Raw genomic sequence first — 56,330 nt, 5'->3', positions numbered from 1 at the left:
GTCAACCATGTCCTGCACCTGCTGGGCCTCGATGGGCAGGCCGGTGGCCGGCGAATAGGGCGTGCCGGCGCGGGCGAAGAGAAGGCGCATGTAGTCGTAGATCTCGGTGACCGTGCCGACCGTCGAGCGGGGGTTTTTCGACGTTGTCTTCTGCTCGATCGAGATCGCGGGAGACAGGCCCGAGATATGGTCGACATCCGGCTTTTCCATCATGTCGAGGAACTGCCGCGCATAGGCCGAGAGGCTTTCGACATACCGGCGCTGACCCTCGGCATAGATCGTGTCGAAGGCCAGCGAGGACTTGCCCGAGCCCGACAGCCCGGTGATCACTACCAGCGCGTCGCGCGGAATGTCCACGTCGATGCCCTTGAGATTGTGCTCGCGCGCGCCGCGCACCTCGATCTGTTTCAGCTCGGCCATCAAGCCCCCCGGTTCACCGGTTAAGAGATAGTTGAGACCGCCCGAGTCTCCAACTTAAAAATGAGAACAAGTCAAGAACGCGCGGCCCTGCGGCAAGGCGTCCGGCAAAACCGCCTTCCGCTGAGGCAGGCCGCTTGTATAGTCAGCCCCACGAAACCGCGAGGGGCGCCGTGGCGATATTCGAGCTGATCCGCAGGATCTTTCCACCGGTGGAACGGATTGCCGGACCCGACGCCGTGATGCGCGCCGAGGCGGGCGAGTTGACGCTGCTCGACATCCGCTCGGATATCGAGGTGGAGCGCAGCGGCAAGGCCAACGGCGCCGTCCATATCCCGGTGCGCTTTCTGCGCGCGAAAGCCGACCCCAAAAACCCCAAATGCCATCCGGGCCTCAAGCCGGACGTGCCCGTGGCGATCTATTGCGCCAGCGGCAGCCGCTCGGTCTTTGCCGGGCGGATTTTGATGAAGATGGGCTACGCGCGGGTCTACAACCTGGGCTCGCTCAACGACTGGCAGCGCGCCGGCGGCCGCTGCGAACGTTAGCCCTGTCACAAGGAGACCGATCATGGACCTTCTGGAACGCCTCTTCCCCACCGTCGCCCAGATCGACGGCAAGACGGCGGTCAGCCGCCATGCCAACGGCGAGGTGCTGATGCTGGACGTGCGCAAGCCGCACGAGATCAAGCGCGGCGGCGCAGTGCCGGGTGCGGTGCATGTGCCGCTGGAATTCATCCGCCACGCGGCCAACCCCAATAGCCCCCATTACTCGCCCAAACTGACCCGCGAAATGCCGGTGGTGGTGTTCTGCCATCTCGGCGACATCTCCGCCCGGGCGGCGCGAATGCTGATGAAGATGGGCTATTCCGACGTGATGGAACTGGGCGTGTTCCGCAACTGGCTGGAGGCCGGCGGACCGGTCGTGAAATAGGACGCTCGGCGAAAGCGGTTGTTCCGGCCCTGCCTGCGACGGCGCGCCACCCGGCGGCGATCCCTCAGTTTCCATATAGCTTGTAGCGAAGCGTGCGATTCATTGTCGAGAGCGAGCTGGCCGGCATTTCGTGCCAGGACATGAAACGCACCGCCGAGACATCCTTGAGGTCGACGCTATTGCCCAGCCAGGCGCCCGACATGATCTCGTCCGCGAAACGCGCCGATTCATCCCAGTATCTTTCGTCGGCGGCGTTCTGTGCCGCCATGCAATCGGCCGGCATCTTCGTTCCCCGCGCGTTTTCATAGGGCAGATACGGCAGGCTGCCTTCCGAAATATCCCTGTAGTCGGACCAGACGCATCGCACCGTACCGGCATAGCCACGGGCATTTTTCTCTGTCTCGTAGGGGTCCAGCGCGTAATGGGTGTTGGCAATGAAGGTCAGCTTTGCCGTCGTGCGCGGCAACGCTCGGAGGCCGGCCAAAAGGCGTTCCGATTTCGCCTTGAACGCCGCCGGTCGGGATCTTGCCAGAGGGTACGGATAGTCGATCACGGCGCCGCTCAGATGCAGCGGCCGGGTCTTGTCGGCCCTCATGGCCTTTCCGAACTCGGCCAATACGTCGGTCACCAGATCTCCCGTGGCACCGGCGGTTCTCAACGCCGGGTATCCGCCGACCCGCCAGTTGGGAAGGTTGATCAGCAATGCCATCTCGACCTTCACCCCGGCCGAACTGTTCGTGACATGCGCATCGGTCAGGTCGCGCAGGCGCTTCATGTAGCTTAGCGCGATCCGGGCCGACGCCGCAGAGGAAACCCCCTTGGTGGCGGGAGAGAGGGCGCAACTGAAGGCTTTCCTAGAGCCCTCCATCACGCGCAGAAACGGCCCGTCCACATCGATGGCGCGGATCGGTACGCCGCTGTCCAGCACGCGGGAGACGATGTTCTCGAATTCCCACTCCGCGGCGGCGGTGGCGATTTCCGACGGGGTCGATCCCTGCCGGCAGGCCTTGGCGCCCAGACCGTATCCAGCAACGTAGGTGAGGTGGAAATCGTCCTTTGTCGACGGTCCGCGGTTGAGCGTGTCGCGCAGGTCTTTGAGCTGACCGTCTGACAGGTAGGTCCGGCTGGGCCGCCGCGAATGATCCGGGGCATAGGGTGATATCAGGCCCTGGGAAACCACGATTGTCCTGATCCCGGCGCGATAGAACGCGTGCCACATGCGCGCGCGCGCCTTGACGGAGCTGTCAAAGACATCGGCGAAATCGACAGACCGAAGGCCCGGACCGAATTCGATATCCTGCGACTGCGCGGCCGGTGCGCCCACCACCACCGTTCCGCACAGCACGGCGGCCGCAAGCAGGGCGCGGAGTGGAAGAAATCTCATGACAACAATCACCTCTGGAAACTACGGTTGCCGTCGACTTCCAACAGGCACTTCGGCTGGTCTGGTCCGAACCATGACGGCGAGGCGATCGGGGCCCGCTTCAACGACTATAAGCGGCGCGTTGCAAGAGACAACAGATCGTGACCCGCGGGCAGCAAGCGCGCAGACCGTCCCGGCGAAATGGATAAACCGGCAGGTCGTGTCGGCAAGGGCAGGTTCGACCGGCCAGGGTGAGGGCAGACCTTTGCAGCCTCGCCCGGCTCAGGTGTCGACGATACCGGGCGCGGCATCTGGCCTGTCTGCGCCCGTAGTGGCCATTGGGCACGGGCGAACCGCAAGCCGCGCCGGCACCGGCCCGTAGCATGCCGCCCCTAGAAGTGGATCGCCCGCCCCCAGGCATCGAGCACCGACTCGTGCATCATTTCCGACAGCGTCGGGTGCGGGAAGACGGCTTCCATCAGGTCGGCCTCGGTGGTCTCAAGCTGCCGGCCCACCACGTAGCCCTGGATCAGTTCGGTCACCTCGGCGCCGACCATGTGCGCGCCCAAAAGCTCGCCGGTCTTGGCGTCGAACACCGTCTTGATCAGCCCCTCGGGCTCGCCCAGGGCAATCGCCTTGCCGTTGCCGATAAAGGGGAAGCGGCCGACCTTGACCTCGTAGCCCTTGTCCTTGGCCTGCGCCTCGGTCATCCCGACGCTGGCCACCTGCGGCTGGCAATAGGTGCAGCCGGCGATGCTGTCGGGCTTTACCGCATGCGGGTGCCCGCCCGCCGCCAGTTCGGCCACCATCACCCCCTCGTGGCTGGCCTTGTGCGCCAGCCAGGGCGCGCCGGCCACGTCGCCGATGGCAAATAGCCCCTCGACGCCGGTCCGGCAGTATTCGTCGGTGACCACATGGGTGCGGTCGACCTGGACGCCCAGCTCTTCCAGCCCCAGCCCCTCGACATTGCCGACGATGCCGACCGCCGAGATCACCGTGTCGAATTCCTCGGTCGCGGTCTTGCCGCCCTGTTCGATATGCGCCGTCACCGTGCCCTTGCCCCGGTCGAGCTTTTTCACCGTGGCCTTTTCGCGGATCGTCATCCCCTGCTTCTCGAACGCCTTCTTGGCGAAGGCCGAAATCTCGGCATCTTCCACCGGCAGGATGCGGTCCATCACCTCGACCACGGTCGTCTCGGCGCCGAGCGTGTTGTAGAAGCTGGCGAATTCGATGCCGATGGCGCCCGAGCCTATGACCAGCAGCTTTTTCGGCATCCGTGGCGGCACCAGCGCCTTCTTATAGGCCCAGACAAGCTCGCCGTCGGGCTCCAGCCCCGGCAGCTTGCGCGCCCGCGCCCCGGTTGCCAGCACGATGGTCGGCGCGGTCATCTCTTCGCTGCCCTTGTCGGTCTTGACCGCGACCTTGCCCTTGGCGGGCAGCGTGGCCTCGCCCATGACGACGGTTACCTTGTTCTTTTTCAGCAGATGCCCGACGCCGGAGGCAAGCTGCTTGGCCACCCCGCGCGAGCGTTTGACCACCCCGTCGAGATCATAGCCCAGCCCCTCGGCCTTGAGACCGAATTCCTTGGCGCGGTGCATCAGGTGAAACACCTCGGCAGACCGCAGCATCGCCTTGGTCGGGATGCAGCCCCAGTTGAGGCATATCCCGCCCAGGTGCTCACGCTCGACGATGGCGACCTTGAGGCCCAGCTGCGCGCCGCGGATCGCGGCCACATATCCGCCGGGCCCGGCGCCGATCACGATCATGTCGAAGCTCTTGGCCGCCATGGCGCCCTCCTGTTCGCGAATTTGTTCAACGCTAAACCATGCGCCGCCTCACATCAATGAAACGGAACCCGGCTTTGCGCCAACATCACGATCCGCGGGTTGCGGCCCTCAAGAGGCGGCGCGCAGCTCTTCCACGCAGCGGCCGTAGCCGCCCTGGTCGAGGAACGCGACCTCGGGGTCGGACGAGCCGCGGTGCAGCGCCTCGTTGCGGGTGGGAAAGCGGCCGAAGCGGCGGATCACCTCGCGGTGCGCCTTGGCGTGCAGCAGGTTCTCGGCGCCGGTCTCGGGCATCCGGGTCAGCATCAGGCGGACGCAACGGTCCTGGTCCATCAGGCATTCCGAATGCATCAGCGGCAGGTAGAAGAACTGCCGCTCGGGCTCGGGAAAGCGCATGTCGAAATGGTGCTCGATCGCCTGCTTGGCCGCGGCGCGCGCCAGAACGTCGGTGGCAAAGGAACGCCAGTCACCGCGGAACATGTTGCGCGGCAACTGGTCGGTCAGGATCAGGTAGGCCATGGCCCCGCGCGGGTTGGTGGGCCATTCGTGGTATTCGCCGGCATGGGCGGATTCCCAGTCGGACTTGAACCGGGTGCGGATTTCGGTGTCGAGCTCTTCGCCGCCGCCATACCATCCCTTGGGCCCGACCTCTTTCAGCCAGAAGTCGATGATCTCGTCTTGGCGCGGCATCGTCTCGTCTCCTCCTCGTCCTGCCCGGCCTGCCCGGTCAGAACCGGGCGTGTTGGGATGGTTTCAGATTCAGCCGGCGCGCGCAACCGCCAGGCGCTTATTCTGCTGCAATTACCGGCTCTTCTTCGTCATGTGCGGCTTCCAGGGCATATTCCTGCGCCGCCTCCACCGCGACAGGCGTCGAGGACGGCATGACAGGCGCGTAGGTCGCGGTCTCGTCGACCGGCACGGCGGCGCGCTGCGTCATGCGGTAGGCGGCGTAGGCGGCAAGCGTCAGCATCAGCCCCGCGAGATAGAGGAAAAAGCCGTGCGGCCCGATCAAGCCCATCATCCAGCCGGTTGCAACCGGCCCGATGATCGCGCCGACCCCGTTGATGAACAACAGACCGCCGGAGGCCGCCGCCATGTCTTCGGGTTGAAGATAGTCGTTGGTATAGGCGATCAGCAGCGCGTAAAGCGGGTTCGACATCCCCCCGATCACAAAGGCCGCGGCCAGCAGCGCCGGGTAGGTATCGCCCACCAGCGCGGCGACCACCGCGGCGGTGCCGCCGATGGCCGCCGCACCCAGGATCAGCATCCGCCGGTCCATCCGGTCCGACAGCCAGCCGATGGGGAATTGCAGCAGCAGCCCGCCCAGAAAGATCGCGGCGATAAAGCCCGAGATCTGCGCCACGCTCAGCCCCGCCGCGGTGCCGAAGACCGCGGCCATGCCGAACTGCGCCGAGTAGACGCCGCCCACCAGGAACATGCCGATCGCGCCGGTGGGCGAGATGCGTACCAATGCACGCAGGCTCATCGGCTTGGTGGCCTCGAAGGCGGGCGTGGGGCCGACCGACAGAAGGATCGGCGCGAACGAGATCGAGACCAGCACCGAGGGGATGATGAACAGGATGAACCCCGCCGGGTCGGCGATCAGCAACAGCCCCTGGGCCGAGACGATGCCGGCCATCTGCACGATCATGTAAAGCGACAGCGTCTGGCCCCGCGTCTCGTTGGTGGCCGAGTTGTTGAGCCAGCTTTCGGCGGTGACGTAGACGCCCGAAAAGCAAAAGCCGATCAGCACCCGGCCCACCGTCCAGCTGACCGGATGGGCGAGCGCGGGGTAAAGGATCAGCACCGCCGAGATCAGCGAGGCAAGCGCGGCGAAGACGCGGATATGCCCGACCCGGCGGATCATCTCGGGCGCCAGTTGCGATCCCCCGAGAAAGCCCACGAAATACGCAGACATCACCAGCGACATCTCGAAGGTGGAAAATCCCTCGATGCCGCCGCGGATGCCCAAGAGCGTGCCCTGGATGCCGTTGCCGACCATCAGCAGCAGCATGCCGAGCATCAGTGCCCAGGAGCCTGCCAAGACCCTAATCATAATAACGCCTGCCCGTAGTTTGCGACTTTTGCCGCCTGTCTAGGGCTCTTGGGCAGGATGCAAATGCCCGCCAGCGACCTGCGCGCGTCGCGTTTCGTCTTCGGGGATCAGAAGCGAGGCATCGCCATAGGAAAAGAAGCGATATCTCTCGGCCACGGCGTGGGCATAAATGCGCCGCACCGTGCCGACCCCCATCAGCGCCGACACCAGCATCAGCAGGGTAGAGCGCGGCAGGTGGAAGTTGGTGATGAGCGCGTCGGTGATGCGAAAGCGATAGCCCGGGCGGATGAAGATGTCGGTCTCGCCCTGCCAGGGATGCAGCTGCCCGGCGGGGTCCGCCGCGGTCTCGATCAGGCGCAGCGCGGTGGTGCCCACGGGGATGATGCGGCCCCCGGCGGCGCGCGCGGCGTTGATCTCGTCGGCGGCCGCTTGCGTCACCTCGCCCCATTCGGCGTGCATCCTGTGGCGGCTGACATCGTCGACCTTGACCGGCAGAAAGGTGCCCGCCCCGACATGCAGGGTGACATGGGTAAACCCCACGCCCCTGCCCTTTAGCGCCGCGAGCAGCGCCTCGTCGAAATGCAGCGACGCCGTGGGCGCGGCCACCGCGCCGGTGCGGGCCGCCCAGACCGTCTGGTAATCCTCGCGGTCGCGGTCGTCGGCGGGCCGGCGGGCCGCGATGTAGGGCGGCAGCGGCATCGCCCCCGCCGCGGCCAGCGCGGTGTCGAAATCCGCGCCGTCGAGGTTGAAGGCAAGCGTCACGTCCTCGTCGGTCTTGACGGCGACCTCGGCGCGGAGCGCGTCGGAGAAGACGACGGTCTCACCCTCTTTCAACTTGCGCAGCGGCTTGGCCATCGCCCGCCAGCGCCCCGCGGGGTCGGGCGCCATCAGGGTGATCTCGACGCGTGCCTCGACCGGCCCCTGGGCGGTGTCGCGCCGCCGGGTGCCGGTCAGCCGGGCCGCGATCACCTTGGTGTCGTTCAGCACCAGCCGGTCGCCGGGCCGAAGCAGGTCCGGCAGGTCGCGCACGTGAAGGTCGTCTATCGCGTCGCCCTCGGCCACCAGCATCCGCGCGGCGCTGCGCGGGCGGGCCGGCCGCGTGGCGATCAGCGCCTCGGGCAGGTCGAAATCGAAATCCGACAGCTTCACTGACCGGCCCCCTGGGGTGGCGCGCTGCGAAAGATCTCGCGGAACATGCCCGGTGTCAGGATCGACAGCGGGTTCACGCGCACCTGCGGGGCGTTTGCGTCGCCCACCAGGCGGTAGTTGACGCCGAACAAACCCTCGCCCTTGCGCGTCAGGACCGAACCGATCGAGTTCAGCATGTAGATCGGCGAGACCACGCCCTGCATGTCCAACCTCTTGGTATCCATGCGGTAGACCCCCGCCATCGAGATGCCCAGCGACGGGCCCACCGCGCTGCCCCTCGTGATCTGCACTGCTTGCGTCGTCAAGCGGAAGCGGGCGTCGACCTCCGAGAACATCAGCCCCTCGCCGTAGAGGATGTCGATCAGCCCGACCACGCTCATCGCCGACAAGAGCTCGGTCAGCACCGATGTCCCGCGCACCCGCACGTTTTCGATGCCCAACCGACCGGAATATTCGCCAGGCCGCCCTGTCGGCGTCAGCGTGAGGTCGAGCGCGCCGCCGCGGGCCTTGCCAAAGGCGCCCAGCGCGCTGAGCGCCGCCCCCGCATCCGCCGCGCGCACCTCGACCGCCGTGCCCTCCGCCGAGGGGGCCAGCGTGGCCTCGATCGGTGCCGTGCCGTTCAGCCGGGCGCGGATCGCACCGTTCAGCCCGCCGTCAGGCGACAGCTCGCCGGTCACGGCGTTCAGCACCAGCCCCTCGGCCACCACGACCTCGTCCAGCTCCAGCCGGATCGGCCCGCCGGGCCCGCCGCCGCCCCGGCCGAAGGGCGCATCGCGCAGATCGACGCGGCCGCCGGTCAGCGCGATGGCAGGCGCCCGCCCCGCCCCGCGACCGGTGATCGTGGCCCCGCCCTCAAGCCAGGTGCCGACGCGCAGCCGCGTCAGGCTGGCGCTATCGAGCGCCCCGCCGGGGCGCAGCGTCACCCGCCCCTCGGCGTCGAGCCCCGGCGCCGAGATCGCCAGCCGCTCGATCGCCGGCGCATCGCCCAGCCGCCCCTCGACGCTGAGCCGCCCGGTGGCGTTCGCCCGCTTCGACCAGCCTAGCCCCGGCACCGAGATGGCCAGCCGGTTGAGATCGCTCTCCAGCGTAAAGCGGGGGGCCGCGGGGTCGAGCGACAGGGTAAAGGCGCCCGCCGCCGCGCCCGACAGGCTGCCCGCAGGCAGGCCCAGACCGAAGGTTTCGGCCGTGCGCTGCGACAGCTCGACAGTGCCCTCGACACGGCCCGGCCCGTCGCCGGACCGCTGCCAGGCGACGCTGAGCGGCACCCCGTCCAGCGTGGCCGCCCCGGAGAGCGACAGCCCCGCCCTGTCGCCCCGGACGCGTATCGCGTCGGCGGCCAGCACCCGGCCCGGTACCAGCACCTCCGAACGCATGCCGTGCAGGGTACCGTCAAATCGAAAATCCACGTCCGCGGGCCGCAGCCCGTGCTTGATGGGCAGGTTCACCTCCGCGGCGATCTCGGCGCGGCCCGCGGCAATGCCGGGGCCGATGTCGGCATTGCGCAACAGCCGCAGCGGCGGCGCGTCGATCAGCGACAGAACCGCCGGTATCGCACTGTCGAGCGCAAGCGTGATCGTCGCCCGCACCGGCCGCTGGCCGAGATCGGACAGGCGCAGCACCGAACCCGCGACATCGACCAAGCCGCCCTGCGGCGCCTCGACCCGCCCTTTCTCGACCACCAGCGTATAGCCCTCCTGGGACAGCGTGCCATAGCCCTGCCCGCCGAGGACCGGCGGGAAATCCCGCAAGACGCTGACCGTGGCATCGCGGAATTCGTGGTCGAGCGACAGGCGCGCCGGCGCACCGGGGGCGAGCCGCACGGCGGCGTGCACGTCAAACAGCGTGCCGCCGTCGACATTGCGTGAGAACCAGTCGCGGGTGGCCGGGACCAGACCCACGGGCCAGAGCGACAAGAGCCGCGCATCGGTGATCTCGTCCAGTTCGGCATCGACCGACACGCGCCAGCCGTCGGCCGCCGCGGCCACAGTGCCCGCGCCGCGATAGCTGTGCGCGTCGTCGGTCAGCACCGCCTGCCCTATCGTGGCGGTGAACGGGTCGAGCGCGAGCTTGAGGTCGAGCGCACCGCCGTTGAACCGCGCCGGCGCGTCGAACACGCCTTCGGGGCTGAAGACGACCTCGCGCAGGCCCATCTGGGCCACCAGCGTCTCGGGCCAGCCGCCGGGGCCGGTATCGGTCAGGTAGGCATGGCCATCGGCGCGCAGGCGCAGCAGCTCGGTGTCGAGCGCGATCTCGTCGAATACGATCTTGGCCTCATCGGGGGCGTAGGAGAAATAGCTCTTTCCCGAGGTAAACCCGATGGGCGGCGCGCCCTCGACGGGTTTCAGCGCCCCCGCGCCGATTTCCAGCGCTGCCGAAAGCTGCCCGAGACTGCCGCTGGCATCGACCTCGGTGCGCAGCGCGCCCGAGATCGGAGCGTCGATCACCGACAGGAAGGCCAGCGCCGGCGACTGGGTGGCGATATCGCCCGCCGGCACCGCGGAGAAATTGGTCGACATCCGCGCGGCGGGCGAGCCCTTGGCGCTGACGAAGGTGACGGCGAATTCGGCCGGCCGCTCGGCCCCGCCCTCGAGCGAGAAGAAGACGCGCAACGCCACCTCGGCATCGTCCTGTTCCAGCGTCATCAGCCCGTCGTCGATGCGCCAGATGCGGCCCGAGCGCGCGTCCTCGTAGGTCAGGCCCAGCGCCTCGACACTCAGGTTTTCCACCGCCGCGAGCGCCGGCGCCTGAAACGCCCGGTCGATCTGGTCCAGCACCGCGGCCAGGCTCGCCCCAGAGGTCACCGCCGCGCCGGTCTGGCCCAAGGCCAGGTCGATGCGCCCGTCCGGCGCCCGGCGCAGCGTGAGCTCGGCCCCGGTCAGCGCCACCTCGCGCAGCATCAGCCGGCCCTGCATCGCGGGGCCCGGCGCGATGCGGGCCGACAGCTCGGGCAGGCGCGCCACGGGGCGGCCGGTGGCGTCGAACACCGCCACCTCGCGCAGGTGCACCTCGGGACGGAGGCGGCGCGAGACGAAGACATCGACACCGCCCAGCCGCAGCTCGGCGGGCGCCAGCCCGGCATTCAGCCGCGCCTCGATACGCTCGGTCACGAATTCGGGCAGGCTGACCGTGCGCCCGGTCAGCGCCAGCCCGGCGAGGCCCGCCAGGCCCGCCAGCATCGCAAGGCTCAAGAGCAGCCACAGGCCGAACCGGCGCTGGGCGTCGATATCCGTTTGCGGATCGGTCGGGCGGTCGGTCTCGGTCATCTCACGGCATCCCGCGGCCCGCCCTTGCCCGGGGGGCGTTCGCGGTTATGTTCCACCGGGCCATAGCGCCCGGAAAGGCTGCATTGCAAGAAATCAAGGATCATGACCATGCCCGATACCGGCGACACCGCCCCCGATTTCACCCTGCCCCGCGACGGCGGCGAGACGGTCACGCTGTCCGCGCTGCGCCCCGCGCCCGTCGTTCTGTACTTCTACCCCAAGGATGACACGTCCGGCTGCACCAAGGAAGCCATCGCCTTTACCGGGCTGATCTCCGAGTTCGAGGCCGCCGGCGTCAAGGTCTTCGGCATCTCGAAAGACACGGTGGCCAAACATGACAAGTTCGTCGCCAAGCACGAGCTTGCGGTGCCGCTGCTGTCGGACGCCGAAGCCGACGTGTGCGAGCAATACGGCACATGGGTGGAAAAGAAGATGTACGGCAAGACCTACATGGGCATCGAACGCGCGACCTTCCTGATCGACGGCACGGGCCAAATCGCCCGCGTCTGGCGCAAGGTCAAGGTGCCGGGCCATGCCGAAGAGGTGCTGGAGGCCGTCCGCGCCCTGTGATTGCGGGCGCTCAGGGCGCGGGCCGGTCGCTCGGCCGCGCCCCGGAGTGCCTCGGGCGGTCGCCGGCCGGCGACGATCGTATCGTGGTTTTGGCGCAACCCCGCGGCGACATCGGCATGATTCCGCCCATTTCGAGACCCCCCATCGGCAAAACCATGTAGCTTCGGTTAAAAATCTTGAAGGCAGACAGGCTGAGGGATACTCCCCCGGCGACGGCGCCGGGCGGGCGCGTCTGACCTTTGGACAAGTTGGGCAGATGGGGCACAGGCATTGACGTCGCGATTTATACACCGCATCGACCATGCGCTCGAACGCATGCTTCCCGAACAACGCCTGTTTTTGCGTAGCGATAGCGAGACCCGGTTCATCCGGCTCAGTCCCGCGACGCAGTTCATCGCCTTCGCCGGCAGCGCGCTTGTCGTCGGCTGGGCAATGGTGGCAACCGCGGTCCTGCTGATGGACAACGTCGGCGCGGGCAACCTGCGCGACCAGGCGCAACGCGAACAATCGCTATACGAGGAACGGCTGAACGCCCTGGCGCTGGAGCGCGACAACCGCGCGACAGAAGCCCAGGCCGCGCAGGAACGGTTCAACCTCGCGCTGGCGGAGGTGTCCAAGATGCAGTCGGCGCTCTTGGCCTCGGAAGACAGGCGCAAGGAGCTGGAAACCGGCATCGAGGTGATCCAGACCACCCTGCGCAGCGTGATGGCCGAACGCGATGAGGCCCGCGCCGAGACAGCGCGCCTGGCCGCGGCGCTGGACGACGACACCGGCCCCGAGCGCCGGGTCGCCGCGCGCGCGACGAATGCCGAAGCCGCGCTTGGCTTTCTCTCCGCCGCGCTGGAGCAGACCGCGCGCGAACGCGATCAAGCCCTCGCCGACGCCGCGGCCGCCTACGAACTGGCCGAGGCGCTGGCCTACGAGCAGCGCCTGACCGGCGAACGCAACGACCGCATCTTTACCCAGCTCGAAGAGGCGCTGGCGGTCTCGGTCGAGCCGCTGGACAAGATGTTCCGCGCCGCCGGCCTGAAACCCGACAGCCTGATCGAAGCCGTGCGCAAGGGCTATTCGGGAATCGGCGGGCCGCTTACGCCGCTGTCTCTCTCGACCAAGGGCACCGAGCCCCACCCCGACGAGATGCGCAGCGCGGGGCTGATATCGCGCCTCGACCGTCTGAACATGTACCGCATGGCCGCCGAAAAGGCGCCCTTTGCGACACCGCTGAAATCGTCCTTCCGCTTCACCAGCCCCTTCGGCATGCGCAGCCACCCCACCAGCGGGCGTTACCGTATGCATGAGGGCGCCGATTTCGCCTCGGATTACGGCACGCCGATCTACGCCACCGCCGACGGCGTCGTGACCAAGGCCGGCTGGGTCTCGGGCTATGGCCGCATGGTGGAGATCCGGCACGAGTTCGGCATCGAAACCCTCTACGGGCACATGGCGAAACTTCGCGTGACAGAGGGCCAAAGGGTCTCGCGCGGCGACAGGATCGGTGATATGGGAAGCTCTGGCCGTTCGACCGGGACGCATCTGCACTACGAGGTGCGCGTCAGCGGCACACCCGTGAATCCGATGACCTACATCAAGGCAGCCAGAGATGTTTTCTAAGAACAGAATCAACGAACCCGGCCCCAAACAGACTGGCGATGCGGAGAAACCGAGAATGCCCGAATCGGCCATGGCGCCCCGCCCCGACACCGCCGCCGCCCCCAAGGCAAAGCCGCCGGCGTCGGTTCTGTCGACCGACCTGACGGTGACCGGCAACCTCAAGACCACCGGCGACATCCAGGTCGAAGGCACCGTCGAGGGCGACATCAACGCGCACATGCTGACCGTGGGCGAAGGCGCCACGATCCGCGGCGAGGTGGTGGCCGACGACATCGTGGTCAACGGCCGCGTGGTGGGCCGCGTGCGTGGCCTCAAGGTGCGACTCACCTCGACCGCCCGCGTCGAGGGCGACATCATCCACAAGACCATCGCGATCGAAAGCGGCGCCCATTTCGAGGGCTCGGTACAGCGTCAGGACGACCCGCTGAACACCGGTGCCCAGCGCAAGCCGCAGCAACCGCAGCCGGCCCAGCGCCCGGCCCAGCAGCAGCAACCGGCCCAGAAACCGGCGGCGGCGCAGGGCCAGGGCGGTCAGCAGGGCCAGGGCGGTCAGCAGACCGCGCAAAAGGCGCCCGCCCCCAAGGGCTAGACGTCACGCATCGCGGCAACAGTTTCAGGCATCGCCTTGCAGGCGATGCCTTTTTCGTTTCAACGCCCAGCGGTCAGGGGGTGCTCAGCGCGCGGCGATACAGGTGCCAGGTGGCGTGCCCCAGCACCGGCAGCACCACGAAAAGCCCCAGAAAGGCCGGCAGCATCCCGGCGAACAAGAGCGCCGCGATGATCGCGGCCCAGCTCAGCATCACGGCGAGGTTCCGGCGCACCGTTTCGAGGCTGAGCAGCATCGACGTCATGAAGTCGATTTCCTTGTCCAGCATCAGCGGAAAGCTGACCACCGTCAGCCCGAACAGAAGAAACGCAAAGCAGCCGCCCAGCACCAGTTCGGTGCCGATCATCGCCAGCCCGTTGGAGGTAAAGAACACCTCCCAGGACGAGCTGATATTGGTCATCACGCTCAGCCCCATGAACAGCGCAAAGACCATGTGGGAGAGAAAGGTCCAGAACAGGAAGGCAAAGACGATGATCGCCCCCGCCCAGGGCAGTTGCCTGTCCTTTTCGCGCAGGACGACCCCCAGCACCCCGGGCCATGACAGCGCCTCGCCCCGCTCCATCCGGCGGCTGACCTCGTAAAGCCCGACCGCGGCAAAGGGCGCGATCAGCGGAAAGCCGAGCGAAAGCATCAACGTCCAGGCGACGGTGCCCGCGCCGAAATAGACCAGCGCCAGCCCGCCGAGGACGTAGACCGAGCTGAAGAACAGGCCGAAGGCCGGTGCGGTACGGAAATCGCGCCATCCCGCGGCCAGCGCGGCGCGCAGGTCGTCCAGCGTGACGGATTGGATATCGGGTTTGGGCGACGCGACGGCCCCCGACATATCGGACATGGCTTCCTCCCTTATGCGCTCTTTCGTCGCATTCGGGGGGAGTTTACATGCGATTCCCGGCTGCGCCGAAGGCTTTATTCCTCGGCCTGCGCCTCGGCGCGGCTCTTGCCCGCCACGTCCAGCGCCAGCGTCGCGGCCATGAACGGGTCGAGATCGCCGTCCAGCACGCCCTGGGTGTCGGAGGTTTCCACCCCGGTGCGCAGATCCTTGACCATCTGGTAGGGCTGCAGCACGTAAGACCGGATCTGGTTGCCCCAGCCGGCCTCGCCCTTGGCCTCGTGCTGGGCGGTGATATCGGCGTTGCGCTTGTCCAGCTCCAACTGGTAGAGCCGCGATTTCAGCGCCTTCATGGCGATGTCGCGGTTCTGGTGCTGGGATTTCTCGGAGCTGGTCACCACGATGCCCGTCGGGATATGGGTCATGCGCACCGCCGAGTCGGTCGTGTTGACGTGCTGGCCGCCCGCCCCCGAGGACCGGTAGGTATCGACGCGGACATCGGCGGGGTTCACCTCGATCTCGATATTGTCGTCGACCACCGGGTAGACCCAGACCGAGCAGAACGAGGTATGCCGACGCGCCGCGCTGTCATAGGGCGAGATCCGCACCAGGCGATGCACGCCCGATTCCGATTTCAGCCAGCCATAGGCGTTGGGGCCGGAAATCTTGTAGGTGGCGGATTTTATGCCCGCCTCTTCGCCCGCGCTCTCGGATTGCAGCTCGACCTTGTAGCCGTGCTTTTCCGCCCAGCGCACATACATCCGCGCCAGCATCGAGGCCCAGTCGCAGGATTCGGTGCCGCCCGCGCCCGAGTTGATTTCGAGGAACGTGTCGTTGCCGTCGGCCTCGCCGTCCAGAAGCGCCTCGAGCTCTTTCTGCGCGGCCTTTTCCTTCAGCACCTTCAACGCCGTCTCGGCCTCTCTTACAACCTCGTCGTCGCCTTCCATCTCACCAAGCTCGATCAGCTCGACATTGTCTTCCATGTCCTGGCTGATGCCCTTGTAGGTGTCGATGGCGTCGACCAGCATCTGCCGCTCGCGCATCAGCTTTTGCGCGCGCGCGGGGTCGTTCCACAGGTCGGGGTCCTCGGCCATGGCGTTGAACTCTTCCAGCCGGTGCTCGGCGGTGTCCCAGTCCATGCGCTGCGCCAGCAGCTTCAGCGACTTGCGGATATCCTCAACGGTGTTCTGCGCGTCTGCACGCATCGGCCCTTGCCTCGGTTGATCTGGTTGTCAGATGGGCGTGATAGCCCGGCGCGCGCCGGCGGGCAAGCTCAGTAAAGCCCGCCCGAGGACAGCGTGCCAAAGGTGGCCTTTGGCCCGACCGTGGTCTTGCGCCCGGTCGAGGTGGTCACCTCCTGCGCGCCCGCATCGGCCTCGCCCCGCTCGAAGAGCGGCAGGTTGGCGCCCATGGCAAAGCCGCCGTCGACCAGCGCGCCCATGCCGAAGATCGGCTCTTCGCCGTCGCGGAAGTATTCCGCCACGACATCGGCGCCGCCGGCCTCGTTCGGCAGCCGCGCGCCGGTGTAGCGGTCGATCTTGATGAAATGGCCGCCGGGCGGAACCTCGAACGGGCCGCCACCGTATTTGGCCGTGGCCTTCTTCATGAACTGGTTGAAGACCGGGCCGCACATCGATGCGCCGTAAGCCCCCCGCCCCAGCGGGCGCGGCTGGTCGTACCCCATGTAGCAGCCCGCGACGATATTCGAGGTGAAGCCGACGAACCACACGTCGCGCGCGTCGTTGGTTGTGCCGGTCTTGCCCGCGGTCGGCACACCGAGATTGACCCGGCCCGCCGCCGTGCCCCGCTCGACCACGCCGCGCATCATCGACGTCAGCTGGTAGGCGGTGATCGCGTTGATCACCCTGTCGCGGCGCGAAACGATCTGGGGAGCGCGGCCACGCGGCAGGGCGGCCACGCTGCAATCGGTGCATTCGCGCGGGTCATGGCGGTAGATCGTGTTGCCCCAACGGTCCTGCACCCGGTCGACCAGCGTCGGCTCGACCCGCTCGCCGCCATTGGCGAACATCGCGTAGGCCGACACCATGCGGTAAAGCGTGGTTTCCTGGCTGCCCAGCGCATTGGCGAGGTAGGGGTTCATCCGGTCGTAGACGCCGAACCGCTCGGCATAGCCGGCCACCGTGCGCATCCCCACCTCCTGCGCCAGGCGCACGGTCATCAGGTTGCGCGACCGCTCGATGCCGGTTCTCAGCGGCGTCGGGCCGTAAAACTTGTTGCTGGCGTTCCTGGGCCGCCAGATGCCGGCGCCGGTATCCACCTCGATGGGCGCATCGATGATGATCGTGGCGGGCGTAAACCCGCTGTCGAGTGCTGCGGCATAGACGAAAGGCTTGAACGACGAACCGGGCTGGCGCGTGGCCTGCGTCGCGCGGTTGAACACCGAGTGCTGGTAGGAAAAGCCACCCTGCATCGCCAGCACCCGGCCGGTATTGACGTCCATCGCCACGAACCCGCCCTGGATCGCGGGCACCTGCCGCAGCGTCCAGCGGATGAAGCTGCCGTCGGAGTCCTCGGTCATGCGGCGCACATGCACCACGTCGCCGACCTGGAAATTGTCGACGAAGCTGCCGCGCATCCAGGCGATGTCCTTGCGCGGCACCTGGGCGGTGCCCTCGACCCCCTCGATGCCCAGCGTCATGCTCTGGTCGGCGATGTCCAGCACCACCGCGGGATACCACGCATCCTGCAGAAAGATATCGCGCGCCACCTCGACCTCGGAGAGCGCCGCGCGCCAGTCGGCCTCGGTGCCCAGCCTGTCGGCCGGGATGGTCTTGCCGGTGCCGCGCCACTGGCCCAGGCCGCGGTCGTATTGCTCAAGCCCCGCGCGCAGCGACACCGCCGCCTCGGACTGCATCTCGGGGTCGAGCGTGGCCCGGATCGTCAGGCCGCCGCCGAAGAACTCGCCCTCGCCGAAATCTTCCGACAGCTGCCGGCGGATCTCGTCGGTGAAATAATCGCGCGGCGGCAGGCTATCGCGAAACGGCGGGTAGTCGCCGTTCTGCACGGTCAAGAGCGGCGCGTCGCGCGCGGCCTCGTAGGCGGCCTGGTCGAGATAGCCGTTCTCGCGCATCTCGCGCAGCACGAAATTGCGCCGTTCCAGCGCGCGATCCATCTCGCGCACCGGGTGATAGTTCGACGGCGCCTTGGGCAGGGCCGCCAGATAGGCGGCATCCTGCGGCTCCAGCTCGGACAGGGTCTTGTTGAAATAGGTCTGCGCCGCGGCGGCGACGCCGTAGGAGTTCTGCCCGAGGAAGATCTCGTTGAGGTAAAGTTCGAGGATCTTTTCCTTGCTCAGCGTCTTTTCGATGCGCGTGGCAAGGATCAGTTCCTTGATCTTTCGCTCGCCGGTGCGCTCGCCCCCGAGCAGGAAATTCTTCATCACCTGCTGGGTGATCGTCGAGGCCCCGCGCACGGTCTGGCCGCGGGTCTTGACCGCCTCGATACCGGCGGCAACGATACCGCGGGCGTCATAGCCTTTGTGGGTGTAAAAGTTCTTGTCTTCGGCCGAGATGAAGGCCTGCTTGACCAGGTCGGGGATCTCTTCGGCCGGCGCGAAAAGCCTGCGCTCGACGGCGAACTCGTCGATCATCCGGCCCTCGCCGGAATAGATCCGGCTGATCGTCTTGGGGGCGTAGGTCGCCAGGTCTTCGTGATCGGGCAGGTCGCGGGCATAGAACCAGAACACCGCGCCGATCATCAGCGCGGCGGCGACAACGCCGATCGTCACGAGGCTGAAAAGCGCCCCGAAGAAGGAAAAGACAAAGCGAAGCACGCGCGCCCCCGAGTTCGTCCCGCCTGTATACTCTCGTGCCGGGGCCGGGTCAAAAGCGACGCCGCGCCGAGACGGTCTTTTTCCACCCCATCTCGATCACAATCGAGAAACCTCGGGCGCGGCACGCGGGATCCATCGCTCGGACGGCCCGCTGCACGCCGCCCTGCCCGCGGCCGCTGGCCGAGCAGCGCCTAGCGGCGCAAGAGCGACGCCTCGGCCGCGTCCTCGACCGCCCAGGCGGCCAGCGCGGCGGCGATTCCCCGGGCCGCCCTGCCCCGCCATTCGGGCGAGGCCAGGTCGGCGCGGTCCTGCGCCGAAGAGAGAAAGCCCAATTCGATCAGCACGGAGGGAATGTCGGGTGCCTTGAGCACCGAGAACGCCGCCTCGAGCCGCGGCCGCTTGTGCATCCGCCCGACGCTGTCGGTCAGCCCCGCGACCAGCGCATCGGCCAGCTTGTCCGACCGCGGCACGGTCTCGCGGCGGACCATGTCCATCAGCATGTTGGCGATGCGGTCGCCCTGGCGCGAGAGATCGACCCCGGCCAGCAACTCGTCGCGGTCGTGGCGTTCGGCCAAGAGCTGCGAGGCCCGGTCCGACGCCGTCTCGGACATCGTGTAGACCGTGGCGCCCGACGCCCGCCCTTCGGCCAGCGCATCGGCATGAAGCGACAGGAACACATCCGCCCCGGCCATGCGCGCGATAGAAATACGGTGTTCGAGCGGCACGAAAACATCGTCGTCGCGGGTGAGGCTGACCTCCATGCCCGCGCGGCGCAACACCTCGCGCAGCTCGCGGGCAAAGGTCAGCATCAGGTCGGCCTCGCGCACCCCGTCGCGTTCGGCGCCGGGGTCGATGCCGCCATGGCCGGGGTCGAGCACCACGCGCAGGGCACGGCTGCCGTCCTGCCGCCGGCGCGGCGGCGGCAGGACGGCGGGCTCGGGCACCCCCAAGAGCCGGGGACCGGCGGTGCCGCTGGCCGCGGCAAAGCGATCGGCGTCGGCGGCGCCAAGGCCGAGCACCAGCCGCGCCCGGCCGGTGCGGCTGTCGCGCCGCATCTCGGCGCTGTCCACCGGAAGGGGCGCGGACAGCTCCATCACCAGCCGCGACCAGCCCGGGCGCAGGGCGCCTGCGCGCACCGCGCCCACCCGGTCCGTGCGCGCCAGCCTGGCGGGATCGAATCCGGCAAAGTCGACCTCGTTGAAATCGACCACCGCCCGCGGCGGATCGGTGAGCGTGAAGACGCGGTAGGGCACGGGCAAGCTGAGCCAGAGGTCCAGCACCACGCCCCGCCCCTCGTCGCGGATCGACGAACGCGCGGCGTCGGGCCGGGCCAGCGCCGACAGCGCCTCGGCCCCGGCCCCGGCGGCACAGACGGCCAGCGCCGCCGCCAGCGAAAATGCCGCGAAAATCCTGCCCATTGCCCCGTTGTCCCGACCTGGTGCCATGATAGCGCCGGCGCGCGCCACGCGAAACGCCTCAGCCCCGCCGCGCCGTCATGAACCGTTCCAGCCGCGCCAGCCCCTCGGCGATCGCCTCGCTCGACTGGGCGTAGGAAAACCGCAATGTGCCGGCCCCGCGCCCCGGATCGAAATCGAGCCCCGGAGTCACGGCCACGCCGGCCTCCTGCAGGATCTCGGCGGCGAAGGCGCGGCTGTCTTCGGTCAGATCCGACACGTCGGCATAGACGTAAAACGCCCCGTCCGGCGGCGCGATCTTCGTGAAACCGGCCTTTGGCAGACCGTCCAGCATCAGCCGGCGGTTTTCGCGGTAGACGGCCATGTTGGCCTCTAATTCGTCGGTGCAGTCCATCGCGGCCAGCGCCACCACCTGCGCCGCGTGCGAGGCGCAGATGAAAAGGTTCTGCGCCAGCCGCTCGATCCGGCGGACGTGATCCTCGGGGACGACCATCCAGCCGACGCGCCAGCCGGTCATCGAGAAATACTTGGAGAACGAGTTGATGACATAGGTCTCGTCGCTGATCTCCAGCGCGGTCACGGCCTTCTTGTCGTACTCGATGCCGTGGTAGATTTCGTCGGAAATGAAGGCCGCGCCCTGCCCCGCGCAGGCCTCGATCAGCGCGGCGAGCGCGGGCTTGTCCAGCATCGTGCCCGAGGGGTTGGCCGGAGAGGCCACCATCAACCCGTCCAGATCGCCCGGCAGGTCGCCCGGCACCGGTTGCAGCCGGTTTTCGGGCGCACATTCCAGCATCACCGGCGTCAGGTCGAGCGCCGAGAGGATCTGGCGGTAGGACGGGTAGCCGGGCGCGCCGATGCCCACCCGCGCGCCGGTGTCGAAAAGCGAGGTGAAGGCCAGGATGAACGCGCCCGAAGAGCCCGGCGTGACGATCACCCGCTCGGGGTTCAGATCGACATCGTACCAGTCGCCGTAAAGCCGGGCGATGCGCGCGCGCAGCGCCGGCAGGCCCAGGCCCACGGTGTAGCCCAGCGCCTCGCGCTCCATCGCCGCGGCCAGTGCCGCGCGGGCCCCTGCGGGCGCGGGGGTGCCGGGCTGGCCGACCTCCATGTGCACGATGTCGCGGCCCGCTGCCTCGGCCCGGCGCGCGGCCTCCATCACGTCCATCACAATGAAGGGATCGACCTCGCCCCGCCTTGAAACCCGCATCCTGCCCTCTCTACGGTGCTGCCCGAGTGATGCGGTTTTTCCAGCCCGGGGGGCAAAGGTCAATGGCGGCGATCCTGCGCCCGAGAACGATGCTGCTGGCGCTGGTCCTGGCGCTGGTCCTTGCCCCTTTGGCACGCGCCCAGACGCTGATCCGCGATGCCGAGATCGAATACGCCTTGCGCGAACTCGCCCGCCCGATGATCAGCGCCGCGGGCCTCAGCCCCGCCGCGGTCCGGGTGATGCTGCTGAACGACAGCTCGATGAACGCCTTCGTGCTGGACGGGCGGACGATCTTCATCCATTCGGGGCTGGTGCTCAAGCTCGACCGGGCCGAGGAATTGCAGGCGGTGATCGCGCATGAGATCGCCCATATCGCCAATGGTCACATCACCCGGCGGCTGGCCAATCTGCGCAGTGCCAATTCCACCGCGGCGATGGGAATGCTGATGTCGCTCGCCGTGGCGATGACCGGCAATGCAAAGGCGGGCACCGGGCTCGCCGTGGGGTCGGCCTCGGCCGCGCAGCGGGCGTTTCTGTCCCATACCCGCGCCGAAGAGGGCTCGGCCGACCAGGCCGGCCTGCGCTACATGGCCGGTGCCGGGGTGGACCCGCAGGCGATGGTCGACGTGCTGGAGCTGTTTCGCGGGCAAGAGGCGCTGAGCGCCGGCCGGCAGGACCCCTACGTGCGCACCCACCCGCTGTCGCGCGACCGCATCCGCGCGCTCAAGGGCTTTGCCGCGGCCTATGGCGACCGCGCCGAGGACAACCCCAAGGCCGATTACTGGTTCGCCCGCGCCCGCGGCAAGCTCGAGGCGTTTCTGCGCAACCCGTCCTACACGCTGCGCAAGACGGCCAAGGGCGACACGTCCGACATCGCGCTGATGCGCCGTGCCATCGCCTATCACCGGATGCCCCGGCCGCAGCAGGCGATGGCGGAAATGGACGCGCTGGTGGCAAAACGCCCGAGCGACCCGTTCGTGCACGAGTTGAAGGGCCAGATCCTGCTGGAATCCCGCCGCCCCGGCGCCGCCGTCAACGCCTATGGCCGCGCGGTCGAACTGGCCCCCCGCGAAGGGCTGATCATTGCGGGCTATGGGCGGGCGCTGCTGGCGCTGGACACCGCGCAGGGCAATTCACGCGCGCTCGCCGCGCTGGAAAAGGCCCGCGCCCGCGACCCCAACGACCCGCGCATGCTGCGCGACCTGGCGGTGGCCTATGCCCGCGCCGGGCAGAAAGGCATGGCCTCGGTCGCCACCGCCGAACGCTACGCGCTGGGCGGGCGGCTGAAGGATGCCGCGGTCCATGCCAAGCGCGCCGAGGGGCTGTTGCCCCGCGGCAGCCCGGGCTGGATGCGCGCCCAGGACATCCTGAACGCCGCCGAGACGGCAAAGAAGCGCAGATGAGGCGTGCCCTTGCGCTGAGCCTGGCCCTGGCCGGCGCCCCGGCGGGCGCGGTCGATCTGACCGCGCTGACCGGGCCCGAGCGCGCGGCCTTCCGGGCCGAACTGCGCGCCTATCTGCTGGACCACCCGGAGGTGATCGAAGAAGCGTTGAGCGCCGGCGCGGGCGAACGCCGGCGCTACGAAGAAAAGGTCACCGACGACCTCGCCCTGCTGGAAAGTAACGCCGAGGCGCTTTTCGACGCAAAGGGCGACTGGACCGGCGGCAACGCAGAGGGCGACATGCCGCTGACAGCCTTCGTCGGCTACGGCTGCACGACCTGCGCCGCCGCGATGTCGGGGCTCGACGCGCTGACGGCGGAGGACCCTGGATTGAAGGTGATCGTCAAGGATATCGGACCCGAAGGCGACGATGCGGCCGCGCGGTTCGCCCAGGCGGTGCTGTCGCTTGCCGGGCCCGACGCCTATCGCCGCGCCCAGGCGGCGCTGTTCGACGCGCCCGCCCACGATGCGGCGCATCTGGCCGGCATCGCCGAACGCCTTGGCCTCGACCCCTCCGCGCTCGGCGCCCGCATGGACGCGCCCGAGACCCGCGCCAAGATCGCCCGCACCCGCGCGCTGGCCGACCGGCTGGATCTCGGGCCGCCCCCGGCCTACGTATTGCCGCGCACCATGGTCCGCGGAGATGTCCCGCCGGTGGCGCTGTCGCGGATCATCGCCGCCATGCGCGCGAAAAGATGATCGGCAGGTGCCGCTTTCGCGCTTGGCCCGGCGGCGCGGATATGGTGGAACGGACGAAACCGCCCAACCAGACGGAGAAGACGCCGATGACCCGCACGACCCTCGCAGCCGCGCTCGTCGCGTTCGGCCTCGCGCAACCCGCCGCCGCGCTCGACCTGACCGCCATGACCGATGCCGAGCGCGACGCCTTCCGCGACGAGGTGCGGTCCTATCTGCTGGACAACCCCGAAGTGCTGATGGAGGCGATCCAGGTGCTTGAGGCCCGCAACGCGCAGGCCCAGGTGGACAATGACGCCGCGCTGGTCACCACCAATGCCGAAGACATCTACCAAGACGGCTATTCGTGGGTGGGCGGCAATCCCGAGGGCGACATCACGCTGGTCGAATTCATCGACTACCGCTGCACCTATTGCCGCAAGGCCCATGACGAGGTCGCCGCGCTGATCGAAACAGACGGCAATATCCGGTTTGTCGTCAAGGAATTCCCGATTCTGGGCGAACAGTCGGTGATTTCGTCGCGCTTCGCCATCGCCACGCTGCAGCAGGCGGGGCCCGATGCGTATAAGCAGGTGCATGACGCGCTGATCACCTTCCGCGGCAACCTCGACGCGCAGAACCTGCGCCGGCTGGCGGACTCCTTCGACCTCGACGCCGACGCGATCCTGGCGCAGATGGAGGCGCCGGAGGTGAACCGGGTGATCGACGAGAACCGGGCACTGGCCCAGCGGCTGCAGATCAACGGAACGCCGACCTTCGTGCTCGGCGAACAGATGGTACGCGGCTACGCGCCGCTACAGGCGATGCAGCAAATCGTGGAAGAGGTGCGGGCGCAGTAGGCGCCCGGGCCTGTCCGCGCCCCAGGAATTTTCAGCTCAACCAGTGGCAAGATATCCCTGACGGAACTTGCCCGCCGCCTCACTCGGCCGCTTCGGCCTCGGACGCGGCCTGAGCCGCCTCGATCTCGGCCGCCTTCTTTTCGACCTCGCCGACGATGTGCTCGACCATCTCCTCGTTCGAGATGCGGTGATCCTGCTTGCCGGCCAGATAGACCATGCCGTGGCCCGCGCCGCCGCCGGTAAACCCGACATCGGTCATCAGCGCCTCGCCGGGGCCGTTGACCACGCATCCGATGATCGACAGGCTCATCGGCGTCTTGATATGCTCCAGCCGCTTTTCCAGCGTCTCGACGGTCTTGATCACGTCGAACCCCTGCCGCGCGCAGGAGGGGCACGAGATGATGTTGACGCCCCGGTGCCGCAGCCCCAGCGATTTCAGGATCTCGTAACCGACCTTCACCTCTTCCACCGGGTCGGCCGAGAGCGACACCCGGATCGTGTCGCCGATGCCCATCCACAGCAGGTTGCCCAGCCCGATGGCCGACTTGATCGTGCCCGTCGTCAGCCCGCCCGCCTCGGTGATGCCCAGATGGATCGGCGCGTCGGTGGCCTCGGCGATGCCCTGGTAGGCGGCCGCGGCGAGGAACACGTCAGAGGCCTTCACGCTGATCTTGAACTCGTGAAAGTCGTTGTCCTGCAGGATCTTGATGTGCTCAAGCGCCGAGTCGACCATCGCCTCCGGGCAGGGCTCGCCGTATCGTTCCAGCAGGTGCTTTTCCAGGCTGCCGGCATTCACCCCGATCCGCATCGAACAGCCGTGGTCGCGGGCCGCCTTGATCACCTCTTTGACGCGGGCCGCGTCGCCGATATTGCCGGGGTTGATCCGCAGGCAGGCCGCGCCCGCCTCGGCGGCCTCGATGCCGCGCTTGTAGTGGAAATGGATGTCGGCGACGATCGGCACCGGGCTTTCAGCCACGATCTCTTTCAGCGCGGCCGACGACTCCCGGTCGGGCACCGAGATGCGCACGATATCGGCGCCGGCCTCGGCGGCGGCCTGGACCTGGGCGATGGTGCCCTTGATATCGGTCGTTACCGTGTTGGTCATGGTCTGCACCGAGATCGGCGCATCGCCCCCCACGGCCACCGGGCCGACATGGATCTGACGGGATTTTCGGCGATGGATGCTGCGCCACGGGCGCACGGCGTTCAGCGACATGGGACACCCTGTCTGCGTGGGAAATTCACCACCCCTGATAAAGGATTACGTCTTGCCACGCAACGCGCGCAGGGTCGCGCTCGCGCTATTGCGACTCTGCGTCCGGGGACGCCGCGGCCTGCGACACCGCATCGGCCACCGCGACCGCGATGGCATCGGCCAGATCGGGGTCGGCCCCGAGATCGGCCAAAGCAAAACGCCCGGTCAGCTCCTCGGGCGACAACGCGATGTTCTTGGCCACTTGCGCGCCGGGGGCGGCGGGGCCGTAGGTCTTGCCGTTAACGGCGAAATAGACGGCGCCGGAATTGCCGGCGCGCAGCGTCGGCGGCTCTTCGGTCGGGGGCAGGACGTAACGCTCGCCCGCGTCGAGGATTTTTTCGAACAGTACCGTGCCATCGGCGGCGCGCACCCGCACCCAGGCGGGGCGTGTGGCGAAGATCGCCAGTTCCGGCGCGCTGTCCTCGACCACCTTCACCGGTGCCGCCTCGGGCATGGCCTGCCCGTTGCCCATCGCCGCCGGCCCCGCGGGCAGGCCCGCGATCGCGGGCGGCGCGGTCACGCCGCGCGCCACGGTCAGCGGACGCTCGACAGGGTCGTCGGCCAGCGTGCCCACGGTGTCGGGGGCAAGCGTGGCGATGGGGCCGTCGCGGGCAACCAGCACCGGCACCTCCAGCGCCTCGGGGCGGTAAAGCCGGTCGAACGCCTCGGGGCTGGGCCGTTCGGGCGCGTCTTCGGACATGGCGGTCTGGGTTGCGCCGGGCATGGCCGCGGCAAGCGGGTCGATCTCGGCCAGCACGCCCGGAGATTGCTCGACCGGGGCGAGTTGCACCCGCTGCACCTCTTGCAGCACCGACCATCCGCCGTAGCCGAGACCGCCGATCAGCGCCAGCAGCACCAGAACCGAGCCGATCGCGCCGGGTTCGATTCGGGAAAACATGGCCTCGCCCCGAGGAACGAACAGCGCGTTGGGATCGGCCAGCGGGTCACGCGCCTCGGACCGGGTGCCGCGCGTCTTTTCAGGCGCGACCTTGGCCGCCGAGGCCGACGCGGCCATGCCGTGGACGGTGGAGAAGTTGCTTTCGTCGCAGAACCGCGCATAGGCCCACTCGGGGTCGAGCCCCAGATAGCGGGCGTAAGAGCGCACGTAACCTGCGATGAACCCCGGAGTTTCAAAGGCCGTGGGGTCGGCATTCTCGATCGCGGCGATGTAGGTCGCCTTGATCTTGAGTTCGCGTTGAACGTCGAGGAGAGATTTGCCCAGAGTCGCGCGCTCGCCGCGCATCATGTCACCGAGACGCAACTCGAAATCGTCGAACCCTTTCGGGAGGTTGTCGTCAACCGCGACCGGCGGCTGCTTGCGCCCGATCATACCCTGCCCCGTGCCCGCTACGTTTTTTCCCCGATTGCTCGGCGAATTCTGGATTCGCCAAGCTATTAGGTTTGTAGCACAGGGGCGCCGTCAATGCACCTTAAGAAGAGCGTCAGGCGGTCAGTTCGGCACGATTCAGCGCACACTGGGCCCAAAGCTCGTCCATCGCGCGGATCAGCCTGTCCATGTCGTCGGGCGTATGCACCGGCGAGGGCGTAAAGCGCAGACGCTCCGTGCCGCGCGGCACCGTCGGGAAGTTGATCGGCTGCACGTAGATGCCATACCCCTCGAGCAGCATGTCCGAAATCCGCTTGGTGTGGACCGGGTCGCCGACAATCACCGGCACGATGTGGCTGCCGTGGTCGATGCAGGGCATGCCCAGCCCCTTGAACCGCGCCTTCATCACCCGCGCGCGATCCTGATGGGTTTCGCGCAGCGCGGTGTCGGTCTTGAGGTGGCGGACCGAGGCCGCGGCACCTGCGGCCACCGCCGGCGGCAACGAGGTGGTGAAGATGAAGCCCGGCGCATAAGACCGCACCGCATCGCACATTTTCGCAGACGCGGCGATATAGCCGCCGAACACGCCATAGGCCTTGGCCAGCGTGCCGTTGATGATGTCGATGCGATGCATCAGGTTATCGCGCTCGGCCACGCCGGCGCCGCGCGGGCCGTACATGCCCACCGCGTGGACCTCGTCGATATAGGTCAGCGCGCCGAACTCGTCGGCGAGGTCGCAGATCTCTTCGATGGGGCCGAAATCGCCATCCATCGAGTAAACCGATTCGAAGGCGATCAGGATCGGCCGGCCCTTCTCGATCTTCTCGAGGATCTCGCGCAGATGCGCCACGTCGTTGTGGCGGAAGATGTGCTTTTCGCAGCGCCCGCGGCGGATGCCCTGGATCATCGAGGCATGGTTCAGCTCGTCCGAGACGATGACGAGGTCGGGGAAGAGGACCGGAAGCGTGGAGAGTGTGGCGTCGTTGGCGTTGTAGGCCGAGGTGAAGATCAGCGCGGCCTCCTTGCGGTGCAAATCGGCGATCTCGGCCTCAAGCGCCTTGTGGTAGAGGGTGGTGCCCGAGATGTTGCGCGTGCCGCCCGACCCGGCGCCGGCCGAGCTCAGCGCGTCTTCCATCGCCGCCAGCACCACCGGATGCTGGCCCATGCCCAGATAATCGTTGCCGCACCAGACGGTGATATCCTGCTCCTGGCCATCGGGCCGGCGCCATTTCGCGGCGGGAAACTGGCCTTTGCGCCGTGCGATGTCGATGAAGGTGCGGTAGCGGCCTTCCTCGTGAAGCTGGTCGATGGCTTTGTCCAGTGCTGCGGTATAGTCCACCGGGTCTCTCCTTCGTTCTCCGGCCGTCTCGGCCTTTGTGCCCCGTGGCGCGGTGCCCGTTTCTCGGGTCGCCCGGCGCCGGGTCCTCCCAAATCGGATGGCGGCTGTCGCCCCGCCCAGGGGACCGGCGCACCGCCCGTTTCTTTCCCGTCCGTTCTTCGTATTCGAAAAACTAGAGATGTTAATGCGTCCTGTCGCGCAAAAAATGCCCCTGCTCTGACACCCCGCAATCCGGGCGTCGTTTAGCCCCCTAGCATGACCGCAAGGTGCCGCCAACGTGACCCAACGACGCTGCAATTCCCCGAAAGTGGCGCCAAGCGCGGACGCCGTCTGGCCTCCACCTAATCGTGCCCGACGGACGGCAACCTTGATTTCGGTCAAGTTTTCGCGCGCAGGGCCGCGTAAGTCCGCCGCAGCTCAATCCGCCACGACGATCCGGCAATCGTCGGTCCGGGCCTTGGCCGCACAGCCGTCCAGGGCCGCCGCGCTGGCGCCCTCGCCCTTTTCGAGGTGCCACTGGCCCGTGCCGGGCGAGATCGCCAGCGCCTTGGGCCCGCGGCCGCGGCGGTATTGCTTGTGCAGGGCGGCGCTGGCATCGGCGTTCAGCTGCAACGGCCGCGCCTGCCAGCCGCGCGGGCGAATCTCTGCCACGATCACGCATGCCCGCCCGCCCTGGCGCCGGGCGTCGCAGCCTTTCAGCGCCACCGCCCGGGCGGTAGCGACATCGTGGTAATTGGCGGCCGCCACGGTGGCCGTCGAAAGCAGCCCCTCGGACGGGGCCACGGCGATGGCGCCGTAATATTTCTGCTGCTCGGCGACGACGGCCAGCGTCTTGCTGTCCTGCTCGCCCAAAAACGGCTGCGGCAAGATCACCGCCTCGGCCGCCCTCGCGTCGACGACCAGCGCCCGCGCCGTTTCGCCGTCCACCGGCTCGGCCGGTGCGGCCACCGCCCAAAGAACCACAGCAACCGCAGCCCAAATCATCCGCATCGCGCCCTCCTTGGCCCCCAAGCGTCGGCATACAGCCTAGCGCAGCCGCCGCCCCCGGGCCAAGCTCTGGACAGTGCCAAGGCGGCTGTTAGGCTCGCGCCACCCTTGTCCCGAGCCGGAGCCCGCGCCCCATGCCACTCGACCCCGTCCTGACCCGAATCGATTGCGACCTGCCCGAGGCCGTGAACAGGCTGATCGCGCTGCTGCGTATCCCGTCGATCTCGACCGACCCGGCCCATGCCGCCGATTGCGACAGCGCCGCCGACTGGCTGGTCGCCGATCTGGCCAGCCTCGGCTTTGCCGCCGAAAAGCGGCCCACCCCCGGCCACCCGATGGTCGTGGCCCATGTCGACGGCCCCGGCCCGCACCTGCTGTTTTACGGCCATTACGACGTGCAGCCGGTCGATCCGCTGGATCTCTGGCACCGCGACCCGTTCGACCCGGCGCTGGAAGACACCGACAAGGGCCAGGTGATCCGCGCCCGCGGCGCCAGCGACGACAAGGGCCAGCTGATGACCTTTATCGAGGCCTGCCGCGCGTGGAAGGCCGAGCATGGCACCCTGCCCTGCAAGATCACCGTCTTTCTGGAGGGCGAAGAGGAGTCGGGCTCGCCCTCGCTCGTGCCGTTCCTCGAGGACAACGCCGAAGAGTTGAAGGCCGATATCGCGCTGATCTGCGACACCGGGCTTTTCGACGCCCGCACACCGGGCATCGTCACCATGCTGCGCGGCCTTCTGGGCGAAGAGCTGACGATCCGCGCCGCCGACATGGACCTGCATTCGGGCATGTACGGGGGCCCTTCGATCAACCCGATCCGGGTGCTGGCCCGCATCGTCGCCGCGCTGCACGACGACGCGGGCCGCGTCACCGTGCCCGGCTTTTACGACGGCGTGCCGGAGCTGCCCGACGAGGTCGCCCGGCAGTGGCAGGGGCTGGGCTTCGACGCCGGGGCGTTTCTCGGCGCGGTGGGCCTGTCCACGCCCGCCGGCGAGGCCGACCGCACGGCGCTGGAAATGATCTGGTCCCGCCCGACCTGCGAGGTCAACGGCATCACGGGCGGCTATACCGGCGCGGGGTTCAAGACCGTGCTGCCCGCCGAGGCGCGCGCCAAGATCAGCTTCCGTCTGGTGGGCGACCAGGACCCGCTGGCGATCCGAGAGAACTTTCGCAAGATGGTGCAGGACATGCTGCCGCCCGACTGCACGGCCAGCTTCGAAGGCCACGGCGCCTCGCCCGCCAGCCGGATGGACATCTCGCACCCCGCCTTCGAAAAGGCCCGCGCGGCGCTCTCCGAGGAATGGCCGAAACCGGCGGCCTATGTGGGCTGCGGCGGGTCGATCCCGGTGGCGGGGTATTTCAAGACGGCGCTGGGGATGGATTCGATGCTGATCGGCTTTGCCAAGGACGACGACGCGATCCACTCGCCGAACGAGAAATACGACCTCGACAGCTTCCACAAGGGCATCCGCTCCTGGGCGCGCATCCTCGCCGCCCTGTCGGCCTAGCCCGCCGCCGGGGGTGGCGGACCGCCCGCCGCGCGCCAGCGCGGCCGGGCCCAACCGGGCATGGCGGCGCTACGCCGCCCTGCACGGGCGGGAGCGCGCCCTCAATGCCGCAGCCTGGCAGCCATCCGCCCGGATTTGGCAAACAGCAACAGCCATGGCGCGCCATGAAGGCAGAGATCGAAGACATCCACCCCGCTCGTCAGCGTTCCCGCGGCCAGCATCTTCAGCTTTTCCCAGAGGTGGGGCTCGGGCAGGAACGGCGCCAGGCCCATGCTGAGGGCGAGCACCAGGACAAGCGAAAACGGCAAATCGTCAAGAATACGGATCATCACAGGTTCGGCAAACAGGTTGGTGGCGCGGTTGACGGGGCTCGAACCCGCGACCCCCGGCGTGACAGGCCGGTACTCTAACCAACTGAGCTACAACCGCGCAAGCGCTCTTGAGCGGGAGGATGAGGCGGTGGCGCGGTTGACGGGGCTCGAACCCGCGACCCCCGGCGTGACAGGCCGGTACTCTAACCAACTGAGCTACAACCGCTCGCCTTCCGCCGGCCTCCCGGGCCGAACGTGACGTGTGGTTTATGACGCACGCGCGCCCGCGTCAAGCGCCCTCGCGCGGGAAATCGGCACCGCGCCCGACGCGCCGCTCGCGGGCAAAGACATAGAGCCCGGCGCCCGCGATCAGCGCCGCGCCCGCCAGCACCCAGACGCCCGGAACCTCGCCGAACAGCGCCCAGCCCCAGAAGATCGCCAGCGGCAGCGTGACGTATTCGAAGGGCGCGATCGTGGCCGCATCGCCAAGGCGATAGGCCTGCGACAGGCAATAGCCGACGCCCGCCGACACCAGCCCCAGAAGGCCGAAAAGCCACAGCTCGTCGGCCGGCGGCATCACCCAGGGCTTCAGCAGGAAGACCAGGCTTTCGCTCTCCACTCCCTCGGCAAAGCGCCCGTCGCCCGCGACCACGAAAAACACCGCGCCGACCGCAAGGAAGGTGACCTGAATATATAGCGCCAGCGCCGAGGCGGGCGCCGTCGCCCCCAGCTTGCGCGTCAGCACCTGCATCCCGGCATAGCACAGCGCCGCGGCCACCGGCAGAAGCAGGCTCCACCGGCTGGGCGCCATACCGTCCCAGCCCGCCCAGGGGCGCAGCATCACCAGAACGCCCAGGAACCCGACCGCCACCGCGGCCCAGCGGCGCGGGCCGACGCGTTCGCCCAGCAGCAGCGCCGACAGCGCGGTGATCGCCAGCGGCGCCACGAAAAAAAGCGCCGTCGCCGTGGCCAGCGCCATCACCGCGAGCGCGGCGAAAAAGGTCATGTTGGCGATCACGATCAGCACCGCGCGCAGCAGCTGCAGCCACGGACGCGCGGGCCACAACCGGCGCCAGGCGCCCTCGGCCTGCACAATGCCCAACAGCACCACCAGCCCGATCATCGACCGGGCAAAGACCATCTGGTGCAGCGGGTAACGGTCGGACAACAGCTTGATCAGCATGTCGTTGACCGAGATGAACAGCATCCCCAGCAGGATATAGACAATCCCCCGCCGGGCCGAGCCGCCCCCTGCCATTTCGCTGATTGTCATGGTGCACGATCCGGGCGGGCGGCCCGATTGCCGCCCTGCCCCGCCCTAACGCAGATCCGCCGCGCGCGCCAGCGCCGCGCCTCAGCGTCCGGGCAGCGGGATGAACTCGGCGTCGTCGCCCGGCGGCAGGTGAAACCGCCCCTGCTCCCAGTCGCCGCGGCGCCAGGCCTCCTTGGCTTCCTCGATGCGCTCCTTCGACGAGGCGACGAAGTTCCACCAGATATAGCGCGGCCCTTCCAGCGTCGCCCCGCCCAACAGCATCAGCCGCGCCCCTTGCGGGCCGGCTGCGAGGCTTAGCTGGTCGCCGGGGCGAAACACCATCATCTGCCCGGCCGCGTAGCTCTGCCCGCCGATCTCGACCGCGCCCTCCACGACATAGACGCCGCGGTCCTCGTGGTCGTCGGGCAGCGGCAGCACCGCACCGGGGGCCAGCGCCGCGTCGGCATAAAACATCTCTGACGCGGTCTTGACCGGCGCGGTCTCGCCCCAGGCGCTGCCCAGGATCAGGCGCACTTCTTTGCCTTCGGCCTGCAGAAACGGCAGCGCCTCCTTCGGCGCGTGTTCAAAGGCGGCCGCCCCGTCCTCGGCGCCCGCCGGCAGCGCCACCCAGGTCTGGATACCGAACAGCGCGTGGGGCCGGTCGCGTACCGCCCCGTCGGTGCGTTCGGAATGGGTGATGCCGTGGCCGGCCACCATCCAGTTCACCGCGCCGGGCTCGATCCAGCGGTCGGTGCCCAGGCTGTCGCGGTGGTGCAGCGCGCCGCGGTAGAGGTAGGTGACCGTTGCCAGCCCGATATGCGGGTGCGGACGCACGTCGATCCCCTGCCCGGTGACGAATTCGGCAGGGCCCATCTGGTCGAAAAAGATGAAGGGGCCGACCATCTGCCGCTTGGGCGCGGGCAGCGCGCGGCGCACCTCGAACCCGCCGAGGTCGCGCGCACGGGGCACGATGACGGTCTCGATGGAATCCACTGCGTCGCCGGTGGGGCATTGCGGGTCGAGGGCGGGGTTCCAGCTCATTTCGGGGGCTCCGGGTGTCGTGGTCTTACGGGAAAGATAGCACGCGACAACTGCGCACAAACCTCCCCGTCAAGCGCACATGCCGTGCGCTGGCGAACAGATCAGCCGATGATCTCGAACCGCTCCACGTCGACCATCCCCCGGTCGGTGATCTTCAGCGCCGGAATCACCGGCAGGGCGAGGAAGGCCAGTTGCAAAAAGGGCTCGTCCAGCGTCACCCCCAGCGAGCGGGCCGCGGCGCGCAGTTCTTGCAGATGCCCCTCGACCGTTTCAAAGCTCTCAAGGCTCATCAACCCGGCCACGGGCAGCGCCAACTCGGCCAGCACGCGCCCCCCGCCCGCCACCACGAACCCGCCCTCGATCTCGGTCAGGCGGGTGGCGGCCAGCGCCATGTCGGCGTCATCGGCCCCGACCACCGCGATGTTGTGGTGGTCGTGGCAGACGGTCGAGGCGATCGCCCCGGTTTCCAGACCGAACCCCCTGACGAAGCCCACGGCGATGTTGCCGTTGATCCCGTGCCGTTCGACCACCGCGATCTTGGCCAGGTCGCGCGCCGGGTCGGCACGTTTCGCACCCTCCCGCGGGGCCATCTCTTCCACAAGGTGATCGGTCAGGATCTGCCCCGGCCGGATGCCGATCACATGGGTCTCGGCCCGGTTGCTGCCGGCGCGGAAGCTCGCGGCGCTCAGCCGGGGCGCTTTCACCGACTGACGTCCCACCGGCGCGATCTGCTGCCGCGCGGCAAAGGCCGGGGCATCGGCCACCTGCCCGCCGGCGATCACCAGCGCGGCGCGGCAGTCTTCCAGATCGGGCAAGCCCACGATATCGGCCCGCTGGCCCGGCGCGATCAGCCCCCGGTCCTTCAGACCGAAGGCCTCGGCCGCCGAAAGGCTGGCCGCGCGATAGACCGCGAGGGTCGGAGTGCCGAGCGCGATCAGGGTGCGGATCATGTAATCCAGATGGCCATGCTCGGCGATGTCCAGCGGGTTGCGGTCGTCGGTGCACAGGCACATGTAGGGTGCCGTGCGTTCGCTCAGCAGCGGTTGCAGGGCGTGCATATCCTTCGAAACCGACCCCTCGCGGATCAGCACGCGCATCCCTTTTTGCAGCTTTTCCTTCGCTTCCGCGGCGCTGGTCGCCTCATGCTCGGTGCGGATGCCTGCGGCGATATAGGCGTTGAGGTCGCGTCCCGAGAGCAGCGGCGCGTGCCCGTCGATATGGCGGCCGCGAAACGCGTCGAGCTTGGCCAGAACCTCGGGGGCCTTGGTGATCACGCCGGGATAGTTCATCACCTCGGCCAGCCCGATCACGCGGGGGTGGTCCTTGAGCGCGGCCAGGTCCGCGGCGCCGATCCGCGCGCCCGAGGTTTCCATCTCGGTCGAGGGCACGCAGGACGACAGGTTCACCCGGATATCCATCACCGTACGCGACGCGGTGTCGAGGAAATACTCGATCCCCGGCAGGCCGATGACGTTGGCGATCTCGTGCGGATCGCAGATCGCGGTGGTGATGCCGCGCGGGCAGACGCAGCGATCGAACTCGAACGGCGTGACCAGCGAGCTTTCGATATGCAGGTGGGTGTCGATGAAGCCCGGCACCAGCGTCAGCCCCGTCACGTCGACCACCCGCTTGCCCGCGTAGGCGTCGCCGATCCCGACGATGGTGTCGCCGCAGATCGCCACGTCGCCCGGTACCATTTCGCCGGTCACCAGGTCGAACACCTGCCCGCCCGTCAGCACCATGTCGGCGGGCGCGACCCCGCGCCCCTGGTCGATCAGATCGGCAAGCGGGGGGTGGGGCATCGGCATGTCTCCATCGGGGCTGTGCCCGCCAGCCTCGCAGCCGGGGATGACAGGTTCAAGACGGGGATGGTGGGCGATGAGAGACTCGAACTCCCGACATCCTCGGTGTAAACGAGGCGCTCTACCAACTGAGCTAATCGCCCGACGCTTCGGGGTTTAGACCGGCACGGCCCCCGGCGGCAAGCCTATGCAGCGACAATCCGTCCGGCCGTGCCTTGGTGCTTTCCCCCCTCCGCCCCGATTTTGCCCATTTTCCTGCCGATCTTTCACGCATAAGGGGAAATCGCCATGCCGATTGCAATTCTTCTCATCTCCATCTGCACCGGGTTCGCTGCAACCGGCGCTGCGGCGATTTTCTCGGAGAGTTCCATCCTCATGCTGGCGCTGATCTACTGGCTGGGCGGCACGGCGGGGATGACGGCGATGGTGGCCTATCTCGCCCTGCGGCCCGATTGCTCGGGCACGGCGGGCACGCCCCGCGGCGATGCCATGGCCGAACCGTCCTGAGACAGCGGCCGCGCGACCGTGCGGCATCCATCCATTCAGCGTAACGTTTCGGCCGCCTCTGGCCGGCTAAGCCGGGCGGCCGGGATCACGCGATCGGGGGGGGCTGGTGGGTGATGAGAGATTCGAACTCCCGACATCTTCGATGTGAACGAAGCGCTCTACCACTGAGCTAATCACCCGTGGCGCGCTTGATAGCGTCACTCCGCAGGCTCTGCAAGAGGGTCTTGCGTGGCGTCGATCGCCTGGGTGCTGCGGCGGATCTTGGTCACCAGAACCTCGCCATTTCCGGCATCCTTGCGCCGGTTGATGGTGAGCTTGCCGAAGGGTTGCAGGTTCATCGTCTCACCCGCCGAGAGCGACGCGCCGAGCACACCGAGCATCGCCTCGACGACCGGCTTGACGTCCTTCTTCTTCTTGCCGGAGGCCGCCACGACCCTGTCGATCAGCTCTTTCTTGCGCAGCGTCACGCTGGTCTCCGCGGCCGCGTCGGCCGGCGGGGTTTCGGCGGCTTCGGGCGCGTCGGCTGCCGCGGATTCGGCGGCGGGCTGTCGCGTGGCGCGGCTGCGCGTGGTGGTGGGGGTCGTCGTCTTCCGGCGGGTCGCGGTCCTGCCGGTAATGGGTGCCTGGGCCATGGTCTGCTGCCTTTCAGATGTCTTTGGGCCTTTGTCCCCGTCTAACACAATATCGGGCGAAATACACAGCTTTTTGCGTGGCAAAGGGCGGCAAGCGCTAGATACATGACCGCCCTGCCCAAAAAAAACGCGCCCCGAAACGGGGCGCGTTGCCGAAATCCGGGTGCGCGCGGTCCTAGTGGGCGATCGCGCCAGACCCGCTGTCCTTCGCCTCGATCCGCGCCTCGGCGGCGGCGGCCTCTTCGGCGGCCTCGTCCCAGTCGATGGGCTCTGGCTGGCGCACCAGCGCATGGTCGAGCACGTCGCGGACATTGCCGACGGGGATGATCGTAAGCCCCTCTTTCACGTTGTCGGGGATCTCCGTCAGGTCCTTGGCGTTCTCTTCGGGGATCAGCACGGTCTTGATGCCGCCCCTGAGCGCGGCCAGCAGTTTTTCCTTCAGCCCGCCGATGGCCAGCACGTTGCCGCGCAACGTCACCTCGCCGGTCATGGCGATGTCCTTGCGCACCGGGATGCCGGTCAGCACCGAGACGATGGAGGTGACCATCGCGACACCGGCCGACGGCCCGTCCTTGGGCGTGGCGCCCTCGGGGACGTGGACGTGGATATCCCATTTTTCAAAGCGCGGCGGCCTGATCCCGAAATCGGGCGCAACCGAGCGTACGAAGCTCGACGCCGCGTCGATCGATTCCTTCATCACGTCGCCCAGCTTGCCGGTGGTCTTCATCCGGCCCTTGCCAGGCAGCTTGAGCGCCTCGATCGACAACAGGTCGCCGCCGACCGACGTCCAGGCCAGCCCGGTGACAACACCGATCTGGTCTTCCTTCTCGGCCAGCCCATAGCGGAACTTCTTGACGCCCAGGAACTCTTCCAGGTTCTCCGGCGTGATCGTCACCTTTTCGCATTCGCGCTTGACCAGCTTGGTCACCGCCTTGCGCGCCAGCTTGGCGATCTCGCGCTCGAGGTTCCGCACGCCGGCCTCGCGGGTATAGGTGCGGATCATCTCGGTCAGCGCGGGTTCGGTCAGCTCGAACTCTTTCGGGCGCAGGCCGTGGTTTTTCATCTGCTTGGCGATGAGGTGCTGCTTGGCGATCTCGCGCTTTTCGTCCTCGGTGTAGCCGGCCAGCGGGATGATCTCCATCCGGTCCAGCAGGGGGCCGGGCATGTTGTAGGTGTTCGCCGTGGTCAGGAACATCACGTTCGAGAGGTCGTATTCCACCTCGAGGTAATGGTCGACGAAGGTCGCGTTCTGCTCGGGGTCGAGCACCTCAAGCATGGCCGACGCCGGGTCGCCGCGGAAATCCTGGCCCATCTTGTCGATTTCATCGAGCAGGATCAGCGGGTTGGTCGTCTTGGCCTTCTTGAGCGACTGGATGATCTTGCCGGGCATCGAGCCGATATAGGTCCGCCTGTGGCCGCGGATCTCGGATTCGTCGCGCACGCCGCCGAGGCTGATACGGATGAACTCGCGCCCCGTGGCCCGCGCGACCGACTTGCCGAGCGAGGTCTTGCCCACGCCCGGCGGGCCGACCAGGCACAGGATCGGGCCCTTCAGCTTCTTCGACCGCTGCTGCACGGCGAGGTATTCGACGATCCGCTCCTTGACCTTCTCAAGCCCGTAATGGTCGTCGTCGAGGATCTTTTCGGCGCGGGTCAGGTCTTTCTTCACCCGGCTCTTCACGCCCCAGGGCAGCGACAGCATCCAGTCGAGATAGTTGCGCACGACGGTGGCCTCGGCCGACATCGGGCTCATGTTTTTCAGCTTCTTGATCTCGCCATCGGCCTTATCGCGGGCCTCCTTGGACAGCTTGGTGGCCGCCACGCGCTCTTCCAGCTCGGCGATCTCGTTCTGCCCATCTTCGCCGTCGCCCAGCTCCTTCTGAATGGCCTTCATCTGCTCATTCAGGTAATACTCGCGCTGGGTGCGCTCCATCTGCGATTTCACGCGGGTCTTGATCTTCTTTTCGACCTGCAGAACGCTCATCTCGCCCTGCATCAGGCCATAGACCTTCTCAAGCCGCTCGGCGACCGAGAGGGTTTCCAAAAGCTCTTGCTTCTGTTCGACATCCACGCCCAGGTGGCCGGCCACCAGATCGGCCAGCTTGTCGGGCGTGCGGGTTTCGCTGACCGCGGCCAGCGCCTCTTCGGGGATGTTCTTCTTGACCTTGGCATAGCGCTCGAACTCGGCGCCGACCGAGCGCAACAGCGCCTCGACGGTGTCTGCGTCGCCGGCCTCTTCGTCCAGCGCCACGGCGCTGGCCTCGAAAAACGAGTCGTTTTCCAGAAAATCGGTGATCTTGACCCGGCTCTTGCCCTCGACCAGCACCTTCACGGTGCCGTCCGGCAGCTTGAGCAACTGCAACACGTTGGCCAGCACGCCGCTGCGGAAGATGCCCTCGGCGGCGGGGTCGTCGTCCGCCGGATCCTTCTGCGCCGACAGCAGGATCTGCTTGTCGTCCTGCATCACCTCTTCCAGCGCGCGCACGGATTTCTCGCGGCCCACGAAGAGTGGCACGATCATGTGGGGAAAGACCACGATGTCGCGCAGCGGCAGAACGGGGTAGGATTGGCTGAGTTGCTCGGTCATGTTTTATCCTTGGCTCTTGGCAAAAGGACGCCGGCCCCTTGCGGCAGCACCTGGCCCTCTCCGGTCTTGGTCTCAATATCTGGGGGTCGGCCCCCTGATTTCAACCACGACCTGCTTTGGCTTGGGCCAAGCATGCCCCTCTCGCCCGCGCTCAGCAAGCCGCGATTGACGCCAATTCGAAGAAAACCGGCCGGCCCGGCGCGCGGGGCGCAGCCATTGAAATATGCACGGCCCGCCCCATTTTGGCCCAAATGTGCAGCAAGATGTCTGGCATGTGGTTGTTGGTGGATATGTCGCCGGTACTCCGGCTTGCCCGCAGGGCGTATCGCGAAAGGCGACGCATCCTTATGGCCAGCCTGATTTCCTTTGTGGCGGGCTTCGTGATCTACGCCCGCTACCAGGTGACAATCTTCGACCTTCCCGCGCCGGTGGCCGCCGGGCTGCTTTACGCCGTGGTGGTGGGCGCCGCTGCGCTGCTGACGGCGATCTTCCTTCCGCGGCTGCGCTTCATGGTCGAGGCGATGGCGTTCGGGCGGCTGATCTATGCCGGGCTGAGCCACGAGTTTCCCGAGTTCGGCACGCTCATGGCCAGTTCGCCCTTCTACAGCGCGACTGCCGTGGTGGCCGGCGGCATTCTGTGTGGCCGCGTCCTTTACGGGACCAACGAAAAGCACGCCCTGCGCAGCCATGCCAGCATGGCCTGGGCCGAAACCTTCACCCGCTGGATCGACGACACGCAGGGCCGCGCGCGCGACGCGCTTTACCCGGTCGCGCCGATGCCGCTGAGCATCCCCGCCGCGATCCGTCCGGGCCGGGCCATCCGGGACTGAGCCCAGCCGTCCCCGCCTCAGAGCGGGGGGATGTCGCCCTCGGCCCGCCCGGCGTGAAACGCCGCCTCGAATTCCGCGAACCGCCCCTTTGAGATCGCCGCACGCATCCCCGCCATCAGGTCCTGGTAATAGTGCAGATTGTGCCAGGTCATCAGCATCGAGGCGATGATCTCGCCCGCGCGGAAGACGTGGTGCAGATAGGCGCGGGAATAGGCCCGGCAGGCCGGGCAGGCGCAGGCCTCGTCCAGCGGGCGCGGATCGTCGGCGTGGCGCGCGTTCTTGATGTTGACCACGCCCCGGCGGGTAAAGGCCTGCCCGGTCCGGCCCGACCGCGTCGGCAGAACGCAATCCATCATGTCGATCCCGCGGGCCACGGCGCCCACGATATCGTCGGGCTTGCCCACCCCCATCAGGTAGCGCGGCCTGTCGGCGGGCAGCATTGCCGGGGCGTAGTCGAGTACCTCGAACATCCTTTCCTGCCCCTCGCCCACGGCGAGCCCGCCCACCGCGTAGCCGTCAAAGCCGATCTCGATCAGCCGCTCGGCGCTTTCCGCGCGCTGATCGCGGAAGACGCTGCCCTGCTGGATACCGAACAGCGCATGGCCTGGGCGGTCGCCGAACGCCGCCCTGGACCGCGCCGCCCAGCGCATCGACAGCTCCATGCTGGACCGCGCCGTGGCCGCGTCGGCGGGGTACGGCGTGCATTCGTCGAAGGCCATCACGATGTCCGAGCCCAACAGGCGCTGGATCTCCATGCTGCTCTCGGGGCTGAGCATGTGCCGCGAGCCGTCGACATGGCTTCGAAACCGCACGCCCTCTTCGGTGAGCTTCCTCAGTTCGGCCAGGCTCATCACCTGGAACCCGCCCGAGTCGGTCAGGATGGGCCTGTCCCAATTCATGAAGCTGTGAAGCCCGCCCATCCGGGCGATGCGCTCGGCGCCGGGGCGCAGCATCAGGTGGTAGGTGTTGCCGAGCAGGATGTCGGCGCCGGTGGCGGCCACGCTTTCGGGCAGCATCGCCTTGACCGTTGCCGCCGTGCCCACTGGCATGAAGGCCGGCGTGCGGATCGTGCCGCGCGGCGTCTCGATCGCGCCCCGGCGCGCCGCGCCGTCGGTGGCCTCAAGCTGAAAGCGGAAGGGGCGTGCCATGGTGGCTCCTGCTAGTCCTGACCCGGCGCCGGATACGGCGATTTCGCCGGAAAGGAAAGCCCGCGGCGGCGGGGGCCGTGGCGGCTGCCGGACCAGGCCACACGCGAAATCGCTCCGGCGAACTTACAGCAAGCTCCGGCCCGGCCCCGGCCGCCGCGCCCTTTCGCTCGGCCCCGCGCGTCCCTAGAGTGCTGTCCCAAAGCCCAAGCGGATCGACCCGAATGTCCCACAGCATCTCCACCCTGCCCCTCGCCACCGCCGCTCTGCTCTGGGCCGCCATCGCCCCTGCGGCCGAGATCACGCTCACGCCGCGCGATCTCTTTCAGGCCGCCGAGGGGCTGTTCCTCGCGCCGGGCGTCGAGGTGCCGGCCCCTGACCTCGACCGCCCGGCGATCCGGCACGCGGTCTCCGGGCCCGCCGCCGACCGCGTCCGCGCATTGATCGCGGACGGCGAGGCGGCCGGGTTCGCCGGCCTGGTCTACGACAACCGCGACCACAGCCATTCGCAACTGCCGAGCGCGCTTTACCCGCGTCTCGCACGGCTGGCCTACGCCCCTGCGCTGCAATCCCGCGGCCTCGATTACGGGCTGGCCGGGCACATCCTGCTGCCCGCCATCGTCTTCGGCAACTCGTCGACCGCGATCACCCGCTCATCCGCCCCGCGCAGCCTGCCGCGCCTGGCAATGACCGCGCCCGGCTGGCCAGAGCGCACCCACCGTACCTACGTCTCGAACCACATCTACGTCTATCCCGAACACCGCGACCACGACGCGGTCGATCACTTCCCCGCCCAATGGCCCTACATGATCGTCAGCCAGGGCTCGTCGGGCTCGGACAAGCCCTTCCTGCACGCGCTGGCGATGACGCTGGCCGCCTTCCGCCCCGACACCCGCGACGCGCTGGAAGAGGCGGGGCTGGTCGCGCCGGCGCTGCAGATGATCCTGCGCCGCAGCCTCGACGGGGTCGAGACGCGCGACGACTACCTGTCGGGCCGCGCCCACCCCACGGTCTTCGATGCCGGGCGGCTGCGCCCGCTGCGCATGATCGAAATGGCCGCGTCGCTTGCACCCGATGCGCTGCCGCCGCTGGTCCGGCTCACCGTCGAGGCCGAGGATTTCGGCCCCGCCGCAGGCCTCGCGGCGCGCGACGAGCGGCTCTACGACACGCCCTCGGCCATCGCCCGCCTCTGGCGCGGCCACGCCGGACGGCGCGAGATGGTGCTCAGCGCCCGGACGATGCCCGCGCCCCGGGGCCGCGAGGTGAATTTTCGCTGGGTGCTCTTGCAGGGCGACCCGGCGCGGGTGCGCATCACCCCCGAAGGCCCCACGGGCGAACGGGCGCGCATCGAGATGGACTGGCAGCCGGCGCTGACCCAGACCGACCCGGACGGCCAGACCCGGCGCCGCACCCGGATCGACATCGGCGTCTTCGCCGAGACCGGCGAAACGCTGAGCGCCCCCGCGATCGTCTCGGTCAGTTTCCCCGCCCACCAGCTGCGCCGCTACGAGCCGGGCCCCGACGGCACGCCCCGCCTGGCCGAGGTGGACTACGACGCCGCCCGGCGCGGCGCCCCGTTCGACCCCCTCCTCTACTGGAGCGCCCCCTGGCGCGACGTCTTTGTCTACGCCCCCGACGGCACGCTCGCCGGATGGACACGCTGGGGCAAAAACGGCCGCGAGGCCTATGGCGCCGACGGCCGGCGCCTCGGCCAGGTCACGATGCGCTACGAGATCGAGCGGCGCGAGGACGACCTGCCCGTTCTGCGTGCCGTGCCCGACTGAAGGCGCCTCTGGACGGCGGCGCGGGGATTTCTTATATCTTTTGTAAGAAATACGGAAAGAGATCCATGGCCCAGCCAAGCGAACAGCTCGAGGGGGCGCCCCTCATCACGCCGTCTTCCACCGATCATCCGCTCTACGACGCGGTGGTCGAGGCCTGCCGGACGGTCTTCGACCCCGAGATTCCGGTCAATATCTACGATCTCGGGCTGATCTACACGATCGAGATCGACGCCGAGAACGCCGTGCGCATCATCATGACGCTGACCGCCCCGGGCTGCCCGGTGGCCGGCGAGATGCCCGGCTGGCTGGCCGAGGCGGTCGAGCCCGTGGCCGGTGTCCGCCAGGTCGATGTCGAGATCACCTGGGACCCGCCCTGGGGCATGGACATGATGTCCGACGAGGCGCGGCTGGAACTTGGGTTCATGTAGGCGTCACGCCCGCTTCGCATCCCTGTAACAGATCGCGCCCATTGGGTGTACCGTTCAACCATCCCTGCGAACGGAGATCCCAATGACGATCACCCGCCTGACCGCTGCCGCCGCGCTTCTGGCCGCGACCGCCCTTCCGGCCGTTGCCGAGACCGCCATCGACTACGGCCCCCGCCCCGCCTTCCTGATCGACAAGATGGAAGACGGCCCCCTGAAGGACAAGCTGGCCTCCTGCCTGGGCCAGACGCCCAAGCGCACGGATTTCTCCATCGGCCACCGCGGTGCCGCGCTGATGTTCCCCGAGCATACCCGCGAATCCTATGTCGCAGGCGCGCGCATGGGGGCGGGCATCTTGGAATGCGACGTGACCTTTACCAAGGACAAGGAACTCGTCTGCCGCCACGCCCAGAACGACCTGGCGACCACCACCGACATCCTGGTTACCGATCTGGCCGGCAAATGCGTCACCCCCTTCACCCCCGCCAACGGCGATGAGCCGGCCGGCGCCGAGTGCCGCACCGCCGAGCTGACGCTGGCCGAGTTCAAGTCACTGTCGCCCAAGATGGACGCCGCCGACAAATCGGCCACCACGCCCGAGGCGTTTCAGGGCGGCGTCGCCGACTGGCGCACCACGCTTTACGCGAACGACGCGACGATCATGACTCACGAGGAGTCGATCGAGCTGTTCAAGTCGCTGGGCGTCAAGTTCACACCCGAGTTGAAAGGCCCCTCTGTCGAGATGCCCTTCGACGGCTTCACCCAGCAAGCCTACGCCCAGAAGATGATCGACGAGTACAAGGCGGCGGGCGTCGCCCCCGAGGACGTGTTCGCCCAGTCCTTCGACCTCTCCGACATCCTCTACTGGATCGAGAACGAGCCGGAATTCGGCGCCCAGGCGGTGTACCTGGACGACCGCTACGAAGCCTCGGACGAGGATGAGGGCCTGATCGACCCCAACGATCCCGCGACCTTCAAGCCGACGATGCAGGAACTGGCGGACATGGGCGTGAACTACATCGCGCCGCCGATGTGGATGCTGGTCACCGTCGAGGACAGCGAGATCGTCCCCTCGGCCTATACCCGCGAGGCGCAGGCCGCCGGCCTGGACATCATCACCTGGACGATGGAACGCTCGGGCCCGCTGGCCACCGGCGGCGGCTGGTACTTCCAGTCGCTCAAGGATGTGACCGACAATGACGGCGTCTATTTCGAACTGCTGGACGTGCTGGCCCAGGAGGTCGGCGTCACCGGCGTGTTCTCGGACTGGCCCGCCACGGTGACCTACTACGCCAACTGCATGGGGCTCTGAGGGGCCCGGCGGCGTGAAAACGGGGGGCGGTCTTTGGGCCGCCCTTTGTACTAGCCGCAGCGTTTGCCTTTCCATAGGCAAAACCGGCGTCTTGCCAATGGCGCCCCGCAAAGTCTGACATGGCTTGGCCTTGTGATGCCGCCCGCGGCCCCTTAAGTTCTTAAGGGGAAAGCGCGAGGTAGACTATGTTCGGAATCCCCGGGAAAGCCCCCGTCACACTCACCCCCGCCGCCGTGGCGCAGATCGAAAAGCTGATGGCGCAAAAAGGTGCCTCGGCGCTGAGGATCGGCGTCAAGAAGGGCGGCTGCGCGGGCATGGAATACACCATGGACTATGTCTCGGAGCTTGACCCGATGGACGAAGTCGTGGGCCAGGACGGCGCAAAGGTGGCGATTGCGCCGATGGCGCAGATGTTCCTCTTCGGCACCGAGATCGACTACGAGGTCTCGCTTCTGGAGGCCGGGTTCAGGTTTCGCAATCCCAACGTGACCGAGGCCTGCGGCTGCGGCGAATCGATCAAGTTCCGCGACATGGACGAAGCCCCCGGGGGCTGAGCCGGCCCTGCGCGCAAAAGGGCCGTTCCGCCGCGCGCCGAAATGCCCTAGGAACACCGAGACAGGTGAACCGAGGGAGAGACTTCATGCGCAAGAAGCTGGCCGCAGGCAATTGGAAGATGAACGGCACCGGGGATGCACTCTCCGAGGTGGTGCAGCTTTCCATGGACTACATGACATCCAACGTGGACATCCTGATCTGCCCGCCGGCGACGCTGATCGAACGCATGGGGCACACCGCGGTCGACAGCGCCGTGGCGGTCGGCGGGCAGGATTGCCACGCCAAGCCCTCGGGCGCGCATACCGGCGATATCTCGGCCGGGATGCTGAAGGATGCGGGCGCCACCTATGTCATCCTCGGCCATTCCGAGCGCCGCACCGACCATGGCGAGACCGATGCCGATGTATGCGCCAAGACGGAGGCCGCACTGGGTGAGGGGCTGGTCGCGGTGGTCTGCGTGGGCGAGACGGAAGGACAGCGCGACGCGGGCGAAACGCTGGACGTCATCGGGACCCAGCTGGCCGGCTCGCTGCCCGATGCAGGGGTGAGCGGGGCCACGGTGGTAATCGCTTACGAGCCCGTCTGGGCCATCGGCACCGGCCGGGTGCCGACGCTGGAGCAGATCGCCGAGGTGCACGATTTCATCCGGGCCGAGCTTGTGAAGCGGTTCGGGGACGACGGACAACGCATCCGCCTGCTTTACGGCGGGTCGGTCAAGCCCGGAAACGCGGCCGAGATCTTCGCCACCTCGAACGTGGACGGCGCGCTTGTGGGCGGGGCCTCGCTGAAGGCCGCCGATTTCTCGGCGATCATCGCGGCGCTGGAAGCGGCGTAAACCGCCGGGGCCGGAGCGGCGGGCGCCCTAGCCCGCCGACATCTCGCCGAAGGCCATGAGCGGCGCAAAACCGCCGTAGATCATGCGCTTGCCGTCGAAGGGCATGGCGCCCATGTCGGCCATGCGCGGGTCGTCCATCATCTTCTGCCACCCGGCGTCGCGCGTCGCCTTGTCGGGCCAGAGCGTCCAGGACAACACCACCGTCTCGCCCGGCTTGGCCTGCACCGCCATCCGAAAGGAGGTGAGCTTGCCCTCGGGCACGTCGTCACCGCAGCATTCCCACACGGCGGTGGCGCCGTAGTCGCGGAAGATCTGCCAGGCCTCTTCGGCATGGGCGCGATAGGCATCCTTGTTGGCGTCGGGCACGGCCGCCACGAATCCATCCACATACATCCGGGTCCTCCTCACCGTCGGCCGCCAGTGCGGCCAACCGCATCCTAACACGGATCGGGGGCCTGGGGGCGGCGGCGTTGCCGTCTTGGCAAGACGCCGCCCCGGTCAGTTGGTGATGATCTCGGGGCCCATCAGCGCCGTTGGCAAGACGGTCGAGATCCAGGGCACATAGGTCACCAGGATCAGGAACACGAAAAGCACCGACAGGAACGGCAGCGCGGCCTTGACCACCCGCATCATCGGCATGCCCGCGACGCCCGAGGTGACGAAGAGGTTCAGCCCCACCGGGGGCGTGATCATGCCGATCTCCATGTTCACCACCATGATGATGCCCAGGTGGATCGGGTCGACCCCCAGTTCCAGCGCGATCGGAAAGACCAGGGGCGCCACGATCACGATCAGCCCCGAGGGCTCCATGAATTGCCCGCCGATCAGCAGGATCACGTTGACGATCACCAGGAACATCACCTTGCCCAGCCCGGCCTCGAGCAGGGCGCCCGCGATCTGCTGGGGGATCTGTTCGTCGGTCAGCACGTGTTTCAGGATCAGCGCGTTGGCGATGATGAACATCAGCATGATGGTCAGCTTGCCCGCATCCAGCAGGGTGCGGCGCGTGTCGCGGTGGAAAAAACCGGTGACCAGCGCATCGGGCCGGCGCCACAGCGGCACCGGGGCGCCGCCCTCGCTGCGCGGTTTCAGCGGGCCCATGTCGCGATAGACGAAGACCGCGACGACGAAGGCGTAGACGGACGCGACGGCGGCGGCCTCGGTGGGGGTGAAGATGGCGCCGGTCACGCCGGGGATGCCGTAGATGCCCACCATGATGATGGCGATCAGCATCAGGCCCCAGAACGCCTCACGGAAAGACGCCGCGATCTCGCCCCAGCCCTGCCACTCGCCCTTGGGCATGTTGCGGATCGTGGCGATGATGTAGATCGCCGCCATCAGCATGACGCCGGCCAGGATGCCGGGGATCACGCCGGCCAAAAACATCCGGCCCACCGACACGTCGGTGGCCGAGGCATAGACGACCATCACGATCGAGGGCGGGATCAGGATACCCAGCGTGCCGGCGTTACAGATCACCCCGGCGGCGAAATCCTTGGTGTATCCCACCTTGCGCATCGCCGCGATGACGATCGAGCCGATGGCGACCACGGTGGCCGGCGAAGAGCCCGACAGCGCGGCAAACATCATGCAGGCAAAGACACCGGCAATCGCCAGCCCGCCCCTGAGATGGCCCACGCAGGCGATGGAAAACCGGATGATCCGCCGCGCCACGCCGCCCGTCGACATGAAGCTCGAGGCCAGGATGAAGAACGGGATCGCCAGCAGCGTGTAATGCCCCGCCATGGCCTGATAGAGCGACTGCGCGATCGAGGCCAGCGAGGTTTCCGAGAACACCAGCAGGAAGATGATCGAACTCAGGCCGAGCGACACCGCGATCGGCACGCCGATCAGCAGCAGACCCACCACCATTGCGAACAGAAGGGCGACATCCATCGGGGCTCACCCCTCCTTGTGGGCGGCCTTTTCGACCGCTTCTTCGGCTTCGTGGCTGACGATCATGCCGCTTTGCCGCCCCGAGATTATCCGGGCCGCGGCCTGGATCAGCCGGAACACCATCAGCGCCACGGCGATGGGGATCATCGTGTAGGGCACCGCCACGGGCAGCTTTTCATAGGGCTCCTCGCCCTCGGGCAGGAACAGGGCCTCGATCGGCGCGCGAACGATCTCGGGCATCGGGATGCGCTCGGTCGGTACGTAGCCGCGGTAATCCCACGGCTTCATCTCTTCGAATCCAGTGGGGAACCAGCGCCCGGAGGTCGGCGCGAGGTTGGCATAAGGGGCCCAGTAATCGTAGGCGCCCTTCATCATCAGCAGCGCGTACACCAGGCAGATCGACACCGTGGTCAGCGCCAGCGCGCGGCGTGGGCCCGGCCCCAGCGCGTTGATCAGCGCGTCGACGCCCAGGTGCATGGTGATCTTGAACCCGTAGGCGATGCCGAAGAGCACCAGCCAGGCGAACAGCACCAGCGTGACCTCCAGCCCCCAGATCAGCCCGGTGTTGAAGATGTACCGCAGAACCACGTTGACGAAGGTGACCAGCACCATCGCCCCCAAAAACGCGGCAATCAGGTTTTCCTCTATGGCATGCACGGCGCGACCGAGGGCGGTATCTGCGCGATAGGTTCCGCTCATCTTTCCACTCCCTCAGACGAACCGGTCGACTAAGCGGACACCGGCCCCGGAGCGGCTGCCCCGGGGCCGGGCCGGTTTGCTTTGTCGCCTCAGCTGGAGGCGTTGATCTCTTGCGCCGCAGCGATGTTCTCGGCGCCCACGTCGCCCTCGAACTGCTCCCAGACGGGCTTCATCGCGTCGACCCAGGACTGGCGCTGCTCGGGCGTGAGCTGGCGCACCTCCGAGCCGGCGTCGATGATCGCCTGCTTGGCCTCCTGGTTCACCGCATACGCCTCGGCGTTGCGGGTCTCGGTCACCTCCTGGATGATCGTCGCGAGCTGGCCGCGCACCTCAGGGTCGAGCCCGTCCCACCATTCGACCGAGGTCACGAGCAGGTAGTCGATGATGCCGTGATTGGTCTCGGTGATGCCGTCCTGCACCTCGAAGAATTTCTGGCCGTAGATGTTCGACCAGGTGTTCTCCTGGCCGTCGACGACGCCGGTCTGCAGCGCGCCGTAGACCTCGGAGAAGGCCATCGGCTGCGGGCTGGCGCCCAGGGCCTCCATCTGCGCGACCAGCACGTCCGAGGTCTGGACGCGGAACTTCAGCCCCTCGGCATCCGAGGGCTCGATCAGCGGCTTGTTGGCCGAGAACTGCTTCATCCCGTTATGCCAGAACTGCAGGCCCAGCAGGCCGCGGCGCATCATCGACTGTTTCATCGCCTGGCCGGTCTCCGAGGCCTGGAATGCGTCGACCGCCTCGATGTTCTTGAACATGAACGGCAGGTCGAAGATGCGGAACTGCTTGGTGTATTTCTCAAATTTGGACAGCGACGGGGCGGCGAGTTGCACGTCGCCGTTCAGCATCGCCTCGAGCACCTGGTCGTCGTTGTAAAGCGTGGAGTTCGGGTAGACCTCCATGCAGGCGGTGCCGTTCATCTCCTCGTTCACCCGCTCCATCAGCAGCGAGGCTGCGATGCCCTTGGGGTGACGGTCGGTGTTGGTGACGTGACTGAACTTGATGACCATTTCGCCATCGTCGCACTGTGCAAGCGCAGCGCCGGCAGAAAAAGACAGCGCCACGGCAGCGGCGGCAGCGGTCAGGAATTTCATGCGGTATCCTCCCAGATAACCATTTGGGTTCTGACGCCCCCCGTAGGCGGCGGCGTTAGACTATCACCGATGAAGACGCAGGTCTCAAGGGAAACCATGCATTTCGGCGGGCAGAGCCGGGCCAAGGCGTCGCAGGGGTGCGACCGCGGGTGTTGATCTGTGTCATGGCCGCCCCTCTGCCGATCGCGAATATCGCCCAAGGAAAGCGGGCGCGGCGGCCCCCGAAGGGCCGCGGGCCGCGCCAGATGTGCCCAGGGGCTTTCCCCGCCCCGCCGGCCCCATTAGAAGCGAGAGGAGCGGGGCATGCGCCCCGTTGCATGGAACAGCATGAATCAGCAGACCGCCGTGACCGATAGCGCCGCCCCCAGGACCAAGACTCTGCCCGATGCGCAGACCGTGACCGAGGTCCGCCACTATACCGACCGTCTGTTCTATTTCCGCACGACGCGCCCGCGCTCGTTGCGCTTCCGCTCGGGCGAGTTCGTGATGATCGGGCTGCCCGGCGAGAACGGCAAGCCGATCATGCGCGCCTATTCGATCGCCTCGCCGTCCTGGGATGACGGGCTGGATTTCTATTCGATCAAGGTGCAGGACGGCCCGCTGACCTCGCGGCTCCAGCACATCAAGGAAGGCGACGAGATCATCCTGCGGCCCAAGCCCGTGGGCACGCTGGTGCTCGACGCGCTGCTTCCGGGCAAGCGGCTGTGGTTCCTTGCGACCGGCACCGGCATCGCGCCCTTCGCCAGCCTGATGCGCGACCCCGAGACATACGAGCAGTATGACGAGGTCATCATGATGCACACCTGCCGCGAGGTGGCAGAGCTGGATTTCGGCCGGCAACTGATCGAGAGCCTGCCCGAGGACCCGCTGATCGGCGAGTTCGTGGGCGACAAGCTGAAATACTACCCCACCACCACCCGCGAAGAGAGCAAGTGGATGGGCCGCGTGACCGACAACCTAACCTCGGGCAAGGTGTTCCGCGATCTCGGCCTCGGCGCCGAGCAGATGGACCCGGCCACCGACCGCGCCATGGTCTGCGGATCGCTGGACTTCAACAAGGACGTGATGGCGATCATGGAAGGCTGGGGCCTGCGCGAGGGCGCCAATTCGGAACCCGCCGAATACGTGGTCGAAAAGGCCTTCGTGGGCTGACATCTGGGCCACGGGGAAAACCCGTGTCCGAAAAGGCGCGCACCATTTGGGGACGGCCCGCCGGGCCTTCCCTGCAACGCTTTCGGAGCCTCGGCTGGATCGCGGGACGGGTCGGGCCGGCGCCCGCCCAGGCCGGTCCGTTCCCCATCAGGCCCCACTGACCATCAGGCGGCGCGTGACCGCACTTGCAGCGGTATGCCGGTGGCCGGACGCAGCGTGACCCACATCTGCGGCGTCCGCGCAAAGCCGGGCGAAAGGTCGGAGGTGAAGCGCGACAGCAATGTCGCAAGACTGAGGGTCGCCTCGGTCACCGCCATCGCCGACCCGATGCAGATGCGCGGCCCGCCCCGAACGGCAAGAAGGCATAGCGATGACGCCGCGCCGCGTGCGCGACATCGAAACGATCGGGGTCGAAGGCCGACGGCGCGTCCCAAAGCAGGTCGTGACGCTGCACCGCGTAGATCGGCAGCATCAGGTTGGCGCCCTTGGGAATGAAATAGGGGCCGGTATCGTCGTCGCGGGCCGCCTTGCGCGTCAGAAAGCCCGCCGGGGGGTAGAGGCGCAGCGCCTCTTCGCCGCTTGACGGACAAAGCCCAGCCGCGGCAGATCTTCGTAGCGCGCCGCACCGCCGGATTTCACGTCATCGGCCGTCGCGCCCGACTCCGGCCGCGTCGACCGCAGCCGCCTCGATTACCGGGCTCCTGTCGGCGCCAGCGCCTGCCGCGTGAAGGCCGGCGCCAACGCCTTGCGCTGGCGGCGCCACCCCTGCCCCTCTGTCACGGCAAGGTTGCCGCCCCGTCGCGGCTGCACAGGCCTCAACAGCATTCTGGACTTCGGGTGGGTCTCGTGCCGGATGAGAACGTGCTGAACCGCGTCCGGGTCCATCAGGGCGATCCAGTTGGCGCGTCCACCGTGGCGCAGGATCGGTTCGCGGTAGGCCGCGGCCGGGATCAATTCCAAGACGTTTCGCCGCGCGATCCTGTAAGACGCGAGCGGCCCCCGCCATGCGACGCTTTCGCCCGGTCCCCGCGACGCTAAAGCGGCAGAAAGCTGCCCTGCATCCCGCAGATATAGTCGTGCACCCGCTTGCCGGCCGTGCTCAGCGATGTGTCGCGCCGGTGCACCAGAAACCATTGCCGCACCAGCGGCAGGCCCTCGGCCTCGATCTCGACCAGACGGCCCGCGCGCAACTCGTCGTCGATGGTGTGGCGCGAGATCAGAGCGATGCCGAGCCCGGCGATGACCGCCTGCTTGATGGTTTCGTTCGAATCCAGCTCCATCAGCCGGTAAGGTCGCCCCTGCGCCACCTTGTCGAGGTATCGCCGGGTCAGGATGCGTGTGCCCGACCCCTCTTCGCGCACCAAAAAGGTCTCTTCCAGCAGGCCGGCCGGCGCGATCCGCCCCTGGTCCGACAGCCGGTGCCCCGGCGCGGCGATCAGCACATGCGGGTGCGGGCCCAGCACCGTGGCGTTGACCTCTGGCACCCGCGGCGGGCGCCCCATGATCGCCAGGTCCACCGCGGCGCCCTGCAGCGCCGAGATCACCGTGTCGCGGTTGCCCACCCTGAGCAGCACCTCGATGGTGGGATAGGCATTGTGCAGCTGCGCCACGATGCGCGGGCCGAAATACTTGCCGGTCGAGACCACGCCCAGCGTCACCAGCCCCTCCATCCCCTCGTTCAGCGCCCGCACATGGTCGGCGCAGGCCTCAATCGCGGTGTCGGCCGTCCGCGCGGCCACCAGCACCGCCTCGCCCTGCGGGGTGAGCCGCGTGACGCCATGGGACGAGCGGTCGAGCAGCTTGCAGTTGAAATGGGTCTCCAGCGCCTTGAGCTGGGTGTGCACGGCGGGCGCGGTCAGGCTCAGCACCTCGGACGCCGCGGTGATCGAGCCATATTCCGCCACCGCCCTCAGGGCCCGCAACTGCTTGAAAGTGACAGCTTCCGGCTTGGGCATTAAAAATCTCTTTAGGCAGCTTCGGTCTTTTTAAATTCTATAACGATCCCGGTTCTGAGATAGCAAGGTCGTTGCACAGCACGCCGTCAGAATCGGGAGAAAATTATGCAGAACGAAAATCCTCTTCGGGATTTGGAGCATATCCCCGCCGCGCTTCAGCCCCTCATGAATGCGCTTTGCGAGGTCGGCATCGAGTTGTCCCGCACGATCCAGCGCGGCCCGCTGGGTGGCGCGCTGGGTGCAGAGGTGGGCGAAAACACCGGCGGCGATGCCCAGAAGGCGCTCGACGTGATGGCCGACGAGGCCTTCATGACGCGGCTTCAGACGGCCAACGTGCGCTGGTACGCCTCCGAAGAGCAGGACGTCGTGATCGAGCTCGACCCCAAGGGTGACTACGCGCTGGCGATCGACCCGCTGGACGGCTCGTCCAATATCGACGTCAACGTGTCGATCGGCACGATCTTCTCGATCTTCGAGGCCAAGGACGCGGCCGACCCCTCGTTCCTGCGGCCCGCGAACGAACAGATCGGCGGCGGCTACATCATCTATGGGCCCCAGACCATGCTGGTGGTCACTTTCGGCAAGGGCACGCAGGAATACCTGCTCGACCCCGACACCAAGCAGTTCGTGCTGATCGAAGAGGCGGTGCAGGTGCCGCAGACCTCGCGCGAATTCGCGATCAACGCCTCCAACTACCGCCACTGGTCGAAACCGATCCGCGCCTATATCGACGACTGCATCGCCGGCGACGAAGGCCCCCGCGCGCGCAATTTCAACATGCGCTGGGTGGCCTCGCTGGTGGCCGAAACCCACCGCATCCTGACCCGCGGCGGCGTGTTTCTCTATCCCGGCGACGCCCGCAAGGGCTATGAGAAGGGCCGGCTGCGCATGGTCTACGAATGCGCCCCCATCGGTTTTGTCATCGAGCAGGCCGGCGGCAAGGCGACCAACGCCCAGGACCCGATCCTGGAGCAGACCGCCGACCAGTTGCACGCCCGCACGCCCTTCGTTTTCGGCTCGACCGAAAAGGTCAGCCGCGTCGCCGCCTATCACGATCTGCCGGAGCAAGAGGTGAACGCTCTGTTCGGCAACCGCGGCCTGTTCCGCGTATGAGGTTTGGAGGATACCAATGAGCAAGAAACACCCGATCATATCCGTCACCGGCTCTTCCGGGGCCGGCACCTCGACGGTCAAACACACGTTCGACCAGATCTTCCGGCGCGAGGGCGTGAATGCGGTGTCGATCGAAGGCGATGCCTTCCACCGCTTCAACCGCGCGGACATGAAGGCCGAGCTGGAACGCCAGTACGCGGCCGGCAATCACGGCTTCAGCCATTTTTCCTACGAGGCGAACGAGCTGAAAGAGCTGGAAAACGTGTTCCGCGAATACGGCAAGACCGGCACGGGCCGGACGCGCCACTACGTGCATGACGACGACGAGTCGGCCAGGTACGGCGTGCCCCCCGGCAATTTCACCGAATGGGCGCCGTTCGAGGACGGCTCGGACCTGTTGTTCTACGAGGGCCTGCACGGCTCGGTCGTCAATGACGAGGTCAACCTGGCCCAATATGCCGATCTCAAGATCGGCGTGGTTCCGGTGATCAACCTCGAATGGATCCAGAAGATCCACCGCGACCGCGAACGCCGCGGCTATACCACCGAGGCGATCACCGATGTGATTCTGCGCCGGATGAATGCCTATGTGCATTGCATCTGCCCGCAATTCACCGAGACCGACATCAACTTCCAGCGGGTTCCCGTCGTGGACACCTCCAACCCCTTCGTGGCACGCTGGATTCCGACCGCGGACGAGAGCCTCGTGGTCATCCGCTTCAAGAACCCGCGCGGGATCGACTTTTCCTACCTCGTCTCGATGATCGAGGGGTCCTGGATGAGCCGCGCCAACTCGATCGTCATTCCCGGCGGCAAGCTCGACCTGGCGATGCAGCTGATCCTGACGCCGATGATCGATCGCCTCGTCTCCGAATCCAAACGCGCCTGAGGAGCCTTCCGATGAACGTCCAGACCCAGATCGACACCGGCGCCGAGGCGCTCATGGCCAGCGCGATCCGCGTCCTCAGCATGGACGCGGTGCAGGCCGCCAATTCGGGCCATCCCGGCATGCCCATGGGCATGGCCGACGTGGCCGCCGTTCTTTACAACCGGTTTCTGTCGGTCGACCCGACACTGCCGAACTGGCCCGACCGCGACCGGTTCGTGCTGTCGGCCGGCCATGGGTCGATGCTGATCTACGCGATTAACCACATGCTCGGCTACGCCGACATGGACATGGACCAGGTGCGCAATTTCCGCCAGCACGGCTATCGCACCGCCGGCCACCCCGAATACGGCCATGCCGACGGGATCGAAACCACCACCGGACCGCTGGGCCAGGGCATCACCACCGCGGTCGGCATGGCGCTGGCCGAACGGATGCACAACGCCCGCTTCGGCGACGACCTGGTCGATCACTACACCTACGTGATCGCCGGCGACGGCTGCCTGATGGAGGGCATCAGCCACGAGGCCATCGACATGGCCGGCCACATGCGGCTGGGCCGGATGATCGTGCTGTGGGACGACAACGAGATCACCATCGACGGCTCGACCGCGCTTTCCACCTCGACCGACCAGAAGGCCCGCTTTGCCGCGTCGGGCTGGCACGTTCAGGCCGTCGACGGCCATGACCGCGAGGCCGTGGCCAAGGCCATCGAGGCCGCCCGCGCCGACGACCGCCCCTCGCTCATCGCCTGCAAGACGGTGATCGGCCAGGGCGCGCCCAACAAGGCCGGCAGCCACAAGGTGCACGGCGCGCCGCTGGGCGACGAGGAAATCGCCGCCACACGCGAGGCGCTGAGCTGGCCGCACGAGGCCTTCACGCTGCCCAAGGAAGTGTACGACGCCTGGGGCGCCGTCGCTGCCCGCGGCAAGTCCGCCCGCGAAGCCTGGGAAGCCCGCCACCTGGGCTCGGCCCAGGCCGGCGCGTTCAACCGCTCGCTCGCCGCGCCCGACACCGGCGCGCTGGGCAAGGCCATCGATGCCTACAAGGCCAAGCTCTCGGCCGAGGCGCCCAAGGTCGCCACCCGCAAGGCCAGCGAGATGGCGCTGGAGGTGGTCTATGACGCCCTGCCCAACCTCGTCGGCGGCTCGGCCGACCTGACCGGCTCGAACCTGACCAAGACCGGCGCGATGGAGCCCATGACCCGCGACAATTACGGCGGCCAATACATCCATTACGGCATCCGCGAACACGGCATGGCGGCTGCGATGAACGGCATTGCGCTGCATGGCGGGTTCGTCACCTATGGCGGCACCTTCCTGGTTTTCGCCGACTATTGCCGCCCCGCGATCCGCCTTTCGGCGCTGATGGGCCTGCCGGTGACCTATGTCTTCACCCACGACTCCATCGGTCTGGGCGAAGACGGGCCGACCCACCAGCCGGTCGAGCACCTGGCGTCGCTGCGCGCCATGCCGAACATCAACATCGTCCGCCCGGCGGACGTGGTGGAAACGGCCGAAGCCTGGGAAATCGCCGCCGGGGCCACCGGCACGCCGACGCTGATGGCGCTGTCGCGCCAGGGCCTGCCCTGCCTGCGCACCGAGCACACGTCCGACAACCTCACCGCCAAGGGCGCCTATGTCCTGCGCGAGGCCGAAGGCGGGCGCGACGTGACGCTGATCGCCACCGGCTCGGAGGTCGAGATCGCCATGAAGGCCGCGGACCTGCTGGCCGAGGGCGGCGTCAAGGCCGCCGTGGTCTCTGCCCCCTGCTTCGAGCTCTTCGCCGCGCAGGACGAGGCCTACAGGGCCGCCGTCCTGGGCACCGCCCCGCGGGTCGGCGTGGAAGCGGCCGTCGAGCAGAGCTGGGCGCCGATGCTGGGCGAAAACTCCGCCTTCGTCGGCATGTCGAGCTTCGGCGCCTCGGCGCCGGCCGGCGCGCTTTACAAGCATTTCGGCATCACCGCCGAAGCCGTGGCCGATGCGGCCAAAAGCCTGATCTAAGAACGAGGAACAACAAGATGACAGTTAAAGTCGCCATCAACGGGTTCGGCCGCATCGGGCGGAACGTTCTCAGGGCCATCGTGGAATCGGGACGCACCGATATCGAGGTGGTCGCGATCAACGATCTCGGG

Annotated in this window: 50 protein-coding genes, 4 tRNA genes and 1 pseudogene (1 of these 55 running past the window's edge); 21 read left to right on the top strand and 34 right to left on the bottom strand. The window is 67.5% G+C overall.

Features of this window, described 5'->3' with window-relative positions:
* Positions 1 to 420, bottom strand: partial view of an excinuclease ABC subunit UvrA gene (gene uvrA / locus Ga0609869_RS17940; protein ID WP_125403369.1) — the 5' portion only. The gene continues 2,439 nt to the left of window position 1, outside the view; only the first 420 of its 2,859 coding nucleotides appear in the window; it begins with the start codon at positions 418 to 420; its stop codon lies beyond the left edge, outside the window.
* A gap of 170 nt (positions 421 to 590) precedes the next feature.
* Here uvrA and Ga0609869_RS17935 point away from each other — a divergent pair, with 170 nt between their 5' ends.
* Positions 591 to 962: a rhodanese-like domain-containing protein gene (locus tag Ga0609869_RS17935; protein WP_245972100.1), complete on the top strand. Its 372-nt coding sequence runs from the start codon at positions 591 to 593 to the stop codon at positions 960 to 962.
* Between the two features lie 22 nt (positions 963 to 984).
* On the top strand, positions 985 to 1,347 hold the full coding sequence (locus tag Ga0609869_RS17930; protein WP_125403368.1) for a rhodanese-like domain-containing protein: 363 nt from the start codon (positions 985 to 987) through the stop codon (positions 1,345 to 1,347).
* A gap of 64 nt (positions 1,348 to 1,411) precedes the next feature.
* Here Ga0609869_RS17930 and Ga0609869_RS17925 read toward each other — a convergent pair whose 3' ends face one another.
* The 6 genes from Ga0609869_RS17925 to Ga0609869_RS17900 all read right to left on the bottom strand — a co-directional run bounded on the left by Ga0609869_RS17925 (position 1,412) and on the right by Ga0609869_RS17900 (position 10,962).
* Positions 1,412 to 2,731 (bottom strand): hypothetical protein, encoded by a 1,320-nt coding sequence (locus Ga0609869_RS17925; RefSeq protein WP_125403367.1) that lies wholly within the window; start codon positions 2,729 to 2,731, stop codon positions 1,412 to 1,414.
* Between the two features lie 371 nt (positions 2,732 to 3,102).
* Positions 3,103 to 4,497: a dihydrolipoyl dehydrogenase gene (gene lpdA / locus Ga0609869_RS17920; protein ID WP_125403366.1), complete on the bottom strand. Its 1,395-nt coding sequence runs from the start codon at positions 4,495 to 4,497 to the stop codon at positions 3,103 to 3,105.
* A gap of 108 nt (positions 4,498 to 4,605) precedes the next feature.
* Positions 4,606 to 5,184 (bottom strand): DUF924 family protein, encoded by a 579-nt coding sequence (locus tag Ga0609869_RS17915; protein ID WP_125403365.1) that lies wholly within the window; start codon positions 5,182 to 5,184, stop codon positions 4,606 to 4,608.
* Positions 5,185 to 5,281: 97 nt separating this feature from the next.
* Positions 5,282 to 6,550: an MFS transporter gene (locus tag Ga0609869_RS17910; protein WP_125403364.1), complete on the bottom strand. Its 1,269-nt coding sequence runs from the start codon at positions 6,548 to 6,550 to the stop codon at positions 5,282 to 5,284.
* Positions 6,551 to 6,589: 39 nt separating this feature from the next.
* A complete protein-coding gene (gene queA / locus Ga0609869_RS17905) occupies positions 6,590 to 7,699 on the bottom strand; it encodes a tRNA preQ1(34) S-adenosylmethionine ribosyltransferase-isomerase QueA (protein ID WP_125403363.1) in 1,110 nt (369 codons plus the stop codon).
* Entirely contained in the window at positions 7,696 to 10,962 is a 3,267-nt protein-coding gene (locus Ga0609869_RS17900; protein WP_125403362.1) for an AsmA-like C-terminal region-containing protein, read from the bottom strand. The genes queA and Ga0609869_RS17900 overlap by 4 nt, the downstream gene beginning before the upstream one ends.
* A gap of 108 nt (positions 10,963 to 11,070) precedes the next feature.
* Here Ga0609869_RS17900 and bcp point away from each other — a divergent pair, with 108 nt between their 5' ends.
* The 3 genes from bcp to Ga0609869_RS17885 all read left to right on the top strand — a co-directional run bounded on the left by bcp (position 11,071) and on the right by Ga0609869_RS17885 (position 13,732).
* Complete coding sequence (bcp, locus tag Ga0609869_RS17895; RefSeq protein WP_125403388.1) at positions 11,071 to 11,532, top strand: thioredoxin-dependent thiol peroxidase; 462 nt, start codon at positions 11,071 to 11,073, stop codon at positions 11,530 to 11,532.
* Positions 11,533 to 11,802: 270 nt separating this feature from the next.
* Complete coding sequence (locus Ga0609869_RS17890; RefSeq protein WP_125403361.1) at positions 11,803 to 13,143, top strand: M23 family metallopeptidase; 1,341 nt, start codon at positions 11,803 to 11,805, stop codon at positions 13,141 to 13,143.
* Entirely contained in the window at positions 13,133 to 13,732 is a 600-nt protein-coding gene (locus tag Ga0609869_RS17885) for a bactofilin family protein (RefSeq protein ID WP_125403360.1), read from the top strand. Before Ga0609869_RS17890 ends, Ga0609869_RS17885 begins: the two co-directional genes overlap by 11 nt.
* A 73-nt stretch (positions 13,733 to 13,805) precedes the next feature.
* Here the strand turns inward: Ga0609869_RS17885 and Ga0609869_RS17880 are convergent, their stop codons facing one another.
* The 5 genes from Ga0609869_RS17880 to Ga0609869_RS17860 form a co-directional block, all read right to left on the bottom strand.
* The gene (locus tag Ga0609869_RS17880) at positions 13,806 to 14,582 is read right to left on the bottom strand and encodes a DUF2189 domain-containing protein (protein WP_125403359.1); all 777 of its coding nucleotides are present in this window, start codon (positions 14,580 to 14,582) and stop codon (positions 13,806 to 13,808) included.
* Between the two features lie 74 nt (positions 14,583 to 14,656).
* On the bottom strand, positions 14,657 to 15,784 hold the full coding sequence (gene prfB, locus Ga0609869_RS17875) for a peptide chain release factor 2 (protein WP_125403358.1): 1,128 nt from the start codon (positions 15,782 to 15,784) through the stop codon (positions 14,657 to 14,659).
* A 68-nt stretch (positions 15,785 to 15,852) separates the two neighbouring features.
* Positions 15,853 to 18,372, bottom strand: a complete 2,520-nt coding sequence (locus Ga0609869_RS17870; protein ID WP_125403357.1) for a penicillin-binding protein 1A — start codon at positions 18,370 to 18,372, stop codon at positions 15,853 to 15,855.
* Between the two features lie 191 nt (positions 18,373 to 18,563).
* Positions 18,564 to 19,790, bottom strand: a complete 1,227-nt coding sequence (locus Ga0609869_RS17865) for an N-acetylmuramoyl-L-alanine amidase (RefSeq protein ID WP_125403356.1) — start codon at positions 19,788 to 19,790, stop codon at positions 18,564 to 18,566.
* A 58-nt stretch (positions 19,791 to 19,848) separates the two neighbouring features.
* Complete coding sequence (locus tag Ga0609869_RS17860) at positions 19,849 to 20,994, bottom strand: pyridoxal phosphate-dependent aminotransferase (protein ID WP_125403355.1); 1,146 nt, start codon at positions 20,992 to 20,994, stop codon at positions 19,849 to 19,851.
* Between the two features lie 62 nt (positions 20,995 to 21,056).
* Between Ga0609869_RS17860 and Ga0609869_RS17855 the strand changes: the two genes are divergently transcribed.
* From Ga0609869_RS17855 to Ga0609869_RS17845, 3 genes are all read left to right on the top strand, one after another.
* Positions 21,057 to 22,397 carry a M48 family metalloprotease gene (locus Ga0609869_RS17855; RefSeq protein WP_245972098.1) on the top strand — a complete coding sequence of 447 codons (1,341 nt, stop codon included), beginning with the start codon at positions 21,057 to 21,059 and terminating at the stop codon, positions 22,395 to 22,397.
* On the top strand, positions 22,394 to 23,134 hold the full coding sequence (locus Ga0609869_RS17850) for a DsbA family protein (protein ID WP_125403354.1): 741 nt from the start codon (positions 22,394 to 22,396) through the stop codon (positions 23,132 to 23,134). Before Ga0609869_RS17855 ends, Ga0609869_RS17850 begins: the two co-directional genes overlap by 4 nt.
* An 86-nt stretch (positions 23,135 to 23,220) precedes the next feature.
* Complete coding sequence (locus Ga0609869_RS17845) at positions 23,221 to 23,970, top strand: DsbA family protein (RefSeq protein WP_125403353.1); 750 nt, start codon at positions 23,221 to 23,223, stop codon at positions 23,968 to 23,970.
* Between the two features lie 79 nt (positions 23,971 to 24,049).
* On the opposite strand, the gene ispG is transcribed toward Ga0609869_RS17845, so the two are convergent.
* From ispG to Ga0609869_RS17825, 4 genes are all read right to left on the bottom strand, one after another.
* Positions 24,050 to 25,186 carry a flavodoxin-dependent (E)-4-hydroxy-3-methylbut-2-enyl-diphosphate synthase gene (ispG, locus tag Ga0609869_RS17840; RefSeq protein WP_125403352.1) on the bottom strand — a complete coding sequence of 379 codons (1,137 nt, stop codon included), beginning with the start codon at positions 25,184 to 25,186 and terminating at the stop codon, positions 24,050 to 24,052.
* Between the two features lie 85 nt (positions 25,187 to 25,271).
* Entirely contained in the window at positions 25,272 to 26,555 is a 1,284-nt protein-coding gene (locus Ga0609869_RS17835) for a helix-turn-helix domain-containing protein (protein ID WP_170168750.1), read from the bottom strand.
* 112 nt (positions 26,556 to 26,667) lie between these two features.
* The gene (hemA, locus tag Ga0609869_RS17830) at positions 26,668 to 27,891 is read right to left on the bottom strand and encodes a 5-aminolevulinate synthase (RefSeq protein ID WP_125403351.1); all 1,224 of its coding nucleotides are present in this window, start codon (positions 27,889 to 27,891) and stop codon (positions 26,668 to 26,670) included.
* 417 nt (positions 27,892 to 28,308) lie between these two features.
* Entirely contained in the window at positions 28,309 to 28,881 is a 573-nt protein-coding gene (locus Ga0609869_RS17825) for a 5-aminolevulic acid synthase (protein WP_125403350.1), read from the bottom strand.
* A 131-nt stretch (positions 28,882 to 29,012) separates the two neighbouring features.
* On the opposite strand from Ga0609869_RS17825, the gene Ga0609869_RS17820 reads away from it, so the two are divergent.
* The gene (locus Ga0609869_RS17820) at positions 29,013 to 30,386 is read left to right on the top strand and encodes a M20/M25/M40 family metallo-hydrolase (protein ID WP_125403349.1); all 1,374 of its coding nucleotides are present in this window, start codon (positions 29,013 to 29,015) and stop codon (positions 30,384 to 30,386) included.
* Between the two features lie 101 nt (positions 30,387 to 30,487).
* On the opposite strand, the gene Ga0609869_RS17815 is transcribed toward Ga0609869_RS17820, so the two are convergent.
* The 7 genes from Ga0609869_RS17815 to Ga0609869_RS17785 form a co-directional block, all read right to left on the bottom strand.
* The gene (locus Ga0609869_RS17815; RefSeq protein WP_125403348.1) at positions 30,488 to 30,715 is read right to left on the bottom strand and encodes an RND transporter; all 228 of its coding nucleotides are present in this window, start codon (positions 30,713 to 30,715) and stop codon (positions 30,488 to 30,490) included.
* A 23-nt stretch (positions 30,716 to 30,738) separates the two neighbouring features.
* A tRNA-Asp gene (locus Ga0609869_RS17810) sits at positions 30,739 to 30,815 on the bottom strand.
* A 31-nt stretch (positions 30,816 to 30,846) separates the two neighbouring features.
* A tRNA-Asp gene (locus Ga0609869_RS17805) sits at positions 30,847 to 30,923 on the bottom strand.
* Between the two features lie 63 nt (positions 30,924 to 30,986).
* Positions 30,987 to 31,970, bottom strand: coding sequence for a DMT family transporter (locus tag Ga0609869_RS17800; RefSeq protein ID WP_245972096.1), 984 nt, complete (start codon positions 31,968 to 31,970; stop codon positions 30,987 to 30,989).
* An 81-nt stretch (positions 31,971 to 32,051) separates the two neighbouring features.
* Positions 32,052 to 32,990 carry a pirin family protein gene (locus Ga0609869_RS17795; protein WP_125403347.1) on the bottom strand — a complete coding sequence of 313 codons (939 nt, stop codon included), beginning with the start codon at positions 32,988 to 32,990 and terminating at the stop codon, positions 32,052 to 32,054.
* A 101-nt stretch (positions 32,991 to 33,091) separates the two neighbouring features.
* Complete coding sequence (gene ade, locus Ga0609869_RS17790; protein ID WP_170168749.1) at positions 33,092 to 34,792, bottom strand: adenine deaminase; 1,701 nt, start codon at positions 34,790 to 34,792, stop codon at positions 33,092 to 33,094.
* A gap of 67 nt (positions 34,793 to 34,859) precedes the next feature.
* Positions 34,860 to 34,935 (bottom strand) — tRNA-Val (locus Ga0609869_RS17785).
* Positions 34,936 to 35,080: 145 nt separating this feature from the next.
* Between Ga0609869_RS17785 and Ga0609869_RS17780 the strand changes: the two genes are divergently transcribed.
* Entirely contained in the window at positions 35,081 to 35,299 is a 219-nt protein-coding gene (locus Ga0609869_RS17780) for a hypothetical protein (protein ID WP_125403345.1), read from the top strand.
* 104 nt (positions 35,300 to 35,403) lie between these two features.
* Here the strand turns inward: Ga0609869_RS17780 and Ga0609869_RS17775 are convergent.
* From Ga0609869_RS17775 to lon, 3 genes are all read right to left on the bottom strand, one after another.
* Positions 35,404 to 35,478 (bottom strand) — tRNA-Val (locus tag Ga0609869_RS17775).
* A gap of 18 nt (positions 35,479 to 35,496) precedes the next feature.
* The gene (locus Ga0609869_RS17770) at positions 35,497 to 35,931 is read right to left on the bottom strand and encodes an HU family DNA-binding protein (RefSeq protein ID WP_170168748.1); all 435 of its coding nucleotides are present in this window, start codon (positions 35,929 to 35,931) and stop codon (positions 35,497 to 35,499) included.
* A gap of 175 nt (positions 35,932 to 36,106) precedes the next feature.
* Positions 36,107 to 38,518, bottom strand: a complete 2,412-nt coding sequence (lon, locus tag Ga0609869_RS17765) for an endopeptidase La (RefSeq protein ID WP_125403344.1) — start codon at positions 38,516 to 38,518, stop codon at positions 36,107 to 36,109.
* Between the two features lie 347 nt (positions 38,519 to 38,865).
* On the opposite strand from lon, the gene Ga0609869_RS17760 reads away from it, so the two are divergent.
* Positions 38,866 to 39,348, top strand: coding sequence for a hypothetical protein (locus tag Ga0609869_RS17760; RefSeq protein WP_125403343.1), 483 nt, complete (start codon positions 38,866 to 38,868; stop codon positions 39,346 to 39,348).
* Positions 39,349 to 39,365: 17 nt separating this feature from the next.
* On the opposite strand, the gene tgt is transcribed toward Ga0609869_RS17760, so the two are convergent.
* Positions 39,366 to 40,496 (bottom strand): tRNA guanosine(34) transglycosylase Tgt, encoded by a 1,131-nt coding sequence (gene tgt / locus Ga0609869_RS17755; protein ID WP_125403342.1) that lies wholly within the window; start codon positions 40,494 to 40,496, stop codon positions 39,366 to 39,368.
* 221 nt (positions 40,497 to 40,717) lie between these two features.
* On the opposite strand from tgt, the gene Ga0609869_RS17750 reads away from it, so the two are divergent.
* The 5 genes from Ga0609869_RS17750 (at position 40,718) to tpiA (ending at position 45,404) form a co-directional block, all read left to right on the top strand.
* A complete protein-coding gene (locus Ga0609869_RS17750; protein WP_125403341.1) occupies positions 40,718 to 42,277 on the top strand; it encodes a hypothetical protein in 1,560 nt (519 codons plus the stop codon).
* 65 nt (positions 42,278 to 42,342) lie between these two features.
* Positions 42,343 to 42,705: an SUF system Fe-S cluster assembly protein gene (locus Ga0609869_RS17745; protein ID WP_125403340.1), complete on the top strand. Its 363-nt coding sequence runs from the start codon at positions 42,343 to 42,345 to the stop codon at positions 42,703 to 42,705.
* Positions 42,706 to 42,787: 82 nt separating this feature from the next.
* Positions 42,788 to 44,014 (top strand): glycerophosphodiester phosphodiesterase family protein, encoded by a 1,227-nt coding sequence (locus tag Ga0609869_RS17740; RefSeq protein ID WP_125403339.1) that lies wholly within the window; start codon positions 42,788 to 42,790, stop codon positions 44,012 to 44,014.
* Positions 44,015 to 44,199: 185 nt separating this feature from the next.
* The gene (locus Ga0609869_RS17735; protein ID WP_125403338.1) at positions 44,200 to 44,568 is read left to right on the top strand and encodes a HesB/IscA family protein; all 369 of its coding nucleotides are present in this window, start codon (positions 44,200 to 44,202) and stop codon (positions 44,566 to 44,568) included.
* Positions 44,569 to 44,654: 86 nt separating this feature from the next.
* Positions 44,655 to 45,404, top strand: a complete 750-nt coding sequence (gene tpiA / locus Ga0609869_RS17730) for a triose-phosphate isomerase (RefSeq protein ID WP_125403337.1) — start codon at positions 44,655 to 44,657, stop codon at positions 45,402 to 45,404.
* A gap of 27 nt (positions 45,405 to 45,431) precedes the next feature.
* Here tpiA and Ga0609869_RS17725 read toward each other — a convergent pair whose 3' ends face one another.
* From Ga0609869_RS17725 to Ga0609869_RS17710, 4 genes are all read right to left on the bottom strand, one after another.
* Positions 45,432 to 45,797 carry a DUF1428 domain-containing protein gene (locus Ga0609869_RS17725; protein ID WP_125403336.1) on the bottom strand — a complete coding sequence of 122 codons (366 nt, stop codon included), beginning with the start codon at positions 45,795 to 45,797 and terminating at the stop codon, positions 45,432 to 45,434.
* A 105-nt stretch (positions 45,798 to 45,902) separates the two neighbouring features.
* Entirely contained in the window at positions 45,903 to 47,300 is a 1,398-nt protein-coding gene (locus Ga0609869_RS17720) for a TRAP transporter large permease (RefSeq protein WP_125403335.1), read from the bottom strand.
* Between the two features lie 6 nt (positions 47,301 to 47,306).
* Entirely contained in the window at positions 47,307 to 47,999 is a 693-nt protein-coding gene (locus Ga0609869_RS17715) for a TRAP transporter small permease (RefSeq protein ID WP_125403334.1), read from the bottom strand.
* Positions 48,000 to 48,088: 89 nt separating this feature from the next.
* Positions 48,089 to 49,090, bottom strand: a complete 1,002-nt coding sequence (locus Ga0609869_RS17710; protein WP_125403333.1) for a TRAP transporter substrate-binding protein — start codon at positions 49,088 to 49,090, stop codon at positions 48,089 to 48,091.
* A gap of 327 nt (positions 49,091 to 49,417) precedes the next feature.
* Here Ga0609869_RS17710 and Ga0609869_RS17705 point away from each other — a divergent pair, with 327 nt between their 5' ends.
* Positions 49,418 to 50,242, top strand: coding sequence for a ferredoxin--NADP reductase (locus Ga0609869_RS17705; RefSeq protein WP_125403383.1), 825 nt, complete (start codon positions 49,418 to 49,420; stop codon positions 50,240 to 50,242).
* 164 nt (positions 50,243 to 50,406) lie between these two features.
* Here Ga0609869_RS17705 and Ga0609869_RS17700 read toward each other — a convergent pair.
* The 3 genes and pseudogenes from Ga0609869_RS17700 to cbbR all read right to left on the bottom strand — a co-directional run bounded on the left by Ga0609869_RS17700 (position 50,407) and on the right by cbbR (position 52,197).
* A pseudogene (locus Ga0609869_RS17700) lies at positions 50,407 to 50,780 on the bottom strand (cytochrome P450).
* 152 nt (positions 50,781 to 50,932) lie between these two features.
* Positions 50,933 to 51,202, bottom strand: coding sequence for a cytochrome P450 (locus Ga0609869_RS17695; RefSeq protein ID WP_170168746.1), 270 nt, complete (start codon positions 51,200 to 51,202; stop codon positions 50,933 to 50,935).
* Positions 51,203 to 51,276: 74 nt separating this feature from the next.
* Positions 51,277 to 52,197, bottom strand: a complete 921-nt coding sequence (cbbR, locus tag Ga0609869_RS17690) for a LysR family regulator CbbR (protein WP_125403329.1) — start codon at positions 52,195 to 52,197, stop codon at positions 51,277 to 51,279.
* 105 nt (positions 52,198 to 52,302) lie between these two features.
* Here cbbR and Ga0609869_RS17685 point away from each other — a divergent pair, with 105 nt between their 5' ends.
* From Ga0609869_RS17685 to Ga0609869_RS17670, 4 genes are all read left to right on the top strand, one after another.
* A complete protein-coding gene (locus Ga0609869_RS17685) occupies positions 52,303 to 53,310 on the top strand; it encodes a class 1 fructose-bisphosphatase (protein ID WP_125403328.1) in 1,008 nt (335 codons plus the stop codon).
* Between the two features lie 16 nt (positions 53,311 to 53,326).
* The gene (locus Ga0609869_RS17680; RefSeq protein WP_125403327.1) at positions 53,327 to 54,199 is read left to right on the top strand and encodes a phosphoribulokinase; all 873 of its coding nucleotides are present in this window, start codon (positions 53,327 to 53,329) and stop codon (positions 54,197 to 54,199) included.
* Positions 54,200 to 54,210: 11 nt separating this feature from the next.
* Positions 54,211 to 56,199: a transketolase gene (tkt, locus tag Ga0609869_RS17675; RefSeq protein ID WP_125403326.1), complete on the top strand. Its 1,989-nt coding sequence runs from the start codon at positions 54,211 to 54,213 to the stop codon at positions 56,197 to 56,199.
* A gap of 17 nt (positions 56,200 to 56,216) precedes the next feature.
* Positions 56,217 to 56,330, top strand: a 114-nt coding sequence (locus tag Ga0609869_RS17670; RefSeq protein ID WP_281273244.1) for a glyceraldehyde 3-phosphate dehydrogenase NAD-binding domain-containing protein, incomplete at its 3' end; no start/stop codon positions are given.

The organism is Rhodovulum iodosum (assembly GCF_041020385.1).
GTDB classification, from domain to species: domain Bacteria; phylum Pseudomonadota; class Alphaproteobacteria; order Rhodobacterales; family Rhodobacteraceae; genus Rhodovulum; species Rhodovulum iodosum.
Note: the sequence above shows the minus strand (reverse complement) of the source record. Positions and strands in the feature narration are given on the sequence as shown.

Coding starts and splice junctions, on each gene's coding strand:
- Ga0609869_RS17930 (WP_125403368.1), top strand. CDS start 985: ATGGACCTTCTGGAACGCCTCTTCCCCACCGTCGCCCAGATCGACGGC.
- Ga0609869_RS17925 (WP_125403367.1), bottom strand. CDS start 2,731: ATGAGATTTCTTCCACTCCGCGCCCTGCTTGCGGCCGCCGTGCTGTGC.
- lpdA (WP_125403366.1), bottom strand. CDS start 4,497: ATGGCGGCCAAGAGCTTCGACATGATCGTGATCGGCGCCGGGCCCGGC.
- Ga0609869_RS17915 (WP_125403365.1), bottom strand. CDS start 5,184: ATGCCGCGCCAAGACGAGATCATCGACTTCTGGCTGAAAGAGGTCGGG.
- Ga0609869_RS17910 (WP_125403364.1), bottom strand. CDS start 6,550: ATGATTAGGGTCTTGGCAGGCTCCTGGGCACTGATGCTCGGCATGCTG.
- Ga0609869_RS17900 (WP_125403362.1), bottom strand. CDS start 10,962: ATGACCGAGACCGACCGCCCGACCGATCCGCAAACGGATATCGACGCC.
- bcp (WP_125403388.1), top strand. CDS start 11,071: ATGCCCGATACCGGCGACACCGCCCCCGATTTCACCCTGCCCCGCGAC.
- Ga0609869_RS17885 (WP_125403360.1), top strand. CDS start 13,133: ATGTTTTCTAAGAACAGAATCAACGAACCCGGCCCCAAACAGACTGGC.
- Ga0609869_RS17880 (WP_125403359.1), bottom strand. CDS start 14,582: ATGTCCGATATGTCGGGGGCCGTCGCGTCGCCCAAACCCGATATCCAA.
- prfB (WP_125403358.1), bottom strand. CDS start 15,784: ATGCGTGCAGACGCGCAGAACACCGTTGAGGATATCCGCAAGTCGCTG.
- Ga0609869_RS17865 (WP_125403356.1), bottom strand. CDS start 19,790: ATGGGCAGGATTTTCGCGGCATTTTCGCTGGCGGCGGCGCTGGCCGTC.
- Ga0609869_RS17860 (WP_125403355.1), bottom strand. CDS start 20,994: ATGCGGGTTTCAAGGCGGGGCGAGGTCGATCCCTTCATTGTGATGGAC.
- Ga0609869_RS17855 (WP_245972098.1), top strand. CDS start 21,057: ATGGCGGCGATCCTGCGCCCGAGAACGATGCTGCTGGCGCTGGTCCTG.
- Ga0609869_RS17850 (WP_125403354.1), top strand. CDS start 22,394: ATGAGGCGTGCCCTTGCGCTGAGCCTGGCCCTGGCCGGCGCCCCGGCG.
- Ga0609869_RS17845 (WP_125403353.1), top strand. CDS start 23,221: ATGACCCGCACGACCCTCGCAGCCGCGCTCGTCGCGTTCGGCCTCGCG.
- ispG (WP_125403352.1), bottom strand. CDS start 25,186: ATGTCGCTGAACGCCGTGCGCCCGTGGCGCAGCATCCATCGCCGAAAA.
- Ga0609869_RS17835 (WP_170168750.1), bottom strand. CDS start 26,555: ATGATCGGGCGCAAGCAGCCGCCGGTCGCGGTTGACGACAACCTCCCG.
- Ga0609869_RS17825 (WP_125403350.1), bottom strand. CDS start 28,881: ATGCGGATGATTTGGGCTGCGGTTGCTGTGGTTCTTTGGGCGGTGGCC.
- Ga0609869_RS17820 (WP_125403349.1), top strand. CDS start 29,013: ATGCCACTCGACCCCGTCCTGACCCGAATCGATTGCGACCTGCCCGAG.
- Ga0609869_RS17815 (WP_125403348.1), bottom strand. CDS start 30,715: ATGATCCGTATTCTTGACGATTTGCCGTTTTCGCTTGTCCTGGTGCTC.
- Ga0609869_RS17800 (WP_245972096.1), bottom strand. CDS start 31,970: ATGACAATCAGCGAAATGGCAGGGGGCGGCTCGGCCCGGCGGGGGATT.
- Ga0609869_RS17795 (WP_125403347.1), bottom strand. CDS start 32,990: ATGAGCTGGAACCCCGCCCTCGACCCGCAATGCCCCACCGGCGACGCA.
- ade (WP_170168749.1), bottom strand. CDS start 34,792: ATGCCCCACCCCCCGCTTGCCGATCTGATCGACCAGGGGCGCGGGGTC.
- Ga0609869_RS17780 (WP_125403345.1), top strand. CDS start 35,081: ATGCCGATTGCAATTCTTCTCATCTCCATCTGCACCGGGTTCGCTGCA.
- Ga0609869_RS17770 (WP_170168748.1), bottom strand. CDS start 35,931: ATGGCCCAGGCACCCATTACCGGCAGGACCGCGACCCGCCGGAAGACG.
- lon (WP_125403344.1), bottom strand. CDS start 38,518: ATGACCGAGCAACTCAGCCAATCCTACCCCGTTCTGCCGCTGCGCGAC.
- Ga0609869_RS17760 (WP_125403343.1), top strand. CDS start 38,866: ATGGCCAGCCTGATTTCCTTTGTGGCGGGCTTCGTGATCTACGCCCGC.
- tgt (WP_125403342.1), bottom strand. CDS start 40,496: ATGGCACGCCCCTTCCGCTTTCAGCTTGAGGCCACCGACGGCGCGGCG.
- Ga0609869_RS17750 (WP_125403341.1), top strand. CDS start 40,718: ATGTCCCACAGCATCTCCACCCTGCCCCTCGCCACCGCCGCTCTGCTC.
- Ga0609869_RS17745 (WP_125403340.1), top strand. CDS start 42,343: ATGGCCCAGCCAAGCGAACAGCTCGAGGGGGCGCCCCTCATCACGCCG.
- Ga0609869_RS17740 (WP_125403339.1), top strand. CDS start 42,788: ATGACGATCACCCGCCTGACCGCTGCCGCCGCGCTTCTGGCCGCGACC.
- Ga0609869_RS17735 (WP_125403338.1), top strand. CDS start 44,200: ATGTTCGGAATCCCCGGGAAAGCCCCCGTCACACTCACCCCCGCCGCC.
- tpiA (WP_125403337.1), top strand. CDS start 44,655: ATGCGCAAGAAGCTGGCCGCAGGCAATTGGAAGATGAACGGCACCGGG.
- Ga0609869_RS17725 (WP_125403336.1), bottom strand. CDS start 45,797: ATGTATGTGGATGGATTCGTGGCGGCCGTGCCCGACGCCAACAAGGAT.
- Ga0609869_RS17720 (WP_125403335.1), bottom strand. CDS start 47,300: ATGGATGTCGCCCTTCTGTTCGCAATGGTGGTGGGTCTGCTGCTGATC.
- Ga0609869_RS17715 (WP_125403334.1), bottom strand. CDS start 47,999: ATGAGCGGAACCTATCGCGCAGATACCGCCCTCGGTCGCGCCGTGCAT.
- Ga0609869_RS17710 (WP_125403333.1), bottom strand. CDS start 49,090: ATGAAATTCCTGACCGCTGCCGCCGCTGCCGTGGCGCTGTCTTTTTCT.
- Ga0609869_RS17705 (WP_125403383.1), top strand. CDS start 49,418: ATGAATCAGCAGACCGCCGTGACCGATAGCGCCGCCCCCAGGACCAAG.
- cbbR (WP_125403329.1), bottom strand. CDS start 52,197: ATGCCCAAGCCGGAAGCTGTCACTTTCAAGCAGTTGCGGGCCCTGAGG.
- Ga0609869_RS17685 (WP_125403328.1), top strand. CDS start 52,303: ATGCAGAACGAAAATCCTCTTCGGGATTTGGAGCATATCCCCGCCGCG.
- Ga0609869_RS17680 (WP_125403327.1), top strand. CDS start 53,327: ATGAGCAAGAAACACCCGATCATATCCGTCACCGGCTCTTCCGGGGCC.
- tkt (WP_125403326.1), top strand. CDS start 54,211: ATGAACGTCCAGACCCAGATCGACACCGGCGCCGAGGCGCTCATGGCC.